Below are 57,671 nucleotides of genomic sequence, written 5' to 3'. Positions count from 1 at the left end.
TCGAGCCGGGCGACGAAGTGCCCGACGGGCCGGTCCCGATCGGCCGCCCGATGGCCAACACGCGGGTGTACGTCCTGGACGCGGGGCTGCGTCCGGTGCCGCCCGGGGTTCCCGGCGAGCTGTATGTGGCGGGTGCCGGCCTTGCGCGCGGGTATCTGCGGCGGCCCGGTCTGACCGGCCAGCGGTTTGTCGCCGATCCGCACGGGCCCGCCGGGTCCCGCATGTACCGCACCGGCGACCTGGCGCGGTGGAACGCCGACGGCACGCTCGTCTTCCTCGGCCGCGCCGACGACCAGGTCAAGCTGCGCGGCTTCCGCATCGAGCTCGGCGAGATCGAGGCCGCGCTCACCGGCTGCGCACAGGTGGCGCGGGCCGCGGTGGTGGTGCGCGAGGACCAGCCGGGGGACCGGCGTCTTGTCGGCTACGTCGTCGCGGAGACCGGGGGTGCCGTCGACCCTGCCGAGGTGCGGGAACTGCTCGCCGCACGGCTGCCGGAGTACATGGTGCCGTCCGCGGTCGTCGTCCTGGACGGCCTGCCGCTGACCGCGCACGGAAAGCTGGACCGCAAGGCGCTGCCGGCACCGGACTACGCGGCCGACACCGGCAGCGGTGCCGACGGCCGGGGCGAGAAGCCGCGGCGCGACCCCCGTGAGGAGATCCTGGCCGGGCTCTTCGCCGACGTGCTCGGCATCGAGCCCGAACGGGTCGGCGCGGACGACGACTTCTTCGACCTCGGCGGCCACTCCCTGCTTGCGGCCCGCGTCATCGGCCGCATCCGCAGCGCCCTGGGCGTGCAGCTCGGCATCAAGGCGTTCTTCGAGTCGCCCACGGTGGCCGGCCTCGCGCGGCTGTTCGGCGGCGGCACGACGGTACGGCCGCCGGTCGTGCCCGCGGTCCGCCCGGAGCGGATGCCGCTGTCCTTCGCGCAGCGCCGCCTGTGGTTCCTCTACCGCCTGGAGGGCCCCAGCGCGACGTACAACGGCGCCGCCGCGCTGCGCATCTCCGGTGCGCTGGACGCGGATGCCCTGCGGGCCGCGCTCGCCGATGTCGTGGAGCGGCACGAGGCGCTGCGCACGGTCTTCCCCGACGTGGACGGCCAGCCGTATCAGCAGGTCGTCGCGGTGTCCGAGGCCAGTCCTGCGCTGAGCGTCGAGCCGATCGGCGACGAGGCCGACCTGTCCGCCGCCGTGCACCGGGCGATACGCCATCCCTTCGACCTGGCGACCGAACTGCCGCTGCGGGCCTGCCTGTTCACCTTGGGCGAGGCCGAGCACGTACTCGTGCTGACTATCCATCACATCGCTGGTGACGGCTGGTCCATGGGCCCGCTGGCCCGTGACCTGAGCGCCGCCTACGCCGCCCGGCGCGGCGGACGTGCCCCGGCCTGGACGCCGTTGCCGGTCCAGTACGCCGACTACACGCTGTGGCAGCAGGAGCTGCTCGGCGACGAGAGTGATCCGGAGAGCCTCCTCGCCGCCCAGGTCGGCTACTGGCGAGAGGCACTCGCGGGGCTGCCGGAGCGGCTTGAGCTGCCGACCGACCGCCCGTACCCCGAGCAGGCCGGGTACGAGGGCGGCACGGTTCCGGTCCGGGTGGACGCCGAGCTGCACCGTGCGCTGATCGCCCTCGCGCGGTCGCGTCAGACGACCGTGTTCATGGTGCTGCAGGCCGCACTCGGCGTGCTCCTCCACCGCCTCGGGGCAGGTGTCGACATCCCGATCGGGACGCCGGTCGCCGGGCGTGGCGAGGAGGAACTCGACGATCTGGTGGGCTTCTTCGTCAATACGCTGGTTCTGCGCACCGATCTGTCCGGCGACCCGACCTTCGCCGAACTCTTGGACCGGGTCCGTGAGACCGACCTCAATGCCTACTCCCACCAGGACATCCCCTTCGAGAGCCTGGTCGAGACGCTCAACCCGGCGCGGTCGCTCGCCCACCACCCGCTGTTCCAGGTCATGCTGGCGTTCAACAGCAACCCGCGCGGCGAGCTGACCTTCGCCGGGGCGAAGGCCGTCCCCCAGGAAGTCCGCACCGGTGCCGCGCGGATGGACCTGACGCTGAACGTGGCCGAGCGGCACGCCGACGACGGGACCCCGGACGGCATCGCCGGCTCGGTCGCCTACCGCACCGACCTCTTCGATCCCGGCACGGTGACGGCCCTGGTGGAGCGGCTGCTGCGGGTGCTGCACGCCGTCGCGGACGACCCGGGCCTGCGCGTCACCTCGGTCGATGTCCTGTCCGACGGCGAGCGCCACCGGCTCCTGGAGGAGTGGAACGACACCGCCACGCCCGTGCCTTCCGGCACCGTCCCGGAGCTGTTCCGGGCCCGGGCCCTTGCCACGCCCGACGCGACCGCACTGATCGCCGACGGCGCCGCCACCTCGTACGCTGAACTCGACGCCAGCGCCGAGCAGTTGGCCCGGCTCCTGATCGAGCGGGGCGCGGGCCCCGAGCGGACCGTGGCGCTCGCGCTGCCCCGCTCGCCGGAGCTTGTCGTCGCGCTCCTCGCCGTGCTCAAGGCAGGCGCCGCGTATCTGCCGATCGACACCGGATATCCCGTCGACCGCATCCGCTTCATGGTGCGGGACGCGCGCCCCGCCCTGGTCCTCACGCACTCCGGAACCGGCGGGCTGTGGGACGAGGGAACCGTGACGGTCTGCCTCGACGACCCCGCCGTGCAGGGGCGCCTTGCCGGGCTCGACGCGACAGGGCCGCTCACCGCTCCCGACCCGGACCATCCGGCGTACGTCATCTACACCTCCGGCTCGACCGGGGTGCCCAAGGGTGTCGCCGTCCCGCACTCCGGGGTCGTCAACCGGCTGCGGTGGATGCAGTCCGAGTACGGGCTCGGGGCCGGCGACCGGGTCCTGCAGAAGACGCCGGCCGGCTTCGACGTCTCCGTATGGGAGTTCTTCTGGCCGCTGCTGCACGGCGCGACCCTCGTCCTCGCCAAGCCCGAAGGACACCGGGACGCCCGCTACCTGGCGGAGCTCGTGGCGGCCGAGGGCGTCACCACGGTCCACTTCGTGCCGTCGATGCTCGACGCGTTCCTGAACGAACCGGCGGCGCGCGGCTGCGTGTCCCTGCGGCAGGTGTTCTGCAGCGGTGAGGCGCTGCCCGCCCACCTGGTGACCCGCTTCCGCTCCCTGCTGCCCGCCCGGCTGCACAACCTGTACGGGCCGACGGAGGCGACCGTCGACGTCACCTTCCACCCGTGCGACGCGGACGGCGACGTACACGACGTCCCGCCGATCGGCCGGCCGATCGCGAACACCCGTGTGTACGTCCTTGACGCCGCGCTGGCTCCGGTGGCGCCGGGCGTGGCCGGTGAGCTGTACATCGCGGGGGCCGGGCTCGCGCGGGGATACGTGAACCGGCCGGGACTCACGGCGGAGCGGTTCGTCGCGGATCCGCACGGTGCGCCCGGCACCCGGATGTACCGCACGGGCGACCTGGCGTGCTGGAACGCCGACGGCACCCTCAGGTATCTGGGACGCACCGACGACCAGGTCAAGCTGCGCGGCTTCCGCATCGAACTCGGCGAGGTGCAGGCCGCGTTGGCGGACTGCGCGGACGTGGCGAGCGCGGCCGTGGTGATCCGGGAGGACCGGCCCGGCGACCAGCGGATCGTCGGGTACGCGGTCCCGCGGGACGGCGCGGTCATCGACCAGCGGGAGCTGCGCGGGGAGTTGGGGCTGCGGCTGCCCGAGCACATGGTGCCGGCGGCCGTCGTGACGCTGACGGAACTTCCGCTCACGCCGAACGGGAAGCTGGACCGCAAGGCGCTGCCCGCACCCGACCACACCGGCGCCGCGGCTCCCGCACGGGCTCCACGGGACGACCGCGAGAAGGCACTCGCCGGGCTCTTCGCCGAGGTTCTGGGCTTGGAGACGGTCGGCATCGACGACAACTTCTTCGATCTCGGCGGTCATTCACTGCTCGCGACGCGGCTGATCGGACGCATCCGCACCGTCATCGGCGCGGAGGTCGACCTGCGGACGGTCTTCACCAGGCCGACGGTGGCGGAGCTCGCCGAGAACCTGAAGAGCCCCGCGAGGGTCAGGCCGAAGCTGCGGCCACGGTCGCGCTAGCCGGCCCGTACAGACGAAACGCCGAAAGGCACCTGGAACAGAGAGGCAGAAGGTGAGTGGAGTGAGCGAGTCGAGCGAGTCGGGCGTCTGGGCGCCCCATGTGGTGACCCCGGACACCGCCGGTGTGCCGGCGACCCATGAAGGTCTGCTGGAAGCGATCGGCGACACGGCGAAGACGGGCGAACTGCTCCTGGCCGGCAAGGCCCTGGTCTTCCGCGGCTTCGGCACCTCCAAGGAGCAGGTCGACTCGGCGCTCGACCTGCTGCTGCCCAACCGCCTCGCCTACGTGCACGGCAACTCGCCCCGCACCAAGGTGGGCAGCAACGTCTACACATCGACCGAGTATCCGGCCGAGTTCACCATCTCGATGCACAACGAGCTGTCCTACGCCCGCCGTTGGCCATCGCGACTCGCCTTCTACTGCGAGCGGCAGCCCGCCACCGGCGGCGCGACCCCCGTGGTCGACGGCACGCTGTGGCTGAGCTCCCTGGACGAGGAGGTCAGGGCGGCCTTCGGTCAGGGCATCCGCTACACGCAGAACCTGCACAGCGGCTCCGGCTTCGGCAGGAGCTGGCAGGACACCTTCGAGACCTCCGACAAGGCCGAGGTCGAGGCGCACCTCGCGGACGCCGACGTCACCTGGGAGTGGAAGGCCGACGACGGCATCCGGCTGACCCAGCTGCGCCCCGCCACCGTCCGGCACCCGGTCACCGGCGAAGAGGTCTGGTTCAACCAGTTCGACCAGTGGCACCTCGCGGGACTCGACGACGAGACCGCGGAGATGCTCACCGAGCTCCTGCTGGAGGACGAACTGCCGCAGTCGGTGACCTTCGCCGACGGCACGCCCATTCCCGCCGAGTACGTCGCCCACGTACGCGACAACGGCCTCAAGGCCGCCGTGGACGTGGACTGGTACGACGGCGACCTGCTGCTGATCGACAACGTGGCCGTCGCGCACGGCCGGCGCCCCTACACGGGGCCGCGCCGTGTCCTGGTGGCCATGTCGGGGTGACCCGGCCTGCCGGATCCGGATCCACGTCGCGCGGGGAGAGACCGGCGCCAGAACCGCTGCTGTGAACATGAGGGGAACGCAAGAGATCATGGTGCCGTTGTCGTTTGCGCAGCGTCGGCTGTGGTTCCTGTACCGCTTCGAGGGACCGAGCCCGACGTACAACGTGCCGGTGGTGCTGCGTCTTTCCGGTGCGCTGGACACGGACGCGCTGCGGGCCGCGCTCGGCGACGTGGTGGCGCGGCACGAGGCGCTGCGGACCGTGTTCCCCGATGTGGACGGCCAGCCCTACCAGGACATCCGCCCGGTCGACGAGGCGCGTCCGGTGGTGGACACCGAGACGGTCACCGAGGCGCGGCTGCCCGCAGCGGTGGACCGGGCGGTGCGCCACTCCTTCGACCTGGCGGCCGAACTGCCCGTGCGCGCCGCCCTGTTGACGATCGACGACGCCGCGGACGAGCACGTCCTGGTCCTGGTGATCCATCACATCGCGGGTGACGGCTGGTCGATGGGGCCGCTGGCCCGCGACCTCAGCACGGCCTATGCGGCCCGGTGTGCGGGGCGCGCCCCGGCGTGGGAGCCGCTGCCGGTGCAGTACGCCGACTACACGCTGTGGCAGCAGGAGCTGCTCGGCGACGAGACCGACCCGGACAGTCTCATCTCCGCCCAGCTCGGCTACTGGAAGCAGGCCCTCGCCGGGCTGCCCGAGCGCCTCGAACTGCCCACCGACCGCCCGTATCCGGAACAGGCCGGGAACGACGGCGGCGCCGTTGCGGTGCACGTCGACGCCGAACTGCACCGCGCGCTGACCGCCCTCGCGCGGTCGCGTCAGACGACCGTGTTCATGGTGCTGCAGGCGGCACTCGGCGTGCTGTTGCACCGTCTGGGTGCGGGGACGGACATCCCGATCGGGACGCCGGTCGCTGGGCGTGGCGAGGAGGAACTCGACGATCTGGTCGGCTTCTTCGTCAATACGCTGGTCCTGCGCACCGATCTGTCCGGCGACCCGACGTTCGCCGAGCTCCTGGACCGGGTCCGTGAGACCGACCTCAACGCGTACGCCCACCAGGACATCCCCTTCGAGAGCCTGGTCGAGGCGGTCAACCCGACGCGGTCCCTCGCCCACCACCCGCTCTTCCAGGTGATGCTGGCCTTCAACAACACCCCGCGCACTGCACCGGACTTCGGCGACCTCAAGGCCACTCCTCAGTCCGTCCGTCTCCAGTCCGCCCGGATGGACCTGTCCGTCAGCCTCGCCGAGCGGCACGACGACGGCGCGACCGACGGCATCAGCGGTGTGATCTCGTACCGCACCGACCTGTTCGACCACGCCACCGTCACCGCCATGGCCGAACGGCTGATCCGCGTCCTCAAGAGCGCGGCCGCCGAGCCGGAGCGGCGCGTGGGCTCGATCGACCTGCTCTCGGACGACGAGCGGCACCTGGTCATCGACGCGTGGAACGACACCGCAACGCCCCACCTGCCCGGCACCGCCGCCGAGCTGTTCCAGGCGCGCGCGGCGGCCGCACCCGACGCGAGCGCCCTCATCGCCGACGGCACCCACGTCTCGTACGCGGACCTCAACGCCCGCGCCAACCGCCTGGCCAGGCTCCTGGTCGCGCAGGGCGTAGGACCCGAGCAGATCGTGGCCCTGGCGATCCCCCGGTCGCCGGACCTGATCGTCGCGCTGCTCGCCGTGCTCAAGGCGGGCGCCGCCTATCTGCCGCTGGACACGACCTACCCGGTCGACCGCATCCGCTTCATGCTGGGCGACGCCCGCCCCGGCCTCGTCCTGGCCCACTCCAGCGCGGGTGAACTCCTTCCGGAGCTGGACGGCACCACCGCCGTCGTCGTCCTCGACGACCCCGCCGTCCGGGAACGCCTCGCGGACCTGGACTCCGCCGACCTCACCGACGCCGACCGGGCCGGCGAACTCGACCTCGCCCACCCGGCGTACGTCATCTACACCTCGGGCTCGACCGGCACCCCCAAGGGCGTCACCGTCCCGCACCGGGGGCTCGCCAACTTCGCGCTCGCGCAGAGCGAGCAGTGGGGGATCGGTCCGGGCTCCCGGGTGCTGCAGTTCCTGTCGCCCAGCTTCGACGCCGCCGCGTCCGAGTTCTTCACGGCCCTCCTCACGGGCGCCGCGCTCGTACTCGCCGACGCGGACCGGCTCACGCCGGGACCCGAACTCATCGATCTCCTCGTCGACGAGGAGATCACGCACTGCACCCTGGTGCCCTCGGTCCTTCGCGTGCTGTCCGAGGAGCGGCTGCCGGGCACGCTGACGCTGATCGTCGGCGGTGAGGCCTGCGGCCCGGAGATCGTGGAACGCTGGTCCGCGGGCCGGAAGATGTTCAACGCGTACGGTCCGTCGGAGATCACCGTCTGCGCGACGCTGAGCGAGGCACTGTCGGGCGCCGAGGTGCCGCCGATCGGCCGGCCCATCGCGAACGTGCGGGTATACGTCCTGGACGAGGGCCTTGCACCGGTGCCGCCGGGTGTGCCCGGCGAGTTGTACGTGGCAGGCGCCGGTGTCGCGCGCGGCTATCTGAACCGGCCGGGGCTGACGGCCGAGCGGTTCGTCGCCGATCCGTACGGGCCCGCCGGGTCGCGGATGTACCGCACCGGGGACCTGGTGCGGTGGAACGCCGACGGCACGGTCCAGTTCCTCGGCCGGGTCGACGACCAGGTGAAGCTGCGCGGCTTCCGCATCGAACTCGGTGAGATCGAGGCGGCATTGGTGTCCTGCACGGGGGTCGCGGCCGCTGCCGCGATCATTCGTGAGGACCGGGCGGGTGACCGGCGGCTTGTCGGGTACGTCGTGCCTGAGAGCTCTGTCGTGCCGGATGGCTCTGTGGTGCCTGATGGCTCTGTGGTGCCGGACGGCACCGGCGTACCCGAAGGCCCCGTCGACGTGGGCCGGGTGCAGGTCGATGTGGCCCTGGTGAAGCAGGCCGTCGCCGCGCGGCTGCCGGAGTACATGGTGCCCGGGGCCGTGGTGGTCGTGGACACGCTGCCGCTGACCCCCCACGGCAAGCTGGACCGCAAGGCGCTGCCCGCACCCGACTACGCGCGCACCACCCCCGCCCGCGCACCCGGCACCCCGCAGGAGAAGACGCTCACCGCCCTCTTCGCCGACGTCCTCGGTCTGGACGCCGCCCAAGTCGGCGTCGACGACGGCTTCTTCGCCCTCGGCGGCGACAGCATCAGCTCCATCGTCCTGGTCAGCCGGGCCCGCGAACACGGCCTCGACCTCTCCCCGCGCGACGTCTTCAAGGACCAGACGCCCGAGGCACTGGCCCGCAGGGCACGCCCGCTCGGCGGTGACCGCGCCACGGGCGACGACGCCACCGACGCCGACCGCTCCGGCGTGGGCGAGCTGCCGCTGACGCCCGTCATGCACTGGCTCACCGAACCCGGCCACCCCTTCGACGCCTTCCACCAGTCGATGCTGGTGCAGGTGCCCGCGGGCATCGGCCGCGCACAGCTGTGCGACGCCTTGCAGGCGCTCGTCGACCACCACGACATGCTGCGGGCCCGCCTCGTGCGGGACGCGGCGGGCTCCGGCTCGGCGCTGCGGGTCCCGCCGCCCGGCGAGACGCCGGTCGATCCGCACCTCACCCGGGTGGCGACCGCCGGCCTCGACGAGGAGCGCCGCCGTGAACTTCTCGCCGACCACGCCGAGCAGGCACGGGACCGGCTCGCCCCGTGCGACGGGGTCATGCTGCAGGCCGTCTGGTTCGACAACGGCTCCGCGGAGCCGGGGCGACTGCTCCTGATGATCCATCACCTGGTGGTGGACGGTGTCTCCTGGCGCATCCTGCTGCCGGACCTCGCCATCGCCGGCGCGGCCGTACTCGCGGGCCGGGCCCCGGAGTTGGCGCCGGTCGGCACATCCTTCCGGCAGTGGTCCCGCAGGCTGACGGAACTGGCGGGGGAGGAGCGCGCCGTAGAGTCGCTGCCGCTGTGGACCGAGATGCTGTCCGGGGCGGAGCAGGGGTTGGGGCTTGGGCCGGAGTCGGAGTCGGCTCCGGAGCCGGAGCCGGAGTCGGAGCCGGGGCTTGGTGACACCGCCGAAGACGGTTCCGCGTACGACACCGCCGCCTCGCTCGCCTCGCTGCGTCTCACCGTTCCCGCCGAGCTCACCGAGGCCCTGCTCGCCCGCGTGCCCGCCGCGCTGCACTCCAGCACCAACGAGGTGCTCCTGACGGGGCTCGCCCTCGCCCTCGCGGCTTGGCGCAACGACCCCCGGCACACCGCCACCCTCATCGACCTGGAGGGACACGGCCGCCAGGACGCCTTCCCCGGTGCCGACACCGCCCGTACCGTCGGCTGGTTCACCAGCATGGCACCGGTCAGGCTCGACCCGGGAACCGTGCCCGCCGCCGACCTGCGCACCGGCGGGCCCGCGGTCGGCCGTGCGCTGCAACAGGTCAAGGAGCAGCTCCGCGCCGTCCCCGACAACGGCTTCGCCTACGGACTGCTGCGCCACCTCAACCCGGAGACCGCCCACACCCTCGCTCAACTCGCCGACCCCCAGGTCGCCTTCAACTACCTCGGCCGCTTCACCGTGCCCGCCCCCGGCGCCGACACCACGGCGGCGGACTGGCACCAGGTACCCGGTAACCCGTCGCTCGGCGGCCTCGACCCCCGTATGCGGGCGCCGCACCCCCTGGAGATCAACGCCGTCACCGTCGACTCCGCCGACGGCTCCGAACTGAGCGCCACCTTCAAGTGGCCTGAGGCCCGCTTCCCCCGCGACTCCGTCCAGGGTCTCGCCGACGCCTGGCTGGCCGCGCTCGACGCCCTCGCCGCCCACGCCGAAAGCCCCGCGCCCGCCGGCCGGACCCCGAGCGACCTCGATCTCGTGGACCTCACCCACGAGCAGATCGCCCGCCTCGAAGAGCACCACCCGGAGCTGTCCGACGTCTGGCCGCTGTCGCCGCTCCAGGAAGGCATGCTCTTCCACGCCATCGCCGACAGCGCGGGCCCCGACGTCTACACGGTCCAGATGGCGCTCCGCCTCGACGGCGCCGTGGACGGCAAGGCGCTGCGGGCGGCAGGACAGCGCATGCTGGAACGCCACGCCAATCTGCGGGCGGCGTTCCGCCACGAGGGCCTGGACCGCCCGGTGCAGATCATCGAGGACGGAACGCAGCTCCCCTGGCAGGACGTCGATCTTTCAGCACGCCCCGACGCCGCACTGGATGACTTCCTTGCCGAGGAGCGCTCCCGCCGCTTCGATCTCTCGCAGCCGCCGCTCATGCGGTTCGCCCTGGTGTGCCTGGGCGAGGAGCGCCACTGCCTGGTCATCACCCAGCACCACATCCTCACGGACGGCTGGTCCTCGACCCTCCACGTCAATGAACTCCTCGCCCTGTACCGGCTCTACGCGTCCGGCGGCGACGACTCCGCCCTGCCCAGGACGACGCCCTACCGCGACTACCTGACCTGGCTGGCGGAGCGCGACCGCACGGCCGCACTGGACGCCTGGACCCAGGCGATGGCAGGGGCCGAACCGACGTTCCTGGCGGCCGCCGCACCCACCGCGGAAGAAGGGCCGGCGCCCCTGCCCGACCGTCTGGTGTCCCACCTGGACGCGGACACCACCACGGCACTCGACGCCGAGGCCCGCCGCGCGGGCGTCACCCTCAACACCCTGGTGCAGTGTGCCTGGGGCGTACTCATCGGCCGGATGACCGGCCAGGACGACGTGGTCTTCGGCGCTGTCGTCTCGGGCCGCTCGCCCGAGATCCCGGGCATCGAGAGCATGATCGGCCTGTTCATCAACACGGTTCCGGTACGCGTGCGGATGGACGCCGACGAGACCTGGGCGGACCTCGCCGCCCGCGTCCAGGCGGAGCAGGGCGCCCTCCTTCCCCACCAGCACCTGGCCCTGACGGAGACCCAGCGGGCAGCCGGTCCCGGCAACCTGTTCGACACCGTCGTCGCCTTCGAGAACTACCTGGCCGACCGCACCGCCAAGCCCGTCGACGAGGCCACCGGACTGCGGGTCACCGGAGCCACCGGCCACGACGGCGCCCACTACCCCCTGAACCTCGTGGTCGTTCCCGGCCCCCGACTGCGGCTGCGCCTCGACTACCGCACCGACAGCTGCACCCGCCCGGACGCGGACGCCCTCCTCGACCGTCTGCTTCGCCTTCTGTCGGCGGTGGCGGAGGGTGCTGATCAGCGGGTGGGTGCGACGAGCCTGTTGGCCGCTGCTGAGCGTGAGCGTGTGGTGGAGGTGTGGGGTCGTGGTCCGGTGAGGGACGTGCCGACGGGTGCGGCGGCGTCGGAGGTCTTCGAGTCGTGGGCGGCGAAGGCGCCGGATGCGGCGGCAGTGGTGTCTGCGGATGGCGAGACGGTCTATTCGTATGGCGAGTTGAATGCGCGGGCGAACCGTCTGGCGCGGCTGCTGGTCGAACAGGGAGTGGGACCGGAGCAGTTGGTGGCTCTTGCGTTGCCGCGGTCTGCGGAGCTGGTGGTCGCGGTGCTTGCGGTGTGGAAGGCGGGTGCGGCGTATCTGCCGGTCGACACGGCCTATCCGGTGGAGCGGATCCGCTTCATGATCGAGGACGCCCGCCCGGCGCTCGTCCTCACCCACTCGACCACCACCGGTGAGTGGGCGGCCGGCACTCCCACGGTTCTGCTCGACGACACCGCCGTGCAGGACCGGCTGGCCCACCTGGAGCCCGCAGACCTGGCCACCGCCCCGGACCCCGCGCATCCGGCGTACGTCATCTACACGTCCGGATCGACCGGCGTGCCCAAGGGTGTGGTGGTGGCGCATGCCGGTCTGGTGAATCTGGTGGCGTCGTCGGGCCCGGAGCTGGGGTTGGGTCCGGGTAGTCGGGTGTTGCAGTTCGCGTCGCCGAGTTTTGATGCGGCGACGTGGGACTGGAGTCTGGCGTTGCTGTCTGGCGCGGCGCTTGTGGTGGCCGGGGCTGAGGAGTTGGCTCCGGGCGATGCGCTGGCGCGTGTTTTGCGTGATGCGGGCGTGACGTATTGCATGGTGCCGCCGTCGGCGCTGGGTGTTCTCGATGTGGCCGAGGTTCCCGCGTCGATGACGGTGGTTGTGGGCGGTGAGGCCTGCGGTCCGGACATCGCCGGGCGCTGGTCCCAGGGCCGTCTGATGGTCAATGCGTACGGTCCGACGGAGTCGACGGTCTGCGCCACGATGAGCGGACCCCTGTCGGGGGCTGTCGTGCCGCCGATCGGCCGGCCGTTGGGGAACGTACGCGCATACGTGCTGGATGCGGGGCTCGCCCCGGTGCCGTCGGGTGTTCCGGGTGAGTTGTATGTGGCCGGGGCGGGGCTCGCGCGCGGCTATCTGAACCGGCCGGGGCTGACCGCGGAGCGGTTCGTCCCCGATCCGTACGGCCCGCCCGGCGCCCGCATGTATCGCACCGGTGACCTCGCGCGCTGGAACACCGACGGCACCCTGCACTTCCTCGGTCGCGCCGACGACCAGGTGAAGCTGCGCGGCTTCCGCATCGAACTCGGGGAGATCGAGGCGGCGTTGGCGGACTGTCCCGGAGTGGCGAGTGCCGTGGCCGTCATCCGTGAGGACCGCCCCGGCGATCGCCGCCTCATCGGCTACGTCGTACCCGAAAGCGAAGCAGAAGTAGTAGAGCCGAGCCGGATCCGCCTCCGGTTGGCCGAGCGGCTGCCGGAGTACATGGTGCCCGCGGCCGTCGTGGCCGTGGACGCGTTGCCGTTGATGCCGAACGGGAAGCTGGACCGCAAGGCGCTGCCCGCTCCCGACTACACCGGCGGCAACGGACCCTTCCGCGCCCCGCGTGATGCACGCGAGGAGATTCTGGCCGGGCTGTTCGCCGAGGTCCTCGGCATCGAGCAAGTGGGCGTGGACGACGGGTTCTTCGACCTGGGCGGGCATTCGCTGCTCGCGATGCGCCTGATCTCCCGGATACGCGCCGTGCTGGGCGCGGACTTGGCCATCCGGGACCTCTTCTCGGCCCCCACTGTCGCGGCGGTGGCCAGTGCCCTGGACGCCGCGTCCGGACCGGCCGTCCGCCCCGCGCTGGTGGCGGCCGGCACCCGCCCGCAGCCGATGCCGCTGTCCTTCGCCCAGCGCCGCCTGTGGTTCCTCTACCGCCTGGAGGGCCCCAGCGCGACGTACAACGTCCCCGTCGTACTCCGCCTCACCGGCCCCCTGGACGCGGACGCCCTCCGCGCCGCCCTCACCGACGTCGTCGAACGCCACGAGGCCCTGCGCACCGTCTTCCCCGACGTCGACGGCCAGCCGCACCAGCAGATCATCCCGGCCGGCGAGGCCCGCCCCGACCTGACCGTCGAGGCGGTCGCAGGCGAGCAGGAGCTGGCCTCCGCCGTGCAGCGGGCGATACGGCATCCCTTCGACCTGGCGACCGAACTGCCCTTGCAGGCCCGCCTGTTCACCCTGAACGACGACGCTGCGGACGAGCACGTGCTCGTCCTGACCATCCATCACATCGCCGGCGACGGCTGGTCGATGGGTCCTCTTGCCCGTGACCTGAGCACCGCCTACGCCGCCCGCCGCGACGGCAAATCCCCGGACTGGACCCCCCTCCCGATCCAGTACGCCGACTACACCCTCTGGCAGCACCAACTCCTCGGCGACGACACCGACCCCGACAGCCTCCTCTCCGCACAACTCGGCTACTGGAAGCAGGCCCTGGCCGGGCTGCCCGAGCGCCTCGAACTGCCCACCGATCACCCCTACCCCGAGCAGGCCGGGTACGAGGGCGCGTCCGTCCCCGTACAAGTCGACGCCGAACTGCACCAGGCCCTGACCGCTCTCGCCCGCTCCAGCCGGACCACCGTGTTCATGGTGCTGCAGGCCGCCATCGGCGTCCTGCTGCACCGGCTCGGCGCGGGCTCCGACATCCCCGTCGGCACCCCCGTCGCCGGTCGCGGTGAGGACCAACTCGACGACCTGGTCGGCTTCTTCGTCAACACCCTCGTCCTGCGCACCGACCTGTCCGGCGACCCCACCTTCACCGAGCTCCTCGACCGCGTACGCGACACGAACCTCAACGCCTACGCCCACCAAGACGTCCCCTTCGAAAGCCTCGTCGAGGCCGTCAACCCGACACGCTCCCTGGCCCACCACCCCCTCTTCCAGGTCATGCTGGCCTTCAACAACACCCCGCGTGCGGAACTGGAGTTCGCGGGAGCTCGGGCCACGGTGCAGCCCGCCGCCGTCCATGCGGCGCGTACGGACCTGGCGTTGAGCCTGGCCGAGCGGCAAAGCGAGGGCGGTTCCCCGGGCGGGATCGTCGGCTCGCTCACCTACCGCACCGACCTGTTCGAGCCCGGCACGGCGACCGCGCTGGTCGAACGGCTGCTGCGCGTGCTGCGCACGGTCGTGGCCGAGCCCGCGCGACGTATCGCGTCCGTCGATGTCCTGTCCGACGGCGAGCGGCGCCGGGTCCTCGAAGAGTGGAACGACGCGGCCACGGCGGTCCCGTCCGGAACGGTTCCGGAGCTGTTCGAGGCTCAGGCCCGCGCCACCCCGGGGGCCACCGCCCTGATCGCCGACGGCACCCACATCACGTACGAAGAACTCAACGGCCGTGCCAACCGCCTGGCCCGGTTCCTGACCGGGCGCGGCGTGGGCGCCGAGCACATCGTCGCGCTCGCCCTGCCGCGCTCGCCGGAACTGGTCGTCGCGCTTCTCGCGGTGCTCAAGGCGGGCGCCGCGTATCTGCCGATCGACACCGGGTATCCGGTGGAGCGGATCCGGTTCATGGTCGAGGACGCACGCCCCACCCTCGTCCTCACCGATACCGATACCGACACCACCGCCACCGCCACCGCCACCGACGGCCTCTGGGCCGAGGGCACCCCAGTCGTCTTCCTCGACGAGCCGCTCCTCCAGGAGGAGTTGGCCGGGCTCGATGCGACCGGCGGCGACCCGGCCACCGCACCCGACCCCGAGCATCCGGCGTACGTCATCTACACCTCGGGCTCCACCGGCACCCCCAAGGGCGTCACCGTCCCGCACCGGGGGCTCGCGAACTTCATGGACGACATGAAGCGCCGGGTCGGTGTCCGCGAGGGCGACCGGTTCCTGTCCGTGACGACCATCGCGTTCGACATCGCGGGGCTCGAGATCTATCTGCCGCTGCTGTGCGGCGCGGCGGTCGTCCTGCCCGGAGCCTCGGTGGCGGGCGAGCCGCTCGCCCTGGCCGGCCTTATCGCCGACGCGTCGGTGACCGTCGTGCAGGCGACGCCCTCGCTGTGGCGGGAGCTCGCGGCGGCTTCCGGAGACGCGAAGGGCCTTGGCCTGCGCCGGATCCTGGTCGGCGGCGAGGCGGTCTCCGCGGCCCTGGCCGAGACCCTGCGCGGGCACGGCGGGTCCGTGACCAATGTCTACGGGCCCACCGAGACGACCATCTGGTCGACGGCCGCCGATCTGGACCGTCCCGGAGACGGGGCCGCCCCGTCGATCGGCCGGCCCGTCGCGAACACGCGGGTGTACGTGCTGGACGACCGGCTGCGTCCGGTGGCGCCGGGCGTCCCCGGCGAGCTGTACATCGCGGGGGCGGGCCTGGCCCGCGGCTATCTGAACCGGCCGGGGCTGACCGCGGAACGGTTCACCGCCGATCCGTACGGGCCCGCCGGGTCGCGCATGTACCGCACCGGCGACCGCGCGTGCTGGAACGGCGACGGCACCCTGCGCTTCCTGGGCCGCGCCGACGACCAGGTCAAGCTGCGCGGCTTCCGCATCGAACTCGGGGAAATCGAAGCGGCGTTGACGTCCTGCCCCGGTGTCGTAAGCGCCGCCGCCGTCATCCGCGAGGACCGGCCCGGCGACCACCGCCTGGTGGGATACGCGGTGGTCGAGGACGGCGCGGTCATCGACCAGCAGGACATCCGGGCCCAGTTGGGGCGCGGTCTGCCCGAGTACATGGTGCCGACGGCCGTCGTCGGGCTCGGCGAGCTGCCGTTGACGCCCAACGGGAAACTGGACCGCAAGGCGCTGCCCGCGCCCGACTACGCCGGTGCCGGGCCGACGAGGGCCCCCGGCACCCCGCACGAGCGGATCATCGCCGGTCTCTTCGCCGAAGTCCTCGGCCTGGACGTCGCCCGTATCGGCAGCGACGAGAGCTTCTTCGCGCTCGGTGGGCACTCGCTGCTCGCCATGCGTCTGATCGGGCGGATCCGTGCCGCCCTGGGCGCGCAGCTGCGGCCCATGGACTTCTTCGAGGCGCCCACCGTGGCCGGTCTCGCCGAGCGGCTGCGCGGCGCGGCCAAGGCACAGGGCGACGTCCTGCTGCCGCTGCACCTGGAAGGGGAGCGGGCACCGGTCTTCTGTGTCCACCCGGCGGGCGGACACAGCTGGGGCTACTACCACCTCAAGGACCATCTGCCGGCGGGCCACCCGCTCTACGGCCTCCAGGCCCGCACCCTGCTGCAGGACGCCGAGCCCCCGGCCACGCTCGCGGCGATGGCGGCGGACTACGTCGAGCAGATCCGCTCGGTGCGGCCCCATGGGCCCTACCACCTCGTCGGGTGGTCGTTCGGCGGCCTCGTCGCCTTCGAGATGGCCACCCAACTCCAGGAGCAGGGCGAGGAGATCGCGCTGCTCGCCCTCCTGGACGCCTTCCCGGAGAGCGCGGCGGACGACGGCGCCGATGCGGTGCCCGCGGACGAGGACAGCATGCTCAGGATGATCGCCGCGAACGCCGGATACGATCCGGCCGCCATCACCACCGTCGGTGCCGACGAGCCGCTGACCCCGGCCGCGTTGAGCGAGTTCTTCCGGCAAGTCGGCGCGGTCATGGCCAACTTGACCGCGGACGACCTGCGGACCTTCGCGCACACACTGCGGCACAACGCGGGCATCGGCGCCGCGTTCACCCCCGGTCTGTTCCGCGGCGACCTGCTCGTGCTGACCGCCGGGCTGCGCCGGGACGGCACGGAGACCGCACCCGCGAGGGGCCGTGACGCCTGGGCGGCGCACGCCACCGGGCGAATCGACGAGCACCGCGTCCCGTGCCGCCACGACGACATGCTGATGCCCCACATCCTGGAGCCGGTGGGAAAGATCGTCTCCCACGCCCTCCAGGACCCGGACACGGACCCGGACCATGACCCGGACCCGGACACGGACCCGAACCCGTAATCAAGCCCCACCTATCAAGGAGCAAGGAACATGACGAACCCCTTCGAGAACCCGGACGGCACGTACACGGTGCTCGTCAACGACGAGAACCAGCACTCGCTCTGGCCGGTCACCGTGGACGTGCCCGCAGGCTGGACCGTCGCGCACCCGAGCGACACCCGCGAGGCCTGCCTGCGCTTCATCGAGGAGAACTGGACCGACATGCGCCCGCGCAGCCTCGCGCAGCGCATGGCGGACAACTGACGACGGGGGACCGCCTCCCCTTCCACGAGCGCCCGCGCTCGCTGCCGCACCGAACGACTCCCCGGCACTGCGAACCAACCTTCCGCCGAGGAAGGGGAGATGAATGACACCCAAGGACAAGGGCTATGACCGTGCGCGGCACGGCATCCACAATCTGCGCCGCGCCGAGGTCATAGCCGACCCCCGGCGCTACTGGGCCGCGATATCCGAGCTTCCGCCCGTCTTCTACGACGAGGTGGGCGGCGTCTGGGTCTGTTCCGGTTACGCCGAGTCGGTCGAGATCCTCGCTCAGCACCGGGCGTTCTCGTCCGCCCGGCACCACGCCCCCGACGACCTCGCGGAGCGCGGCATGAGCGGCATCGTGCCGACCGCCGAGATGCTGTCCGCGCAGTTCCTCTTCAACGACCCTCCCGCGCACACCAGGATCAGGGACGCCCTGCGCGGCGAGTTCTCGCCGGCCAGCATGCGCCGGCACGACCCGGCCCTGCGGTCGATCGCCGCCGAGGTCCTTGACACGCTGCCCGGGGCCGGAACCATCGATCTGGTACGGGACTTCGCCGAGCGGCTGCCCGAGCACCTGATGACCCATCTGCTCGGCATGGCGGGCCGCGGCGCGGAACTCACCGAGTGGGCCGACTCCTACGAGCGCCTGCTCAGCAGCGTCTCCACCTTCCCGAGCCGGGCCGACCTGGAGACCATCCCGCTCCTTGAGAAGGCGCTCGCCGGACTGCGCCGGCTGGCCGCCGAGCGCCTCGCCGAGCCCGGCGACGACCTCGTCACCACGCTGGCGGTCGGACTGCGCGACGACTTCGACGCCGGTCCTTCGGGCGAACCGCCGGCCGAGCTCCTCGACCTCGTCGCCGCCAACGCGATGGTGCTTGTCGCCGGCGGCTACCAGACCCTGACCCACCTCGTCTCCACCGGGCTCCTGCTGCTCGCCGAACACCCGGAGCAGCTGCGGCGGTTGCGGGCCGACCCCTCGCTGGTCGACTCCGCCGTGTCCGAGGTGATGCGGATCGACGGGTCGAGCCAGTACGTGGGGCGGCACGCCGTACGCGACATCGAGATCGGCGGTGCGCGGCTGAAGGCCGGGGACGGCGTCCTCGTGCTGCTCGCCGCGGCCAACCTCGACCCCCGCAAGTTCACCGACCCCACCGCCTTCGACGTCGCGCGCGCCGAGGGCCGCCACCTCGGCTTCGGCTCGGGGCCGCACTACTGCCTGGGAGCGCCGTTCGCCGAGCGCCTTGCGCGCTGGGCGATCCTCGGATTCATCGAGCGCTACCAGGAGTTCGGCCTCTCCCCGGTGGAGCCCGAACCGGTGGAGTGGGGGCCGCACTGCAACACCCGCTCCCGGCACCAGGCCCTGGTGGTCGTCGGCTCCACGTCCGACGGCGCGGTACGGGACGGTGCGGTGGCCGTCAGTCCCGCGCGGTCCGAGGCCGCCGACGTGCTCCCGGAGGCGAAGCCGGTCAGCGACCTCGAACGGCACCAGATCGTCACCGAGTGGAACGACACCGGCGCCGACGAGCGGGCCGCCGACGTCTGCTGGCAGCTCCTCTTCGAGGACCGCGCCCGCCTCGCGCCGGACAGCACGGCGGTCGAGGACGAGGGCGTCACCTACTCGTACGCGGAGCTCGACGCGCTGGCCAACGGGGCCGCGCACCGGCTGCGTGACCTGGGCGTGGAGCCGGAGACGGTCGTCGCGATCAGCATGGAACGCTCCGTGCGGCTCATCGTGGCCGTCCTCGCCGTGGCCAAGGCGGGCGGCGCCTTCCTGCTGGCCGCCGCCGACTGCCCCGGCGAGCGCCTGAAGACCATGCTGGACCAGACGTCGGCGCGGCTCGTCATCGCCGACGACGCCACCGCCGAGCGGTTCGACGCGCTTGGCGTGCCGGCCGACGTGGTGAAGCTGCACCCCGGCGAGCGTGCCGCCACCCCGCCGATCACCGGTGTGGTGCCGGGGAACACCGCCTACGTGGTGTTCACCAGCGGCACCACCGGACGGCCGAAGGCGATCGCCAACAGCCATGAGGCGCTGACGAATCTGCACATCGCCCAGCGCAAGGTGTTCCGGCTGCGGCCGCAGGACCGGGTGCTGCAGTTCCTGTCGCTGAACTTCGACGGCTGTGTCTCCGAGGTCGTCCTCGCGCTCCTGAACGGGGCGACCCTCGTAATGGGCGGCAGCGCCGCCCTGACACCGGGACCGCCGCTGCTCCGGCTGCTGCGCGAACGGCGCGTGACCGCCGCCATCATGACGCCATCGGTCTGGTCGGTGCTCCCGCGCGACCCGCTGCCCGATCTGCGGATCGCGGCCTTCGCGGGCGAGCGGCTGCCCGGCGAACTCGTCCAGCGCTGGACGGCGAAGGGCCGGCGCCTGCTGAACCTCTACGGGCCCGCCGAGGCGGCGGTCTGGTCCACCTGGCACGAGTGCGTCGCGGGCGAGGAGGACCCGCCGATCGGCCGGCCGGTCCACGGCAAGCGTGTGTACGTACTCGACGACGAACGGCGGCTGCTGCCCGCGGGCTGCCCGGGCGAGCTGTACATCGCGGGCACGGGCATCGGCCGCTACCTCGGCCGCCCCGACCTCATGGACAGATCGTTCGTGCCCGACCCCTTCGCGGACCGGCCGGGCCGGCTGATGTACCGGACCGGGGACATCTGCGCATGGCGGGAGGACGGCTCTTTGGAGTACGCGGGCCGCCGCGACCGGCAGGTCAAGATCCGCGGACAGCGCGTCGAACTCGACGAGGTCGAGCGCGTCCTGGAGAAGGCACCCGGCGTCGCGTCCTGCCACGCCGTCGAACGCGACAACAGGCTGCACGCCCTCGTGGTGCCCGAACGCCCCGGCTCCTGGCGGGAGTCGGAGGTGCGCGGCTATCTGGCCGAGCACCTCCACGGCGGCATGATCCCGGCGACGTTCACCGTCCTGGACCGGCTGCCGCTCACCACGAACGGCAAGGTGGGGGAGGCCGACGTGGCTCCCGATCACACCAGGCCGGAGCCGGAATGGGAGCCGGAGCCGGAGCCGTCGCCTCAGCCGAGCAGTTGGAGCCCACCGCCGCCCAAGTGGGAGTCGACGCATGCCACTTGGGAACTCGCCCGGCTCTTCTCGTCGTGCCTGCGCGTTCCGCAGGCCCAGGTGAAGCTGGACACCGACTTCTTCTCGGCGGGCGGCGATTCGCTGGCCATGGCCGAGTTCATGGCGGCCGCCGAGGACCGCTTCGGCGTGGTGATCGACGTACAACGGCTGCTCGACGACCCGACCCTGGCCGGTCTGGTCCGTCTGCTGGGCGAGGAGCGGGAGACACAGTGAAGTCGACAGAGAGACAGGCCGCGGCGGCCGGCGCGGCGAAACGCGCGCGGCCGGCCGTCAGCAAGGTCCGCGGCGGGACGGACACGACCGCCCGGCCGGTCGTGATCGTGCACGGCTCCATGGACCGCAGCACCGGTTTCCGGCGGGTGAGCGACGAGCTGCCGGACCGGACGGTCATCGGATACGACCGGCGCGGCTGGGGCCGGTCGCGGCCGCTCGGCGGCGCGGGCGTCGACCACCAGGCGCACGTGGACGACCTGCGCGAGATCCTCGCCGAGCTGTCCGCGCCGGTCGTGCTCGGCCACAGCTACGGCGCCCTGGTGGCGATGGCCGCCGCGGCGGCGGAACCGTCGCTGGTCGCGGGCATCGTCGCCGTGGAACCGCCGGTGCGCTGGCTGCCCTGGTGGCCGGCCGTGGACCCCTGGGAGGAGACCGTGCGCGGCGCCGCCACCGAGGGCGGGCCGGAGCGGGCGGCCCGCGCGCTGCTCGCCGAACTCCTCGGCCCCGCAAGCCGGTTGCACCTGGCCCGCACCCAGCCGTCCGACCTCGCCGCGGACGGTGCGGCCCTGATCTCCGAGATGACGGACCCCACCGTCGACGTACCGCGCTTCGATCCCCTGACGTTCGCGACGCCCACCGTGGTGGCGGCCGGCACGCGGTCCGCGCCGCACCACCGTGAGGTGGCGCGCCGCCTGGCGGAACTGCTGCCGCACGGCAGGTTCGCCGAGATCGCCGGCGCGGGCCACGCCTCCCACGTCACCCACCCGACGGAGGTGGCCCGCCTGATCGAGGAGCTGGCCGCGCCACCCTCCATGACGACCCCGACACCCACCCCGACACCCACCCCTACGACCGCCCCGACAGAGGAGCAGCCCCGATGATGCCGCGCGCACTTGAGAACACCGTCTACGGACTCATCTCCACCCCGGTGCTGCACACAGCCCTCAAGCACGGCGTGTTCGCGTCCCTCATCGAGCAGGGCCCGGACACCGTGCCGGGCCTGGCCGAGCGCCTCTCCACCGACCCCGACACCCTGGAGCGCATGCTCCTGGTCCTGACGTCCCTCGGTGTCGTAGAACGCTCCAAGGACGGAGAGTTCGCCCTGACCGCCGATGCCGCGCCGTTCCTCGACCACCGCAACAGCCGGTACCTGGGCGGCTTCATCGAGCACCTGACGGTCGAGACGCAGGGCCGCCTCACCCGCCTGGACACCTACCTCGCCGATGGCAAGCAGAGCGGCGAGGCATCGCCGTTCGACGACGTGTACCGCGACAGCGAATCGCTGCGCGCGTTCATGCGCGCGATGTGGGACCTCAGCTTCGGCATGTCGCAGGAGCTCGCCGCCCTCGCGGGCCTTTCCGGGACGACGCACCTGGTGGACGTCGGCGGCGCCACCGGCCCGTTCGCGGTGGCGGCGCTGCTCGCCGAACCGGGCCTGCGCGCCACCGTCTTCGACATGCCCGCGGTCGCACCCCTGGTCGGCGAGGACGCCGAGGCACGACCGGTCGTCGACCGGCTCGGCTTCGCCGGGGGCGACTTCTTCGCCGACGAACTCCCGCGGGGCGACTGCCTCGCCTTCGGCTACATCCTCTCCGACTGGGACGACGACACCTGCGTACGGCTCCTGGAGAAGGCGTACCGTGCCTGCGACACGACGGATGGCCCGGGCAGGGTCCTCATCATGGACCGCCTCTTCGACGACGACCACACAGGACCGCTGGCCACCGCCGCGATGAACCTGGTGATGCACATCGAGATGGCGGGCCGCCACCGCACGGCCGCGGAGTTCATCGCCCTCCTGGAACGCGCGGGCTTCACCGACTGCGAGGTACGCCGCAGCAGCGCCGAGAAGCACCTGGTCATCGGCCACAAGAAGGCCTGACCGGCAGGCGCCCCACCTCACCCTGCCTTCGGGGCAAGTCCGCCGAGCGCCGCCCCCAGCCGGCGCGCCCCCTCCGTCAGCTCGGCGTGATCGGCGGTCGCCGCGAACCCGATGCGCAGGTGGGCCGCCGGCGGCTCGGCGGCGAAGTAGCGGACGCCGGCGCTCACGGCGACGCCGCGCTGCCGGGCGGCGGCGGTGAGGACGGTGTCGTCCACGCCCGGCGGCAGGCGAACCCACAGGTGCAGCCCGCCCGTCGGCAGACCGGCCAGGGTCGCGCCCGGCAGCTCCTGGGTGAGCGCGGCGGCCAGTACGGCGCCGCGCTCCCGCAGCGCCGTACCGAGCGAGCGGACATGCCGGTCCCAGGACGGGGAGCTGAGCACCTCAAGCGCCGCCTCCTGGAGCGGGCGCGTGACGAAGAAGTCGTCGACCAGGCGCACCGCCCGCATCCGCTCCATGACAGGACCGCGGGCCACCAGGGCTCCGATCCGCAGGCTCGGTGCGGCGGGCTTGGTGAGTGAGGTGACGTGCACGACCGTGCCGTCACGGTCGTCGGCGACCAGCGGTCGCGGCACCGCGCCGCCGTGTCCCAGGTGCCGCGCGAAGTCGTCCTCCAGCACGAACGCGCCCGACGCGCGCGCCACATCGAGGATCTGACGGCGCCGTTCGGGCGTGAGCACGGTGCCGGTCGGGTTCTGGAAGGTCGGCTGGCAGTACAGCAGCCGTGCCCCGGTCATCGCGAACGCGTCGGCCAGCATGTCGGGCCGCAGGCCGTCGGCGTCGAGCGGTACGGGGACGGGCCGCAGCCCCGCGGCGCGGGCGGCGGCAAGAGCCCGCGGATAGGTGGGGGACTCGACCAGGACCGGGCTGCCGGGCGCGGCGACGGCGCGGAACGCGATCGACAGGGCGCTCTGCCCGCCGGCGGTGATCAGCACGTCGTCCGCCGTCACGCTGCCGCCGACGATCCGGGCGAACACGGTGCGCAGCGCCGTCAGGCCGCTTGCCGGGGCGCGGTCCCAGGCGTCCGGACGGCGTGCCGCCCGCGCAAGTGCCGCGCTCAGGGCCCGAGTTGGTTGCAGCGAGCGGTGCACATAGCCGCCATCCAGCGTGATCGTCCCGGCCGGTGGCGGGCCGAGCGGGTCGGCGATCAGATGCGTGTCGACGGCGCGGTCGGTGAGGGCGACCGTCTGCCAGTCGGTGGCCGTCCCGCTCCCGTCGGCCTCGTCGCGCTGCCGGCCCCGCTGTGCCGCGTACGTCCCGCTGCCCGGACGGGTCACCACCACGCCCTCGGCGGCCAGCGCGGCGATGGCCCGTGCCACGGTCGCCGGGCCGACCCGGTACTCCTTGGTCAGCTCCCGGCTGCTCGGCAGCCGGTCGCCTGGCGAAAGCCGGGAGACCAGCGCACGGAGCCTGTCGGCCAACTCGACAGAAGTGCTACTGTCATTCATGAGAGACAACAGTAGCGCTTCTGGTCCTGCTCGGGAAGCACTTCAGAAGGCACCTCAGGGAACGCTTCAGGCAGCACCTCAGGCAGCACCCCAGGGCCAACTCCCGCTGGACGTAGCCGCTTTGCGGGCCGACACCCCCGGCTGCCGCAATGTCATCCACTTCAACAACGCCGGCTGTGGGCTCCTCGCGGCCCCGGTCCTCGACGCCATGGTCGGCCATCTGCACCTCGAAGCCCGGACGGGCGGCTACGAGGCGTCGGCCGCCCGTGCCGCCGAAGTCCGCGAGTTCTACACGGAGCTCGCCGCCCTCATCAACACCACGCCCGACAACATCGCCTTCGCGGGCAGCGCCACCCACGCCTACGCCAACGCCCTGTCCTCGATCCCGTTCGAGCCCGACGACGTCATCCTCACCACCCGCGACGACTTCGTCTCCAACCAGATCGCCTTCCTGTCCCTGCGCAAGCGCTTCGGCGTACGCATCGTCCACGCGCCCAACACCCGGGAAGGCGGCGTCGACGTGGCGGCGATGGCCGTCCTGATGCGGACCTACCGCCCCCGCCTGGTGTCCGCCACCCATGTCCCCACCAACTCGGGCCTCGTCTCACCGGTCGTCGAAATCGGCCGCCACTGCCGGGAGTTGGACCTGCTCTATCTGGTCGACGCCTGCCAGTCGGTGGGCCAGTACGTCATCGACGTGGAGGAGATCGGCTGCGACTTCCTCACCGCCACCTGCCGCAAGTTCCTCCGCGGCCCCCGCGGTTCCGGATTCCTTTACGTATCCGATCGCGTCCTGCGCGCGGGCCGCGAACCGCTGTTCATCGACATGCACGGCGCCCGCTGGACCGAGCCGGGCGGCTACAAGCCCGTGGCGACGGCGGCCCGCTTCGAGGAGTGGGAGTTCCCCTACGCCACGGTGCTCGGCAGCGCCGCCGCGACGCGCTATGCCCGGGAGGTCGGCATCGAGGCCATCGAGCGGCGCACCCCCGCCCTCGCCGCCCGGCTCCGCGACCGGCTCGCGCCGATCCCGGGGGTGCGCGTGCTCGACCGCGGCCCGCGCCTCGCCGCGCTCGTCACCTGCGGTGTGGCGGGCTGGCAGCCGGAGCCGTTCAAGGCCGCCATGGACGCCCGCGGCATCAACTCGGCGATCAGCTACCGGGAGTTCGCCCAGTTCGACTTCGGGGACAAGGACGTCGACTGGTGCCTGCGCCTGTCGCCGCACTACTACAACACCGAAGAGGAAGTGGACCACGTCGCGGACGCGGTCGCGGAACTCGCCGCCCAGGGACGGCGATGACCGCCACTGAGACACGCACAAGCATCGAGGAACCGCCCCCGCAGAGCCTGTGGCGCAACGGCGACTTCCTCAGATTCTGGCTCGGCGAGACCCTCTCGCTCCTCGGCACCCAGGTCACGAACCTCGCCCTGCCGCTGACCGCGATCATCGCGTTCGACGCCACCGACGAGCAGGTCGGCATCCTGCGGTTCCTGCAACTCGTCCCGTACCTCGGCCTCGCCCTGGTCTTCGGGGTGTGGGTGGACCGGGCCAGGCGGCGGCGGATCATGCTCGGCGCCAACGCCGTCCGGATGATCCTGCTGACCCTCGTCCCCGTCCTGTACTGGACCGACGCGCTCAGCCTGGCCTCGCTTCTCGTCATCGCCTGTGCCGTCGGCGTCGCATCGGTGCTCTTCGACGTGAGCTGGATGTCGTACGTACCCGCGCTCGTGCGCGACCCCAAGCACTATGTCGAGGCCGGCGCCAAGATGGGCATGAGCTCATCGGCGGCCGACGTGGCGGGGCCAGGGCTCGCGGGTGTCCTGGTCGGCGCCCTCACCGCGCCCGTGGCGCTGATCGTCGACGCCTTCTCGTATCTGGTGTCGCTGATCTCGCTGCTGCTGATCCGCACACCCGAGCCCCGCCCCCAACCGCCCGCCGCACGACGGCACTTGCCCACCGAACTCCGGGACGGCCTGCGCCTGGTCCTGAAGAACCCGGTCCTGCGATCGCTGGCCCTGATCGGGTTCTGCTGCAACTTCTCCATGATCACCGTATGGACGATGTTCCTGCTGTACGGAACACGCGACCTGCACCTGGACTCGACGACCCTCGGCGCCATCTTCGCCACCGCCTCCGTGGGCGGACTGATCGGAGCGGCGATCTCCCGCAAGGTGATCCGCCGCTTCCGGCTCGGCCTCGTCTACCTCGTCGCCCAGTCGGCCCTCCTCATCGGACCGACGCTGATCGTCCTGGCCACAGGACCCCGGCCGGTGATGGTGGCGATGTTCATCCTGTCCTTCTTCACCACCTACCTCGGACTCGGCGTCGCGGGCGTCATCATCGTCAGCCTGCGCCAGGCGAGCACCCCGCAGTCGATGATGGGCCGGATGACGGCGGTCTTCCGGACCCTGCTGTTCGGCGGCGGGGCGCTCGGCGGCCTGTTCGCGGGCCTGCTGTCCGGCCGGATCGGCGCGCGGGGCGCCCTGACCGTGGCGGCGATCGGCTCCGCCGCCGTACTGATCGCGCTCGTCCTGTCCCCGGTGAGCCGACTGCGCGCCCTGCCGTCGGCGCCGGAGGAACCCGCCGTGGCGGCAGCGGAGGGGCGGGCCGCCGACTGAAGAGCGGACGGCCTGGTGCGGTGTCACCCGGGTGTCATCTAACGACCGTTCGGGTCCGGGGATGCCCGATTCCGCCCGCCCTAGTAGGGTCGGTGGCCGCGTGATGGCTGACGGCCGCGCCCCGGCCTCCCGGCCCTTGTGAGGGCCCATGCGTACGTGGCCTTCCCGGCCCCACCCGGGAAGGGCTCGTGGCATGCGCGCGCACGGGAACGCCCCGTGCGCGCAGGGCACCGGGATGCGGCTCCTGACGTCTCACGGGCAGCACGGCGGACCTCCGGGTCCGCACCCCCCCCCACAGACAAAGAGCCGCGCGTGCGCGGCCGCAGATCAGGAGCACCAGTGCAGGGCACCCCCCACATAGCCAGCACACCCCACGACGGGCGATGGTCGTCCGTACCCCCTGCCCGCGGGGAGCAGCGGGAGGCGGTGACGCCTCTTGTGCCCCCGGTGGAGCGGCGTGCCCAGGACGTCGCCGCACCCCGACTCCCCGTCTTCATCGACCAGTCGGGCTGGCGCAAGCGGACGCTGCAAGGCCTGGCGCTCGCCGTGGTCTGCGCCTGCCTCGGGTATCTGCTGCTCGTCGGCACGCTGATCAGCGGCCTCTGGCAGCCCGTCGGCACACAGCCGCCGAGCACGAACGGACCGGCGGCTTCCGGCCCGGACACCGGTAAGGCGCCGCACGGCAGATCCGCCCCGCCGGCCGGAGGCCTCGGGCAGTGATCCGGCGTTCCGCTGTCCGCCGCCCGCCGCGCGGACACTGGCTCGTCCTCCTGCTCGTCCTCCTGGTGGTCGCCGTCACCCTCCTCTTCGAGGGCTGGACGACCCACCAGGTCGACGCGGCGCGCACCAAGCCGCTGTGCACCCGGCCGATCCCGCGCGAGGCCGACGACGGCAAGCCGCTCCTGCGGTTCGGCCCGAACGGGGTCACCACCGCGGCCATGCCGCCGCGGACCGTCGCGCTCACCTTCGACGGCGGCCCCGACCCGGTGTGGACGCCGCGCCTCCTCGACCTGCTGCGCAGACACCACGCTCGGGCGACCTTCTTCGTGTACGGGAAGGACGCCGCCCGGCACCCGGAGCTGATGCGGCGGATTCTGTACGAGGGCCACGAGATCGGCTCGTACACCTACAGCGGCGGCGACCTCGGCGTCGCGTCGCCGCTGCGCGCGCGGCTCGAACTGTCGCTCACCCAGAACGCGCTCGCGGGCGCGGCCGGCATCAACACCACCCTGCTGAGGCTGCCGCACACCACGGCGGCCGACACGCTCTGCGGCCCGCAGTGGCCGGCCGCCAAGCGCGCGGCGGAACAGGGGTATCTCGTGGTCGCGTCGGACTACAAGGACCGCAAGCCGTGGCGGGGGCTCGTGTCGCAGCACAGCCAGACCGACCTCGGCTACCGCGAGGCCGAGGAACTCCTGCAGAACCGCGGCGTGAAGTGGTTCACCACGGTCAGCGGCGGCCTCGGCCGTCCCTCCTTCGTCAAGGAGGTCCCGGTCGCCGACGAGATCAAGGGCGACGGCCTGATCTGGTCGCAGCGGCTCGGGCACGCCTTCCTCACCGTGATGGTGTGGACGCTGACCCTCACGGGCGTGCTCGGCGTGCTGCGGATGCTCCTGTTCGCGGTGTTCGCCCGGATCCACGTACGCAGACTGCACCGGTACCGGCCCGGCGCGCCACGCCTGCGCGAGGTGCGGGACCCGGTGACGGTCCTGGTGCCCGCGTACAACGAAGAGGCGGGCATCGCCTCCACCGTGTACTCGCTGCTCGCCTCCACCCACCCGCAGTTCCAGATCATCGTGATCGACGACGGCTCGACCGACGCCACGGCCGACATCGCCGAGGAGATCGACGACCCGCGGGTGACGGTGATCCGGCAGCCCAACGGCGGCAAGCCGAGCGCCCTCAACACCGGCCTTGCGCACGCCCGGTACGACATCGTCGTCATGGTCGACGCGGACACCATCTTCGAACCCGAGGCCCTGGCCCGCCTCGTCCAGCCGCTCGCCCACCCGGCGGTCGGCGCGGTCAGCGGCAACACCAAGGTCGGCAACAGGAGCCGCCTGATGGGCAAATGGCAGCACCTGGAGTACGTACTCGGATTCAACCTGGACCGGCGGATGTTCGAGGTCCTGGAGTGCATGCCGACGGTGCCGGGGGCGATCGGCGCCTTCCGCAGGGACGCGCTGATGGGCGTCGGCGGTGTCAGCGACGAGACCCTGGCCGAGGACACCGACCTCACGATGGCGCTCTGGCGGGCAGGATGGCGCGTCGTGTACGAGGAGTCGGCGGTCGCCTGGACCGAAGTGCCCGGCACCGTTCGGCAGTTGTGGCGCCAGCGCTACCGCTGGTGCTACGGCACCCTCCAGTCGATGTGGAAGCACCGTCACGCCGTCAAGGAGGTCGGCCCCGCCGGACGCTTCGGGCGGCGCGTGTTCCTGTACGTCACGCTGTTCCAGATCGTCCTTCCGCTGTGCGCGCCGGTCGTGGACATGTTCGCCCTGTTCGGGGCGTTGTTCCGCGACCCGGTGGAGGCCGCGCTCGTCTGGTTCGGCTTCCTGTCCATCCAGTTGGTCACCGCCGCGTACGCGCTGCGGCTCGACCGCGAACGGCTGCGCGTGCTGTGGGTGCTTCCCCTCCAGCAGTTCGTCTACCGGCAGTTGATGTACCTGGTGGTCATCCACTCCGTGACCACGGCGCTGCTCGGCACCCGCCTGAAGTGGCACAGCATGAAGCGCGCAGGAACCGCCGATCCGTATCTGCTTCAAACGCCGCCCGAAGAGGAGCGGCGGAGCCTGCAAGGGAGTTGACCATGACAGACCCGCTTGCCACGCGTGAACGGTTCGCCGATCGCCCCAGCTCCCGCTACGGACCCCGGCGCGCCCACGCCCGGCAGCCGAAGGTGAAGCGCAGAAGGCTGCGCAGGGCGGTTCTCGTCCTGCTGGCCGTCGTGGTCGTCGCGGCGGGCGGCACATACGGCTGGGCCGAGACCCGGCTCAACCGTGACGTCGACCTCGGCGCGTACGGCGACCGTCCGGCGCCCGGCAAGGGCACCAATTACCTCATCGTGGGCTCGGACAGCCGCGACGGGCTCTCCGAGGACGACGTGCAGGACCTGCACGCCGGCGGGGGAGGAGGGAGGCGCACCGACTCGATGATGCTGCTGCACACCGGGGCCAACGGCACCAGCATGGTCAGCCTGCCGCGCGACTCCTGGGTCACCGTGCCCGGCCGCCTCGACACGTCGACGGGCAAGACGAAGCGCCCCGAGGGAGACAAGCTGAACGCCGCCTTCGCCTACGGCGGCCCTGAACTCCTTGTGCACACCGTCGAGCAGAACACCGGTCTGCGCATCGACCACTACGCGGAGATCGGCTTCGCCGGTTTCGTGAACATCGTCGACGCCATCGGCGGCGTACGGATGTGCCTTGACCGGAACATCAAGGACGAGAAATCGGGCGCCGATCTGCGCAAGGGCTGCCACACCCTGAACGGCAAGCAGGCGCTCGCGTTCGTCCGCCAGCGGCACCAGGAGAAGGAGGGCGATCTGGGCCGGTCGAAGAACCAGCAGAAGTTCCTGTCGACCCTCGCCCACCAGGCCGCACGCCCCGACACCCTCTTCGACCCGCTGGAGATGGGCCCGGCCATGCAGGCCGGACTCGACACGCTCATCGTCGACAAGGACATGAGCCTGCGCGATCTCACCAGGATGTTCCGCGCGGTGCAGAGCGTCACGGGCGGCCACGGCAAGCAGATCAACGTGCCGGTGTCCGGCATCGGCGTCCCCACCCCCAAGGGCAACGTACTGAAGTGGGACGCCAAGAGGTCGGCCCGCCTCTTCGCCGATCTGCGCCACGACCGCCCGGTGACGGAGACGGGCCGCCCGTGAACCCGGCCCGGCTCACACCAGTTCGGCCGCCGGTTGCGGTTCCGCCTGGCGCGGCAGCCGCACCGGCGCGGGCGTCGCGTCCCACAGCCTGGTGGTCCATACGTAGCCGTAGATCACGGAGGCCAGTGCCAGCAGGAGAAGCGGTCCGAACACCACCGGATACTTGGCCATCTCCACCGGCAGATAGCGATAGGCGACCAAGAGCGCGGCGAAGACCGTTGTGCCGTAGGCGACCAGCTGGATGCCCTGCCGGTCCCAGCCGCGGTCGAACGAGCGCAGCGCGGCCTCGACCGTGAGGACGAACACCACGCCGGCGATGAGATCCACGCCGTAGTGGTAGCCGAAGCCCAGCGTCGCGCCGAGCGTGGAGACGAGCCAGAACGTGCCCGCGTACCGCAGCAGGCGTGGACCCTTGCGGGAGTGAATGAAGATCGCGGTGGCCCACGCGGTGTGCAGGCTGGGCATGCAGTTGCGAGGGGTGATTCCGTCGTACGGCACCGGGTGCGGGATGCCGATCGGCGGCGGCGTGTGCGGCCACAGGTCGGCCACCGCCCACTGCAGGCCGCCGGTGCCTGAGGTCCCCGGGCCGTAGGTGAAGATCGGCCCGACCACCGGAAAGATCATGTAGACGGCAGGTCCGAGCAGGCCGATGACCAGAAAGGTGCGCACCAGATGATGGCGCGGGAAGCGCCCCTCGGCCGCCACGTTGCGCAGCTGGTACAGGGCGACGGCGACCGCGGCCACCGCGAGCTGGGCGTAGACCAGGTCGAGAATGTGGGTGCTGACGGGGCCGCTGGCCCTCAGGAGCCGCCCTGCCAGCCATGACGGGTCACCCAACGCGTGATCGGCGGTCGCCACATAAGGGTCGAGCACGGTCGGGCGGGTCTTCGCCGTGATGAGCAGCCAGGTGTCACCGGTCTTGCGGCCGGCCACCAGGAGCAGCCCGAGGCCGACGCCCTTCAGGAGCAGAATCCGCTCCCGGCCGGTGCGGCGCGTGACCGCGAAGACCGCACAGCCCAGCATCACCCACAGCGCGCCATTGCCGAAGGCCTGCCCCTCGGGCACCTCGGCGTCGACCGCCCACCGCACCACCACGAAGACGACGTCGATGCCGACGGCGGCACCCGCCGCGATGAACCGCTGCCGCCAGCCGAGCACGACCATCATCAACGCGAGACCGCCGTACAGCGGCCCCGGTTTGGGCGGGAACAGCACCTCCCGCACCTGATTGGTGATCGGCCCCGGCACGCCGCCGTAGCGACGCGCGGCGATCTCCAGCGCGACAAGGAATCCGAGGGCCACCACACCGGCCGTGGCCCACAGGATCACCCGTGGCCGACACCACGCGGCGAACTTGTTTCTGCGGTCTATTCGTGGAAACACCAGCGAAACTATATGTATCGGCCTGGCGTTCGTGCTCCCGAAGGTCTCCTCGAACAGCCCCGCAGTGGCAAGCACCGCGAGCGCCGCGGTCACCCCCCACAGCGGGCCGCGCCCCCTTCGTCCCGGCTTGACGGTGCCTCGTACCGGGGTGCACACTCACCGTAACGTAATCGAGCGTTCGTTTTTCTAGGAGCTGTCATGGCCTCTCCGGATTCAGCGTCCTTACGACGCCTGATGGTGGGCGTGGTACTTGTCCCCGTCATCGTGACCCTGGCCCTGTCCGCGTTCGCGTGGTCCTCTGCCCGACTGGCACCCCGCGACCTCCCGGTAGGCGTGGTGGCGCCCATGCCGGCGGCGGAAAAGCTGAAGAGCGGCCTCCAGCGCGGCGACGCCTTCGACGTGCACAGCTACGCCGGCGAGGGCGAGGCGCGCGAGGCGATCCGCGACCGGGACGTGTACGGAGCGTTCGTGGTGTCCCCGAAGGGCGTCACCACGTTGACCGCCACGGCGGCCAGCTCGCCCGTTGCCCAGGTCGTCACCAAGGCCGGTGACGCACTCGCCGGCCAGATCGCGGGCAAGGACGCCACGGCGCGGACCGTCGACGTGGTGGCGTCCGACCCGGACGACCCGAATGGCACGGGCTTCTCCTCATCGGTGCTGCCGCTGGTCCTCACCGGCGTGCTCAGCGCGATCCTGATCGTCATGCTCAGCAAGCCGGGCCTGACGCAGCTGGGCGGCCTGTTCACCGCTGCGGCGCTCGCGGGCGTGTGCGGTGGCCTCATCGTTCAGTCCTGGCTCGGCATCGTGGACGGCAACTGGGCGGTCAACGCATCGGTGATGGGCCTGACCGTGTTCGCCATCTCGGTGATGTCGGCAGGATCCGCCGCGCTGATCGGCCGGGCCGGCATGGTGTGCGTCTCGCTGCTCATGGTGTTCCTGGGCAACCCCTTCGCCGGCGTCTCGTCGGCCCCGGAGATGCTGCCCGAACCGGCGGGCTGGATCGGGCAGATGCTGCCTCCGGGCGCGGGCGGCAACCTGCTGCGGGGCACTGCCTTCTTCGACGGCGCGGCCAGTGCCGCACCGCTGACCGTGCTGCTCGTGTGGGCCGGGCTCGGCGTGACGGGTGTCCTGTTCGGCATCCGGCGGTCCGGCGCGGAGCCGGTGGGTGACGACGAGCCCACACCCTCGCGGGACGTCGAGTTCTCACGCGGGTCGGCCGGCTGACGCCCGGGGGCGTCCGGCGACCGCGCTCATTGCCCTGCACGGCACGACGGGGCACCGGGACGGGCTGGGTACTACTCGGGGTGGCCCTGATCTGGTCGGCGGGGTCTATTCCCCCAACCCGTGAGTTTCAGGAGTGCGGCATCGAAGCGGCACTGGGGTCAGCTCTGACGGTGTTTCCGATGAACATGTGCAGGCTGCTCCGGAAGGCCTCGGGGTCGGGGTCATCGAGAAGCGCCATCTGGATCACATAGCCGTGCAGAGCGCCGATCAGTACGCGCGCGATGCCGTCGGCAGAGACATCGCTCGGCAGCAGCCCGCGCTCCTGACGCTGGACGACGGCACGGCTCACGAGTTGACGCACACCGTGGAAGGTCGTGTTGAAGAACGCGGCGAGTTCGGGGGAGCGCACCCCTTCCCCCCACACCGTCAGGATGAGCCGGGCGATGTCCTGCGTGTCCGAAAGACGGCGGATGACGCCGAGCATCTCGTCGAGCGCCTCATCCAGTGGACGTGCGGTCTCACCCCCCAGCGCCGCGTCGAAGGAGCTGGTCAGCTCACCGAGCGCGTCGGTGGCAATCGCCATGATGATGTCGTCCTTGCCCTGGAAGTAGCGGTAGACGGCACCGGCGGACAGGTCGGCTTCGCGCAGGATGTCCTGCATCGAGGTGGCGTGAAAGCCGTTGCTGATGAAGCAGTGGCGGGCCGCGTCGAGGATCTGGCGACGGCGGGCGTCGAGGTGTGACTGGGATACGCGAGGCATGCACCGATGGTAGAACGGATACTCGTTTCACAGCTGCCTCGCGCAAAATAAAACGAACATTCAGCTTGTCGTCTGGCGGCTCGCGCGGGCAGTGGCCCTAAGGTCGTGCACTTCCACCCATAACGACATCTGCTCACAGCCAGTGACCACCGCATCGAACTGGCCGAATGATTCCGCGTCCGGAAGGCCGTCACCGGGACGCCCATGCACGCCTGAACCTGCCCATCCCGCAATCAACTCACCCATTTCGCCGACAAGTTGACGTGACCCTTCCATCGGGTAGCGGTGGCCCTGGTGCGGCGGGCGGTATCTGCGCCGTACGGCTGGTCTGGCGCGTGTTCAGCCGGTCCGGTGACGGATGGCGACGCTCGCCTGCCGCATGGCCGAAACCTGCATCTGAGCAACCAGACAATCTTGGGATTCTCTGGTCATGCGCCTCTCCAGGCACTTAAGTACCTGTCAGGCACTCGACCCACACCCCTGTCCCACACCCCTGTCCTTTGCGCGACCGTGCCACCCCGTCCCAACTGCCCAGAGGGTCCTTCTGCCTATGCCCGCCAGTGCACACCGTTCGGTGTCGTGCTCACACCAACCGGCGAGGGTCACCAGGTCTCGCCGGCGCCGTCCGAACCGGACGGTCACCGCGTGAAGGCGCACAGACCGTCAGGACGCCGCGCGCAGGAGTGCCGGCCGGTCGGCCGAGGGGTGCGCTGATGGAGAGTTCGAACCCGGCAGGCCGGGCGAACCCGGTCGGCCGAGACACCGACCTCTATGCGGCAGTGCAGGACATTCAGGCGGGTTACTGGATGCAGATGCGGCAGGTCCTTGCCCGAACGGGCAACTGGCCGCAGTGGACATCCCGTACACAAGTGCTTGGGGTTGTCGCAGCTCAGGCCAACGTCGTGGAGTTATGGCTGAAGGAGGAACCGGAGAGCGTCGCTGCCCGGGTGATGTACGCCAGAGTCGCCACCGAACGGGTGCTGCAGGCCCACCGAAGGGACTGGGCGCGTGACTACCGGCGGGCAGGGGACCTGGAGAAACTGGTGGCCCGGGCCCGGGAGGCGTGCCGCAAGGCGGGCGACGGGAATCCCGACGACTCGGTGCCCTGGATCTGTCGCCTGGCCCTGGCCGAAACGGACGTGACAGGACGCTACCCCGAGCATCACGTGGCTCCGCCTCCCCATGAGTATCTGCTGCCCGGCGGGCCATGGGGCCTGCTGGGGGAGGTGCACCGACGGGATCCGTTCAACCGCGAGGCATGGCATCGCATGTCCCAGGCGCTCCAGGCCCGCCCGGGTCCTGCGGGCCGCCAGGCAGTCGCGACGGATTTCGCCCGCTGGTCGGTCTCCTTCGCGCCGCCCGACTCGCCACTGCTTCTGCTGCCCCTTTACGCCCGTGTGCAGGAGCACCGGGAGCGACGGGACAGGGGCGCCGAGGTCATGCTGAACCTCCTGTGGACCAGGGAGGACACCACCCGGGCCGTCACGCAGGCATTCGAGGGCTGGTTCCAGAAGGGCGATCCGGCCACCAGTTCCCAGCTGGATCTCAACTACCTCGCATACGCCCTGGCGAGGGGCGGCTTCGCCCAGTGGGCCACCGAAGTCTTCGACGCCATCGGCGACTTCGCCACTCCCGCCCCGTGGCAGTATGACGCCCGGTACCCCGAGGGCCAGTGGCGGAAGGCATTCGAGGAGGACCGCGACGCCTGCCTGAGATCCCACCCGCGGCGTACAGGAGAACACCCATGATGGAGAACCCATGACTTCGGTAAGAACACCGCGCCGGCAGCCGAACCCGGTCGACGACGACGGGGAGGACGCGCGCATCCTCCAGTCGCTGGGCTACACCCAGCAACTGCACCGCCGGATGGGAGCGTTCGGCAATTTCTCGGCCTCCCTGTCGGTCATCTCGATCATGTCGGGGACCCTGCTCCTGTTCGGCTTCGGCCTGAACTCGGGAGGCCCCTCGGTGATCGTGTGGGGATGGCTCGCCGTCGGGCCGCTGGTGTTGTGCCTGGCCGCGGCCCTGGCGGAGATCACCTCCCGCTACCCCACCAGCGGCGGCCTGTACTACATGGCCCGCCAGCTCGGAGGCGAGCGGTGGAGCTGGTACACCGGCTGGCTCAACCTCCTGGGCCTGCTGGGCGGAATCGCCGCCCAGGACTACGGCATCGCGACGTTCACGGCCGCGTGGATGAACCTGCAGTTCGGTTACACGCCGACCCCGGAATCCCTGCTGCTTCTGTACGGGATCATCCTCGCGCTGCACGCGGTCCTGAACCTCTTCGGCACCCGGCTGATGAACATCCTGACGTCCGTGAGCGCTTGGTGGCACCTGGCGGGGGCCGTCGTCATCGTCGGCGCCCTGGCGTTCGTGCCCTCCGACCACCAGTCGGCCGGCTTCGTCTTCACCGAGTTCACCAACAACACGGGCTGGAGTGCCCCGGCCTACGTGATCCTCCTTGGCATGCTCCTTCCGGTCTTCGCCCTGGCCGGCTACGACACCTCGGCCCACCTGAGCGAGGAGACCAACCATGCCTCCGTCGCGGCGGCCCGCGGAGTCTTCCGCTCGGTGGCGGTGTCCTGGATCGCCGGCGGCATCCTGCTGCTCACACTGCTGTTCGCCATCCAGGACTACACCGCGACCCTGTCAGGACCGACCGGCGTACCCGTGGCGCAGATCCTTCTGGACGCGCTGGGCGAGGCGGCGGCAAAGGCCCTGCTGCTTGTGATCATCGTGGCCCAGTTCCTGTGCGGCTACACCGTGACCGCCAGCGCCAGCCGGATGATCTACGCCTTCGCCCGGGACGGTGCCCTGCCCGGATCGGGGCGCTGGAAGAAGGTCAGCCGCCGCACCGCCATCCCCGCCAACGCGGTCTGGCTCGCGGTCGCCGTGGCCTTCGTGCTCGCGCTGCCGTCCTTGTATTCCACAGCGGCGTTCTCGGCGGTGACCGCCATCTCGGTCGTGGGATTCACCTCGGCCTACGCCATCCCGGTACTGCTGCGACTGATCCACCGCGACCGATTCACTCCGGGGCCCTGGCACTTGGGCCGCTGGAGCCGGCCGATCGGCTGGGTGGCGGTGGTGTGGGCGGCCGGGGTCACGGTGCTGTTCCTGCTCCCGCAGAGCAGCCCGATCACCGCCAAGTCCTTCAACTACACCCCCGTCGCCGTAGTGGTGGCCTTCCTCATAGCCGCCCTGTGGCGGCGCTTCGGACGCGACTCCTACCACGTGCCCCGCTCCGGTTCCTCCACCGAGGACAAGCAGTTCGAAGGCATCATCTGATGACGGCGACACCGCGTGCCGCATGTGCAGTTCCTCAACAACCCATGGGAGTACGGTGACCGGCCTCACGGAGTCCATCGAATCGGCACAGCAGCTCGCCGTGGCCTGGCGTGCCCTGGTGCTCGACCGCGACGCGGACGCGGATGTGCGCGACCTCCCCGGCATCGCCGTCCGCTGGGCCGACTGCCGGTTCTCGTTCTACAACTGCATCGTTCTGACCGACGTAGGAGCAGGAGCCGATCTCGTAGCACAACGCCTGAGCCAGGCGGCGGACATCATGCGCGCGAAGAAGCACCCGGGCTTCCTGTGGCTCTTCGAGGACCTCCTCGACGACGAGGCGCGCACCGCGCTGGCCACGGCGCCCGAGCAGGCCGGCCTGCAGTACGCCTTCCCCGGCACGGGAATGGCCGGAGACCTGCTGCCCGTCCCCGACCCGGTCCACCCCGACCTGACGTTCGTGCGGGTGCGCACCGACGAGCACCTGCGGGCCTACGCGGACCTCCAAGCACGCGCCTACGGCTTCCCCTTGGAGGAAGGCCGCGACGGCCTGCTCGGATCCACGCACTGGAAGAGCAAGATGTACGCCTACCTGGCCATGCGAGGCGACGTTCCGGTGGCGTGCGCCGCGACGGTCGAAGCGGAAGGCCGCCTCTTCGTCGCCTATGTCGCCACCGACCCGCAGTGGCAGCGCAAGGGCTATGGCGAGGCGGTCACGCGCAAGGCGCTGCACGAGGGCGCCCGAGCCACCGGCCTGACCCGCGCCACTTTGCACGCGACCGTCGCCGGGGCCCCCGTATACCCGCGTATCGGTTTCAAGCCGAACTCACCCATCCACTTCTACAACCTGAAGGAGTGAGCGGTCGCAGCCATAGCCAGTCCCGCCGTTTGAAGATGAATCTGACTTGGCGATTGCGCGCCCTGCCCTTCCGCCTACGGACGGTCCTATGATCGTTACTCCGCGTACGAGGGGGCTGGGTATGGCGGCAGGAGGGTCGGCGTCGCGGCGGGCGCAGGAGGCGCGGCGGCAGGAGCGGCAGCTGCGGGAACAGTGGCAGGCCGCTCGTCGGCAGGCGCGTCAATGGGAAGCGGCGAGCGAGGGCGAACGCCGGGTCGCAGCCCAGCTGTTGGTGCTCACGGAGCGCGGTTGGCGGCTGCTCGTGGATCGGCGGTGGCCGGGGACGCGTACCGCCAATGTGGACATGCTCCTGGTGGGCCCCGGTGGCGTGTTCGTCGTCGACGTCAAGAACTGGCGGTCCGCACCGGAGACTTCGGGCGGCAAGCTCAGCGCCGGAGGCGAGCCGCGCGACGAGCACGCGGCGAAGCTGTTGGCGGTGACGAAGGCCGCCGAGGGAGCGGTCGCGTCTCTCGGCCTGTCTCCGGTGGCAGTTCAGCCGCTCATGGTCTTCGCGGGCCGGCGGGTCGACGCCGAACTCGGCAGGATCCGGCTTCTGGGCGAGCACGAAGTCGGCCCCGCGCTTCTGGCGGAGCGCGGCAGGCTGCGTACGGAATCGGTCCGCGCGATCGCCGACCATCTGGAGCGTGTCTTCCCCGACTACGAGGGATCGCGGGTCGGGCAGCAGGCGCAGTCCGTCCCGGCACGTCCTCAACAGACCGAATCCGACGGCCTCTTCGACCTGTCCGGCCTGCGGGACGCGGCCCTGGAGGAGGCGTTACGGGCCCCCATCGAGCAGTGGATGACGTTCCTCCACCCCGACCAGGTCGCGCTGGTTCGCCGCAACTGGTCGGGCCCGGCACGCATCAGCGGTCCGGCGGGAACGGGGAAGACGGTGGTCGGCCTGCACCGCGCGGCGCACCTCGCCCGACGTACGAGCGGCCGGATCCTGTACGTGACGTTCGCCAACAATCTCCCACGGGTGCAGAGCACCTTCCTCAAGACCATGTCCCCGGCCGTCGCGGACCGGGTGGACTTCCGCAGCCTGCACTCCTGGGCGCACGAGTTCCTGCAGGAACGCGGAGTTCAGGTACGGCTGCACGGCGACAAGGCCGAGACCGCCTTCAGCCTCGCCTGGAAGCGCATCGGCCGTGACAGTCGGCTCGCCGAGATAGACCCGGCCCCGCCCTACTGGCGCGACGAGATCGCCTACGTCATCAAGGGCCGCGGCATCACCACCTACGAGGACTATGCGGCCGTGCCCCGGCGCCGCCGTAGGACGATGCTGCGTCAGCCGCATCGCCAGGCGGTGTGGGCGCTGTACGAGGAGTACGAGTCCCTGCGCGTCGAGCGCGGCGTGCACGACTTCAATGACGTCCTGTCCCTCGCTCTGGCGGAGGCGAAGCGGCGCACGGACGGGCCGCGTTATGCGGCGGTGATCGTGGACGAGGTCCAGGACCTCACCCTCGTCGGGGTACGCCTCCTGCACGCCTTGGTCGGCGACGCCCCCAACGGGCTGTTGCTGGTCGGCGATGGCCAACAGGCCGTCTACCCGGGCGGGTTCCGCCTCACCGACGCAGGCATCGACATCCGCGGCGACCGCGGACAAGTGCTGCGCACCAACTACCGCAACAGCAAGCAGATCCTCGACTCAGCCCTCGCGGTCGTCGCCGACGATTCCTTCGACGACATCGACGGCCTGCGCACACCCGGCCGCCGGGACGTCGACCTGACGTACCACGACGGGCAGGTGGTCCGCGTCACGAAGCCGACGGTGGCCGAACACGACCAGACGCTTCTGGACGCCTTGCGAGCCCTGCCCAACGGAGCGCGCGCCGACGCCGCCGTACTGTGCCCGTCCATGCGAGCCATCGGCCACTACCAGCGGCTGCTCACCCAGGCGGAGATCCCGGTGTGCTTGCTGGAGCACTACGACGGACGCCCCGTCGACGCGGTCAAGCTGGGGACGTATCGCAGGGCCAAGGGCCTGGAGTTCAAGTGCGTGTACCTGCCGCAGCACGATGCCGCCCTGCCGAACGGGACACCGCCCGGCGGTCCAGGCGCCCCAGAGGCATCCGAAACAGCACGCGAACGCGCAGAGCTGTTGCGCAGCCAGCTGTTCGTGGCAATGACCAGGGCCAGGGACGTGCTGTGGCTGGGAAGCGTGGACCGGTAGCCGCCGCGATGTCCGCCAGAGCAGAGCGATCACGGCCAGACTTCCAACTGTCTTGGCTGGGCCAGCCAGGAATGCGAGCGCGACCGATCGCCGCACGTTGCGTACGTCCTCTGTGGAGATCCGGAACCCCAGCGCCTTTGTAGAAGGCGAAGCATGTAGCCACCTGGGCACCGGCGGGAGCGGGGGCGCCGTGCTCGGGCGGCAGCGGAACGGCCGACGGCGGTTCACCGCCGTGCTGCTCCGGTTCGAGAGAGGCGTGCGCCAGTCAGGCGCGCTCCAGGTTCCATTCCCCGGGTCAGTGCCGTCCGTTCGACAGCCCACGATCGGCAGGTACCCACCCCCCAGGCAGGGGGGTGAACCCCCCTGATCCGCGGACGAGGCGAGAGAGCCGACATGATCCCGTTGCCGCCTCTTTGCGGTCTCTTTCTTGAGGCGCCGTACTGCCGCAACCAAGATCAAGTTCTGGTCCCGGCAGCCGCCTGGACCGGAACTTCGAGGAGGAGACAACGTGCAGATCAAGGCGTCCCGACGTACCCGGATCGCCGGTGTCGGCGCGATCACCGCGGCCGCTGTGCTGACCACGCTCGCCCCCACGGCTCTCGCGGCGGAGCCCGCTCACCGCGACGGCGGCGAGAGCAGGGCGGCCGAAGGCGGCGCGTACAACGACCAGGAAATCGTCGGGCTCTTCGCGCTCGGCAGCGGCCGCGCCGCGCAGGAACACCCGGACGTGCTCGACAAGTTCGGCATACCGCACCAGAAGGTGGACGCGGCGAAGACGGCCGCCTTCACGGGCGCGCTGGGCAAGGCCGACCCGCAGTTCCACAAGGCCGTCACCGAGAACGTGCAGAGCGGCGACCCGTACAAGGTCGACGCCGCGCTCACCCGCCTCGCGGCCGACGTGAACAAGGTGACCGACAAGAAGTCGCTCCCCGACGGCGTCGCGCGCGGCTCCTTCTGGGTCAAGACGGACAACGTCGTTCTCCAGACCGGCACGGTGGCCACCACGGTGGCGGCCGTCGCCGAGGTCGGCGTGGTCGTGGTGGTTGCCTACCGGCCCGCCGACGACACCTCGCAGTTCACCCGTGAGGCGCTGAACGTCGCGGTGGCCAAGGCTCTGTAAACGTCGCGGTGGGCAAGGCGCGTTGAGCGCCGATGCTCCGTGAACACCGTGTGTGGGGTGCCGCCTTCCCCGGCGGGCGGCACCCCATACGTCCGAGGAAAAATACATGAGAGACACGTCCCAGGCCGTACAGCGAGAGCGCCGGGCCTTCGTCACGGCCGCCGCCGCGCTGTTCGCCGTCCTGGCCGCCTCCATCTACTTCGCCATGCCGCGCAATGTGACCACGCAGCCATGGATGCCCCCTGTGAAGACCGCCTTCTCCGCGTTCGTTCCGCAGGGTTGGGCCTTCTTCACCAAGGACCCGCAGAGCGAGCAGTTCGGCGCCTACCGGCCGCACGGCGGCGGAGCGCGGCCACAGAACCTCTCGCTGACCCCACAGGGCAAGGCCGAGAACCTCTTCGGCCTCTCGCGGCGGCAGCGCGCCCAAGGTCCCGAGGAGGCGCTGCTCGCCTCCAAAGTGCATCACTGGGAGACCTGCGAGGGCTCCAACGACGACTGTCTGCGCACGGCCGCGGCCCGGCCCGCCGCAGCGGTGACCAATCCCTCGCCCGTTCCCTCGCTCTGCGGAGACGTCATCGTGACCAACCAGCGGCCCGTGCCCTGGGCCTACCGCGACTTGCTGTCCGACACCTCGCGCGTGACCCGCGCGGCGCACCTGCGGATCCGGTGCGATGACTGAGACGGCGAAGATCGACAGGAACAAGTCGATGACCGACAGGAACAAGAAGGTGGCCGCGCGAGCGACGGCAACCTCGCCCGGGAGCCTTCCCTACGCCGTGGACCACGCGCTGCGACGCTTCGACCCACGGTCGGTGTGGTTCGGCTGGGGCCGCACGATCATCGCCCTGGCGCATCTGATCACGCTGGCGCTCACGCCGTCCGCCGCGCTGCTCCACCCCCTTCTCGGTGAGCAGCCCTACCCGCACTGCGCGGGCGTGCAGGCCATCTCCACGTACTGCGTGGGCGGTGACGCGGTCTCCCAGGAGTGGCGTCGCTGGATCATGGTCGCACTGCTCGCCCTGGTCGCCAGCGGATACCGGCCCCGCTGGACAGTGTGGATCCACGCCTGGATCGCGTACTCGATTGGCGTCAGCACCGCGTTGCCCGACGGTGGTGAGGCCATCGCGCGGATCGTCTGCCTGCTCCTGATCCTCATGGGCCTGGCCGACGACCGGCGTTGGCACTGGCAGCGGCCGACCACCGTGCTCGGGCCGCGCCGCCGAGGGGTGGCGTTCGCCGCCTTCTGGGCCCTGCGCGTACAACTGGTGATCCTCTATCTGCAGTCCGGCATCAGCAAGTTCGGCGTCCCGGACTGGCTGAACGGTTCGGCCGAGTACTACGTGCTGCGCGACCCGGTCTTCGGTGTCGCCAAGCCCTTCGCGGCACCCCTGTTGAACATGTCCGGAAATGGGCTGCTGGTCAGCGCGATGACCTGGGGTGCGATCATCATTGAGGTGGTGATCGCCGCGTTGCTGATCGGTCCGGAGCGTTGGCGGAAGCTGGCCTTCCAGATGGATGTTCTGCTGCACGGCGCCATCATCGCGACCATCGGCCTGTGGAGTTTCAGCCTGATCATGATCGGTGCTGCCGCGGTCGCCGCGACGCCGGATCGCGTGGAACTCGCGGACCCCGTACCGCAGGACGGGCGAAAGACCTCGGTCGCGGAAGAGCCCGAAGACCTCGATGAGGCAGATGAGGCAGACGAGGCCGGCGGAACTGGTGAAGCCGGGAAAGCCAGTGAAGCCGGCAGAGAACCGACGTATACCCCCCACCTCGGCTGAAGGAGAAACACATGGCTGCGGACACCATCATCGCGTGCGGCAAGGACCACGTCTTCTGGGGAAGCTGGGTCCACGGAGCCTCAGTGACCACCATCCGGCTCGGCCCGCGCCGGCTGGGCATGTGCAAGGCGGGTCGGCATCTGTCGCTGCTCCGTCGTGTCGACGAGAGCGAGTTGACGGCCGAGCAGCGCGGCACCCTCTTCGACGCGCCGTGACGGGGGTACGCCTCGACGGGGTCGTCGCCGGTTACCGCGGACGCCCGGTCATCGGCCCCATCGACACGGAACTCGCCCCTGGGGTGCATGTCCTGCTCGGGCGCAACGGCGCCGGGAAGACCACGCTCATGCGGGTCCTGGCCGGTGTCCTGCCGCCGCTCGCGGGGCGGGTTCTCCTCGGTGGCACCGACCTGGCCACCCACCGTGAGGCGAAGCGCGCGATCGGCGTGCTGACCCACCGCGCCGCGCTCAGCCCGCAGTTGAGCGTGCGGGACAACCTGGAGTTCTGGGCCCGGGTGCAGGGCCTGGACAGGGCGCTGCACACCGAGCGGATACGGGACGCGGCCGCGCGGTTCGACATCGAAGGGCTGCTCGGCCGGCGTACAGCCCGGCTCAGCAGGGGCCAGCTCCAACGGGCCGACCTGGCCAGGCTCACCCTGACCGACCCGGACGTCCTGCTGCTCGACGAGCCCATGACGGGGCTCGACCCGGTCAGTGCCGAGCACACCCGCGCACTCGTACGTTCCTGGGGCGCGCACAAGACCGTCCTCTACTCCACGCACAGTGTGCCCGAGGCGATGACGCTCGCCTCACACCTGCTGGTCCTCAAGGGCGGGGCGCTCCACGGACTGCCCGCGGCGGGAGAAACGGAACAGGCCGCGTCGCCGTCTGCGTACGACCTGCGCACCTCGCGCGGCGGCGGAGCCTGGGAGCGGGCCGAGCTCGGGCAGGACACGACGATCGGTGAGCACATCGCCGGGCTCGTCGCCGGAGGTGTCGAGGTCACCGACGTACGCCCCGTCTCCGAAGGCCGCGTTTGCGTGGACACCGTCTCCGCAGGTGCCGCCGACATCACGGAACCCGGCACTGAGACCGCCACGCGAACTGCCATTGAAACCGCCATCCACCAACTCCTGGACGATTCCTCATGACCACTGGCGGACTCCTCGGCGCCCTGCTCGTCCGCACCTGGCGCCACCAGGGCCGCCAGGCCCTGCTCGTCCCCGCGGCCGCCGGTACGGGCCTCGTCGCCCTGCTGCTCGTGCTGCCGCACATATTCCCCGACGCGGTCCACGGAGAACTCGTCGCCGCCGACAACGGCCTGGTCGCCGTGGCCGGTCTGCACTCCGCCACCGCCCGCGCGCTGAGCACCGCACTGCTCGCCGCGCCCACCCTGCTCGGGGTGGCCGCCGCGCTGATCACGGGGGCGGTCAGCCGCGCCGTCGTCTCAGGGGACCTGGCGGGCGGCTCCATGGAGGCGCTGCTCGCCACACCGGTCCGTCTGCGCTCCGTGTACCTCGCCTACACCGCGTGCGCGCTGATCACCGGGGTGCTGTCCTGGCTCGTCCTCGTACTCAGTTTCACCGGACTCGCCTGGGCCGCCCTCACGCTCGGCGGCAGCAGTGTTCATCTCAGCGCCGGATACCTGCTGTTGGGGCTGCTCGTCCCGGCCGCCTCCGTGCTGTGGGCCGCGTCCGCCACCGTGTTCGTCGGTTTTCGCTGGCCCGCGGGGCTGCGGCCGACCGCGGGGATCGGCGGAGGGCTCGCGCGGGCGATCGCCCTTTTCCCAGCCTTGGGGGCGACGACGGCCGCCAGCCTGGCGCCGGACGCGTATACGACGATGACGGGCTGGTACGTGAGCGGCACCGTGGTGCTGACGGCCGTGCTGCTCGTGCTGATGCCGCTGGTCTTCCGGGCGGAGCGGGTCCTGGAATAACGGGCCCTGGAACAGCGGGTTTTGGAATGGTTGGGCCTGGAATGGGCTGATCATCCCGGTTCGCACTCGTCCGGCTTGCACAAGGCAGGACGAGAATCCCATGATGGACACTTGATCAACAGGGGGACAACGGGGACAACGGGGGCGACGAGGACAGTGGCGAACAGACGGGCGGATCGGCCTGACGACGTCATCGACGTCGTGATCGTCGATGACGAGGAACTTTTTCGTACGGGATTGCGCATGGTCCTGGAGACGGCCGGGGACGTACGCGTGGTCGAGGCGTGCGAGGCGGACGGCGTGCTCAAGGCCGTGGCCGCGCACTCCCCCGACGTGGTGCTGCTCGACATCCGGATGCCCCAACGTGACGGCCTCGCGGTGCTCGAGGACCTCAAGGGACGCATTCCGACGCCGGCCGTGGTCATGTTGACCTCCTTCAGTGCCGACGCGTACGTGGTGCGCGCGCTGCGCGCCGGGGCGGACGGCTTCCTGCTCAAGGACAGCGATCCGGACGACCTGATCCGCGCCGTGCGCGCGGCAGCGGTGGGAGGTGTAGTGCTCTCCCCCTCCATCGCCGCGGCGGTCGTGGAGGGGTACGCCTCCACGCTCGACGCCCGGACACCTCCCGGCCCCGATGCCTTGGAACGCGACCTGCCGGGACACGACACGTCCCGTGCCGCGCAGCGAACCGCATCAGGTGAACTGCGGGAGCGTCTGGCCCGGCTCACCGCCCGGGAGCACGAGGTGCTCGCGCTGCTCGGCAACGGCCTGTCCAACCCGGAGATCGCCGAACGGCTGGCCATCACTCCCGGTACGGCCAAGGAGCACGTCAGCGCCACGCTCGCCAAGCTCGGCACGGACAACCGCGTACGAGCCGCAGTCATCGCCTATCAGGCCGGTCTCGTCGGCGGGTCTCGGCCGGCTCCGGGACGCGACGGCGGACTGCCGACGCCGGAACCGGCCCGATGATTCCGGCCAAGCCTCGGCTCCCACCGTTCGCGCGCCGCTGCGCGACTGAGGCCGCCGTACTGCTCCTCGCGGGCACCGACCTGCTGGTGGAACTCCTCGAAGGCGAGAAGGAGCAGCCGGGCCCGTACGGCCTGGTGCTGACCGTGCTCGCCCTGGCCGCCCTGCCGTGGCGGCGGCGTCGGCCAGTGCTCGTGCTCGTCCTGACGCTGCCCGCGCTCCCGGCGGGCATGCAACTCGCCTCCCTGGTGGCCCTGGTCGCAGCGGCACGAGTACTACCCCTCGTGGCGGCGTCGCTGTGCGCGGTGGTGGTGTCCGTCGCCGAACTCCTTGACTCTCTGCTGTGGCGCGTCGGATCGCCGCACGCGTCCGGTGACGTGCTCCAGGCGTTGGTGTACTGCACGGTGTTCGGGGCGGCACCGGCGGCGCTCGGGCAGTTGCTGCGCTCCCGGGCCCGCGTGGCCGAACAGGTCCTTGCCCTGCGGCAGAGCCACGAGCGTGCCCTGAGGAGTGAGCGCGCCGCCGTCGAGGAGGGCGCACGGGCCGCGCTCGCACGCGAGATGCACGACGTGGTGGGGCACGAGATGAGCCTGATCTCGGTCAGGGCGGCGGCGCTGGCCCGGCGGGCCCCGGACGCGGACACCCGTCAGGAGGCCGAACTGATCCGCACGGTGAGCCTGCGTGCCCTGGACGAGATGCGGCACCTGGTCAGGGCGCTGCGGGAACAGCACCCTGAGGAGGCGAGCGTGCCCCTCGGCTCCCGCCTGGCCGACATCCCCGCCCTCGTCGAGCGCAGCGGACTCACGGTGCAGCCCCTGACCATCGCCCCGGGGGACGGGGTGTACTGGCCCGCCACAGTGGAGCTCGCCGCCTACCGCACCGTGCAGGAGGCACTGACCAACGTACTGAGGCACGGCGACGTCGGCGCCCCGGTCGCGCTGCGCGTGGAGTCCGTGGACGGCGACACCTGCCTGGTCGTCGAGGCCCGCAGCGCGCTGGCCCCGGGAGCCACCGGTGAAGCCGCGCCCGAGACCACCGGAGGAGCCGCCTCCGAGACGAGCGGCGGCCACGGCCTCACCGGTCTGCGCGAACGCGCCCGCATCCTGGACGGTGCACTCGCCGCGGGCCCGACGCCGGACGGCTCCTTCCTGCTCCGGGCCGCGTTCCCGGCTCCGGGGCACGGGCTCATGGGGCCGGAGAGACGGCGGCTGACGGCACCGCGGACAGCAGCCACCCATCGGCCTTGAGGGCTCAGAGCGTGGCGGCTGGTGCTGACGGGCGGCGCGCTATCAGGATCGGGGCTGGCTATCCAGCCGAACTTCGGGGCGGAGATCTCGCTGTCGGAAGGTGAAGCAGCCGGGAAAATGGGCGTTCCCAGCGGGCGACAAAATGAAGGCGCTGGGCGGCTGTCCAGGTCGGATGATCCGTGGTGGTACACGTCCATGCGTGACGCGAGGGACACAGCCATCGGGCGGGCAGGCGCACAGGCGCCGGTCCTCGAACTCGGAGCGTTCTGACCTGCGGAGGGCAGGGGCGGATGTGGCTTCGGAACCATGCCGCACGCCAGTGAACGCAACCCGAACTGCAACCACGGAGCGCCCTGTTCTGGCTGTTCAGGGGGCTTTGCGGACCCATTTCGGCTGCGTGGCTGGGACGGTGTCGCGGCTCTTGGCTCGGGGCGGCGAAGGCAGCACCTTGTGCACGTAGGTTGGCAAGGGTTGGTGATCAGTATGTGCCGGAGGGTGTTTATGCGTGCGATGCGGTTCGAGCGGTTCGGTGGTCCGGAAGTCCTGGTGGAGGCTGATGTGCCGGACCCGGTGGCGGGGGTGGGCGAGACCCTCGTGGAGGTGGAGGCCGCGGGGGTCAACTTCGGTGACATCAAGCAGATCGCCGGCGAGCACACCGACGGTCCGTACGCGCCGAAGGGGCCGCTGCCGCATGTCCCCGGCATGGAGGTCGTCGGGCGGGCCGCGGATGGACGGCGGGTTCTCGGCTACGTGGCGCAGGGTGGTTACGCCGCGAAGACGGTGGTCACCGACCGCGACCTGGTCGCCTTACCGGAAGGTGTGGGCGCGGGCGAGGCGCTGGCTTTGCTCATACAGGGGCTGACGGCGTGGCATCTGCTGCGTTCGGTCGCGCGGACAAGGGCCGGGGAGAGCGTCGTGGTGCATGCCGGCGCGGGCGGGACGGGCAGTCTCGTCGTGCAGCTGGCCCGAGAGTTCGGGGCGGGACGGATCATCGCCACGGCATCGTCCGACGAGAAGCGCGCCGCGGCCCTCGAACTCGGCGCGGACGCGGCGATCGACGGTGATGCGGAGGGCTACCGGGAGCGGGTCCTCGACGCCAATCACGGGCGCCCGGTCGACATCATTCTGGACGCCGTCGGCGGCCCCGTCCTCGACTCCGCCCTGGACGCACTCGGGTATCTCGGCCGGCTGGTGACCTACGGCGCCTCGTCCCGGCAGACAGCCTCCGCGATTGCGCCGAGCCGACTCGCGGTGGACAGCATCACCGTCGCCGGTTTCTGGCTCATCCCGCTCATCGCCCGGGACGGGGCCGGTGGTGCGGCGCTGGAGGAGTTGCTCGACCTCACGGCGCGGCGTCGCCTGCGGCCGCTGGTCGGCGCAGAGTACGACCTCGCGCGGGCCCGCGATGCGCATGAGGACATGCTCGGCCGCCGCACGAAGGGAAAGCTGGTCCTTCGCCCTTGACGCTTCCGTCCTCGACGCTGGATCCGTGGATCCGTGCCATAGCTGAACGGGTTCTGGCTGGTGGGCGGACCGATGACTGCCTGCCGGTCCGAGCATGGCACCTCAGCGGTTCTACGGCAGGTCGACGTCAGGTCGGTCCTGTGGCCCAGGGGCGGGCGGCCAGGGGTTGGCGAGCTGTGTGTCGGGAGGAGTCCGTGGTTCGGGGCCGGCGCCGTCAGCCCCGGCGGCGCGGCAGGCGTCGAGGAGAGGGGCCAGACGGCGTGCGGGAGTGGCGGGGTGGACGGCCAGGAAGGTTTCGGCGGTCAGGCCGGGCGGGGCGAAAGGGCGGAATGCGGCGCGGCCGGTCTGCAGGAACCGTGCCTGGGCGGCGTAGAAGACGGTCCAGCTCGGCTTGCCGGTCGCGATGGCGGCGAGGGTGTCCTGGTCGGTGGTGAAGGCGGGGCCGAGGACGGGTTCGAACCCGGCGTTCCGGCATGCCTCGATGACCAGGTCGACGAGTTGCGGGTTGGTCTCGCGGGGGACGATGCGCAGCGGGAGGCGGGCGAGGTCGGCGAGGGGCACCGTGGTGCGGGCGGCCAGAGGGTGGGCGGCGGGGAGCGCTGCCACGAGGGGGTCCTGCCAGACCGGGATGAGGTCCAGGCCGGGGCTGTGCGTCAGTCCGCGTACGAAGGCCGCGTCCAGTTCGCCGTCGCGTACGGCCTGCAGCCGGGCGGTGGATGCGGCACTCACCAGTTCCACGGTCAGTTTCGGGGAGCGGTCCGCGAGGGTCGTGAGGACGTGTTCGAGGCGCGCTCCGAGACCGACGCTGGTGCCGACGCGCAGCACTGTGGCCGCCATGGTCCGCAGGCCGTCCAAAGCGTGGAGTGCCGCTTGCTCGGAGGCCAGGATGGTGCGGGCGTGCGGCAGGAAGGCGGCGCCGGCGGCGGTGAGGGTGACCTGGCGTGTGGTGCGGTCGAACAGGTCAAGGCCGAGTTCGCGTTCAAGACGCCGGATCTGCTGGCTGACGGTCGGCTGAACGATGTGCATCCGCGCGGCGGCCCGGCCGAAGTGCAGTTCTTCGGCGACCGCCACGAAGTAGCGGACCTGACGCAGTTCCATTCCACCCCTGCCCCGGATTCATCACGGTTCTTGATCAGTGTACGAGCGGACTGCGTCTTGGTCGGGACGCGTCACCGCGGTGAACTGGCCCTGCTCAACACCGCGGCCAAACGGAGCGGTGCGGACGAGAGAGGGGCATGACGATGCCGTACGCCAAGACGAACGGGATCCGGCTGTACTACACGGACGGCGGGACCGGAGTGCCGGTGCTGTTCCTGCACGGTTGGGGCACCAGCGGCCGGGTCTGGGACGCGCAGGTCGCCGATCTGGCCGCCGACCACCGGGTGGTGACTGTGGACTGGCGGGGTTGCGGCCGAACCGACCATCCGGCCGCCGGGAACACCATCGCCGCCAACGCCGCCGACGTTCTGGGGCTGATGGACGTACTGGCTCTGGACCGGCCCCTGCTGGTGGGCAACTCGATGGGGGCGGCCATCGCTCTGGAGGCGGCACTCCAGTCGCCGGAGCGGGTGGCCGGCGTGGTGTCGATCGACGGGCCCGGCTACTGGCCGAGCCAGGGCATGTCCGACACCCTGCCCTCGCTGGTGACGGCGCTCTCCGTCGATCGCGCCGCGACTCTGGCCGATTGGGTACCGCAGTGGTTCGGCCCGGCGGCGGATCCGGACCTGGCGCGGCAGACGGTGCGACGGATCCTTCAATCCGGCCCGTTCATCGACGAGTTGCTCGCCGACCTCGCGGTCTACGACCCGCGCGAGACACTCGGCCGGCTGATGGTGCCCGCGGTCTTCGCACACGGCCGACTCGATTCCCAGGTCCCCCTGGAGGTCTCCCGGACGCTGGCCGAGCTGGCCCCGTACGGCGAGTTCCACGTGATCGAAGAGGCGGGACACATGCCGCATCAGGAACAGCCCGCCGTGGTCAACTCCCTGATCCGCGCCGTGCTCGCCCGCCTGGCCACCGAAGCGGCCCCGTCCGCCTGACTGCTGCACGGGGCGCAGACCGGCTCCCACGCAGCCGGACGGAAATTGAGGAAGCCATGGATTTCCCCGCATGTGCGGCACGTGATGCCGTCGCACTCGCACTCGCACTCGCACTTGCCGAGGACGGGGCCCAGGATGACGGGGCCCAGGATGACGTCACCACCCGCTGGAGTGTGCCCGCGGGACTGCCCGCGAAGGCCGAGATCACGGCCAAGCAGCCCGGAGTGATCAGCGGGCTGTCCATCGTTTCCGAGGTCCTGATCACCGGGGAACGCGCCGTACTCAACTTCCTGCAACGCATATGCGGCATAGCCACGTTGACGAAGCAGTACGTCGACCTGGTAGCCGACCTGGGTGTGAAAGTCCTCGACACCCGCAAGACGGCCCCCGGGCTGCGTGCTCTCGACAAGCACGCCGTCGCTTCCGGGGGCGGCAGCAGCCACCGGCTCGATCTGTCGGCCATGGTGCTGGACCTGAGCATGCTGCTGACCGGGACGACCCGCGCGTGAAGGATCCGTCCCCGACAGAGCCTGGCCCCGTAGCGGAAGCGGACATCACTGTCGACGGCACCGGACTGCTCTGCGTAACGCTCCTCATACGACTACGGGCCGCAATCGCCCAAGCCAAGCCGAATGCCGTCGTACATGTCATCGCGACCGACCCGGCTGCTCCGCTCGACTTGCCGGCCTGGTGCCATATGACAGGCCATCACTATCTCGGACCCGTCCTCGACGACAAGGACAGCAGTGTTTACGCGCTCAGGCTCTCCGCCGACGCACGCCCGACCCGCCCCGACGCCCCGTGGCACCCCAGCACGCCGGAGCGTTGACACCGGGCCGCAAAGAGCCAGGGCCTGCCCCAAGCCGTGATCAAGGTGCGCGGCGTCCCTCCGTGATCGGTTTGCGCCTGGTGGAAATCGGGCGTCGCGTGTGCGGAACCAACTGATGTGGAACCAACTGATGTGGAAAAGGAGTTGATCGGGCCATGGCGCGGGACACGCGGGACATCTCCGGCAAGGGATACCTCCTGGACAATCGGCAGGCCGAGGCGGGGGAGCGGTTCACCGCGCTGTCGGCGCTCTTCGATCCGTCGACATTCCGGCACTTCGAGACGGTCGGGGTCGACGAGGGGTGGCGGTGCTGGGAGGTCGGGGCCGGTGGGCCCACCGTGCCGGCCTGGCTGGCCGAGCGCGTCGGCCCGGCGGGGCACGTGGTGGCCACCGACATCGACACCTCCTGGATGCGGGAGACAGCAGACTTCGAGGTGCTGCGCCACGACGCGGCGGCCGAGGCGCCCCCGGCCGGGGGGCCGTTCGACCTGATCCACGCCCGCCTCGTACTGGTCCACGTCGCCGACCGCGACAAGGCCCTGCGGTCGATGGTCGAGGCGCTTCGCCCCGGCGGATGGCTGGTGCTTGAGGATGGCGACCCGGCGTTGCAGCCGCTGATCTACCCCGACGAGTACGGGCCCGACCAGGAACTGGCCAACAGGCTGCGCCGCGGCTGCCGTGAGCTGCTGCGGCAGCGCGGCGCGGATCTGGCGTACGGGCGCAAGCTGCCGCGGCTGCTGCGCGAGGCAGGGCTGGCCGACGTCGAAGCCGATGCCTACTTCCCGATCACCTCGCCTCAGTGCACCGTGCTGGAGGAGGCCACCGTCCGCCAGGTCCGCGCCAAGCTCGTTGCTGCGGGGTTGGCCACGGACGAGGAGATCGACCGCCACCTGGCCAACATCGCCGCGGGCGGCCTCGACCTGGGCACCGCGCCGATGATCTCCGCCTGGGGCCGCCGCCCGCGGGACTAGCACTCCTCCGACCACGACACCGCTACCGTCGACGCCCCGGACTTCCGCTATCGCCGGCCGAACAGATCGAGCGCGGCCATGAGGAGAGGGCGTCCGGTGGCCGAGCCACGCACCGGCCGTCCTGGTGTCGGTGTGACCATCACGCTCCTCCTACGCTCCTGCAGACCCGCGCCCCTGGCGATGCGGATTCCCAACCATTAACTTCGCCGGGTGATTTGGAAACCGTATCGTCGAAGAGATCCAGGTCGAAGGTGCCTTCGGCGGCCGCCGTCCGCAGCCGCGCGAGCGCGAGCGCGCGCCGCCGGTTTCCAGAACCTCGCGCAGGGCGGTGTTGACGGTCTACTTCTTGATGCTGGTGCCGCAGAGAATAGCGCTTACGGTGAGCCATCGTCCGGTCGACAATCGGGCAGCATGCGGATCTCGTCGCCCAGCTCGGGGGCCGAGATCTCATGACCCCGGGCGAAGCTCTTAAACACTGCAGGCCCGGTGCGGCGATCGAGCGAGGAGGGGTAGCAGATCTCCATTTGCTCGCATTGATCGCACAGGAGGCTGGCCACGAGGGGCGCCAGGGCGAGTGGACCCTCTGAACTCAGCACGTAGAACGTGTCGTTGGCGACAGGCTCAGCCCATGTGAAGGACTGACACTCGAAATCGGGGTGGTCCCCCGTTGCGCGCTGCATGACTACTTCAAAGGCTCGTGGTCTCGGCCGATAGCTGCACGAAATGGTGAGAAGCCACGGGGCGCCGCTGAGGAATTCGGCCCTTACCAGGGCCCGTTCGAGCTGCGGTCTGAACTCGACCATGCGTAGAGCGGATTCCTGCGGGCTCCGGGGCTTGTCGCCGTGCGATGTGCGGTTGCGTTCGTTCTGCAGGGCCCGGAGATCTGTGAGGATCCCCGGGGTCTCGCCGTCGTCCTGGAGAGCGTTCCGGAGGCCGGGAATCAGGTCGGGCTGGGTGTCGGCGATCGGTCCGAGGTGCTGGTCGAGCCAATTCGTCCACGTCCCGAACGTGGTGCGCTGGAGGCCGTTTCGCAGCGCAGCCAGCCCCCGCCGCGCTCGATCTCGCTGATCACTGTCGCCGGTGACGTGGCCATCGATCTGTCCTCGAAGCAGCGCTGCCCCGGTGACCGTGAGGGTGATGGCGAGAATCTCGGCGGCCTCGAGCATTGCCTCGTACTGGTCCTTCGGGGCGTGTGCCCGTTGGAGCGCTCGTACGGCGCGGGCGAGGGGGTGGGGCAACGATTCCCGGGAGGTCACGAGTGCTTGCGAGGAGCGCGGAGGTTGACGGCCGTCTTCCCGGTGCACGCTGCTGGTCGGCACAGTCGGCACAGTCGGCGCTGTCTGGGGAGTCGGCACGGGGGTAACCGGGGGTTGTGGGGCGAGCTTGGAGGACGGCGCCGGCCCACCAGGCCGAGGCGGCCGTACGGTTGCTGGTCCAGCGCTTTGGGCCAGCACCCGTGGCACCGCTCTGGGTGGCTCCTCCTGTCGCTGCCTCCGCCATCGGCGGAAGAGCAGCCGCAGCCAAGCTGGGAATATGCCGAACAGCGCGATGAACACGACGATGGCGAGGAGGGTGTCCAGCCATGTCGGTAGAGAGCTCGGTTCATTACTGTTCGGAATCGAGGCGGCCGCGAGAAGCCCCCAGCCGATGGTCATCCAGAACGCCCAGTCCCGGTACACGGGGCTGTCAAACAGTCCGAGCACCGCGTTGCGCCGCTTCGGCGGAACCGAAGGCGGAGGCGACGAGGGGCCTCGGGCGCCATTGTCCATACAGCTATGGTGCCTCCGGGTGTCGTCCGAAAAACAGCGGCGTAACACTCAGTTGATGCTTCGGAAGCCTTGCGTGACAGGACGGGTCCGAAGGGCCAAAGCGGTCGAGGGGCCACAGGATTGAGACTCCGGGAGCCTCGGTTCCGTACCGAAACCCGTGCCTCGCGGGGCGGCCGCGCTGCGGGATTCCTCTTGCCGGGTGCGGAGGCGTCCAGCGGTTCCTCGTTCGAGGTGCCATGGCAAGTCGCAGAGCAATGGCTGTGCCGCGGCAGCGCGGGCGCACGTCGACGCGTCACTGTTGTGCAGGCGCCCCGGCGCCAGGTCGGAGAACGTCGAGGGCCCCACCGCGAACGTGGGGGCCCTTCGGTTGCCCTGGCGGGCGAGTGCGGAGGATGCGAGATTCGAACTCGTGAGGGGTTGCCCCCAACACGCTTTCCAAGTGTTCGTCTGGGGTGCGGAGTGTGCGACGGCGTTCTGACCTGCGGTGGAGCCTCGAGTCGGTGTCCGCCCCGGCGATCTTGTCTTGGTCGTTGTCCGAGGCACCGCAGGCGCTGAGCAGCAGGGCGGTGGAGGCCGTGAGCGCGGCAGCAACCAGCCGGGTCGAGCGGCTCACTGTTGTCTCCGGTGGGGTGAGGGTTAACCAGAGCGAAGCAACGCTATCTGTGACCATCAGGTGACAAGGAGATCGGGTCTGAACTAGGGCCGAGACGCACCGCGTCCACCCGGGCCTGGACGAATACGCCCTCGCGTGGAGGAACGCTGTCGGCAACCGGGGCGGGCGAGGCGTGCAGAGTGGCTGGTGACGCGGACGATGCCCGCTCCCCAGCGGCGCGGATTCTCCGCAGATTCTCCCCAGGGCTTTGAAGTGCACCCGTACGGGCATTCGCTAGTGCGAATTTAGCGGCCGGAGTGGACTGCCCCCTACAGCCAATCCCGCCGCTTGAAGATGAAGTACAGACTCACGCACACCACAGCCATCAGCAGGATCGCGAACGGATACCCGGCTGCCCACTTCAGCTCGGGCATCGTCTCGAAGTTCATGCCGTAGATGGTTCCCACCAGTGTGGGTGCAAACAGGATCGCCGCCCAAGAAGAGATCTTCTTGATCTCCTCGTTCTGCTCGAACCCCGCCTCCGCCAGCGCCCGCATCTCCGCGTTCTGCTGCTGCGTCACCAGCGTCGCGTTGACCGTGAGGATGTCGGTCAGGGCCTGGCGGAAGCCGTCGACTCGTTCGCTGGTGTGGGTGACGTGGTCGGCCACGTCGCGCAGGTAGCGCTGGAGTTCCTCGTCGGTGCCGTACTTGGCGAAGCCTGCCATCAGGGCGTGCAGCATGGAGACCAGGGGGCGGGTGGCGCGCTGGAACTCGACCATTTCGCGGGAGAGTTCGTAGATGCGGCGGGACGCCTTGGGGTCGCCGCCGAAGACGTCGGTCTCGATTTCGTCGATGTCGTTCTGGACGCCGGCCACGACCGGGGCGTAGCCGTCCACGACCGCGTCCAGGATCGCGTAGAGGACTGCTTCGGGGCCGAGCTTGAGGAGGTCGGGGGTCTCCTCCATGCGGCGGCGGACCGCCGAGAGGTCGGGGGCCGCGCCGTGCCGGACCGTGATGACGAAGTCGGGGCCCACGAAGACGTGGAGTTCGCCGAAGTCGACCTCCTCGGGGGCGTCCAGGTAGCGGGCCGCGCGCAGGACCACGAAGAGCGTCTCGCCGTACCGCTCCAGCTTCGGGCGCTGGTGGGCCTCCATCGCGTCCTCGACGGCGAGTTCATGGAGGTCGAACTCGGCCGCCAGGGTGAGGAGTTCGGCCTCGGTGGGGCGGGCGAGGCCGATCCAGGCCATGCCGTCCTGCTGCTCGCGCAGTTCGCGGAAGGTGTCGGAGAGGGAAGCGGGCGTCGCGACGCGGACACCGTCCCGGTAGAGCGCCGCCTCCACCACGCTCGCGGCGTCCGGTGCTGTCGCATCCGTCGGGGCGGCGGGCGTGACATCGCCGGGGTTTCCGTTCCCGGTCGCCGGCGCCGCATCGCCCTGGGTGGCGCGCCGCCAGCCGTGCTTTCTGGTGGTCGGTGCGGGCCGGGCGCGGCGCTCCGCCATGCTGGGTGCCTCCCATGTCGAACGTATGTCTAGATGGCCACGGAGCAGGATATACGGCTCAAAAGGCCCGGGTGTGGCGACGACGCGGCCGACTTGCGGACCGCCGGTGTCCGCAAGGGCCGCTAGCGTGCGGAACATGACGAAGATGAAGACGAGGGCGAGGGCGAGGGTGAGTTCGGGTTCGAGTTCGGGTTCGGGATCGGGTTCGATGACGGCGGCGTCCTCCGGGGGCGTTGCCCCGGTCCTTGGGACGCGTGCGCTCAACCGGGCCACGCTCGAGCGGCAGCTCCTCCTGCGCCGCTCGGCCGATCTGTCCGCCAAGGACGCCGTGGCCCATCTCCTCGGCCTGCAGGCGCAGAACGTCAAGCCGCCCTACTACGCCCTCGCGGCACGCCTGGAGGACTTCGATCCGCTGGAGCTGTCCGCGCTCATGGAGGCGCGGGAGGCGGTCCGCATCGTCACCATGCGTTCCACCATCCATCTGCACACCGCGGAGGACGCCCTCGCGCTGCGGCCGATGATGCAGCCCGCGCTCGAACGCGAGATGGCGACGGTGTTCCGGAAGGGGCTCGTCGGCGTCGACCTGGAGGAGCTGGCCGTGCTCGCCCGCGAGGCCGTCGAGGCGGAGCCCCGCACGATGAAGCAGCTGCGCGAGGTGCTGCTCGTCCGGTGGCCCGACGCCGATCCGCAGTCCCTGGCGGTCGCCGCCCGGTGTGTGCTGCCGCTCGTCCAGGTCACTCCCCGCGGGCTGTGGCGGCGCAGCGGCCAGGTCGCGCTCACCACGCTCGACCACTGGCTCGGCGGCGGTGCGGGGGAGCGGCGGCCGGTGCGGGGCGGCGCGTCGGGGTCCGCATTGGACGCCACCATGGACGCCACCGTCCTGCGCTATCTCGCCGCCTTCGGGCCCGCCTCCGTCAAGGACATGCAGACCTGGGCCCGGCTCACCCGCCTCCGGGAGGTCTTCGAGCGGCTCCGGCCTGAGCTGCGTACGTTCCGTGACGAGAACGGGGTCGAGCTGTTCGACCTGCCCGACGCGCCGCGCCCCGACGCGGACACACCGGCTCCGCCGCGGTTCCTTCCCGAGTTCGACAACCTCCTGCTCTCGCACGCGGACCGGGCCC

At 70.8% G+C, this 57,671-nt stretch carries 37 protein-coding genes and 2 pseudogenes (2 of these 39 cut by a window edge); 32 read left to right on the top strand and 7 right to left on the bottom strand.

The window, feature by feature from the left end; all coding sequences use genetic code 11:
- The 7 genes from AB0G47_RS07305 to AB0G47_RS07275 all read left to right on the top strand — a co-directional run.
- Positions 1–4,091, top strand: the final stretch of a protein-coding gene (locus AB0G47_RS07305) for an amino acid adenylation domain-containing protein (protein ID WP_360764987.1). It extends 5,527 nt beyond the left edge of the window; only the last 4,091 of its 9,618 coding nucleotides appear in the window; its start codon lies off the left edge, out of view; the stop codon is at positions 4,089–4,091.
- A 61-nt stretch (positions 4,092–4,152) separates the two neighbouring features.
- Positions 4,153–5,103 carry a TauD/TfdA family dioxygenase gene (locus tag AB0G47_RS07300; protein ID WP_360764985.1) on the top strand — a complete coding sequence of 317 codons (951 nt, stop codon included), beginning with the start codon at positions 4,153–4,155 and terminating at the stop codon, positions 5,101–5,103.
- Between the two features lie 67 nt (positions 5,104–5,170).
- Positions 5,171–17,236 carry an amino acid adenylation domain-containing protein gene (locus tag AB0G47_RS07295; RefSeq protein WP_360764982.1) on the top strand — a complete coding sequence of 4,022 codons (12,066 nt, stop codon included), beginning with the start codon at positions 5,171–5,173 and terminating at the stop codon, positions 17,234–17,236.
- 30 nt (positions 17,237–17,266) lie between these two features.
- Positions 17,267–17,479 carry an MbtH family protein gene (locus AB0G47_RS07290; protein WP_360764980.1) on the top strand — a complete coding sequence of 71 codons (213 nt, stop codon included), beginning with the start codon at positions 17,267–17,269 and terminating at the stop codon, positions 17,477–17,479.
- Between the two features lie 103 nt (positions 17,480–17,582).
- Positions 17,583–20,792 carry an amino acid adenylation domain-containing protein gene (locus AB0G47_RS07285; protein WP_360764976.1) on the top strand — a complete coding sequence of 1,070 codons (3,210 nt, stop codon included), beginning with the start codon at positions 17,583–17,585 and terminating at the stop codon, positions 20,790–20,792.
- Complete coding sequence (locus AB0G47_RS07280) at positions 20,789–21,673, top strand: alpha/beta hydrolase (protein WP_360764974.1); 885 nt, start codon at positions 20,789–20,791, stop codon at positions 21,671–21,673. Before AB0G47_RS07285 ends, AB0G47_RS07280 begins: the two co-directional genes overlap by 4 nt.
- Complete coding sequence (locus AB0G47_RS07275) at positions 21,670–22,674, top strand: methyltransferase (protein WP_360764971.1); 1,005 nt, start codon at positions 21,670–21,672, stop codon at positions 22,672–22,674. Before AB0G47_RS07280 ends, AB0G47_RS07275 begins: the two co-directional genes overlap by 4 nt.
- A gap of 17 nt (positions 22,675–22,691) precedes the next feature.
- On the opposite strand, the gene AB0G47_RS07270 is transcribed toward AB0G47_RS07275, so the two are convergent.
- Positions 22,692–24,119 carry a PLP-dependent aminotransferase family protein gene (locus tag AB0G47_RS07270; protein ID WP_360764968.1) on the bottom strand — a complete coding sequence of 476 codons (1,428 nt, stop codon included), beginning with the start codon at positions 24,117–24,119 and terminating at the stop codon, positions 22,692–22,694.
- Positions 24,120–24,240: 121 nt separating this feature from the next.
- Between AB0G47_RS07270 and AB0G47_RS07265 the strand changes: the two genes are divergently transcribed.
- From AB0G47_RS07265 to AB0G47_RS07245, 5 genes are all read left to right on the top strand, one after another.
- Positions 24,241–25,416 (top strand): aminotransferase class V-fold PLP-dependent enzyme, encoded by a 1,176-nt coding sequence (locus AB0G47_RS07265; RefSeq protein ID WP_360764966.1) that lies wholly within the window; start codon positions 24,241–24,243, stop codon positions 25,414–25,416.
- Positions 25,413–26,735, top strand: coding sequence for an MFS transporter (locus AB0G47_RS07260; protein WP_360764963.1), 1,323 nt, complete (start codon positions 25,413–25,415; stop codon positions 26,733–26,735). Before AB0G47_RS07265 ends, AB0G47_RS07260 begins: the two co-directional genes overlap by 4 nt.
- 339 nt (positions 26,736–27,074) lie before the next feature.
- Complete coding sequence (locus AB0G47_RS07255; RefSeq protein WP_360764961.1) at positions 27,075–27,455, top strand: hypothetical protein; 381 nt, start codon at positions 27,075–27,077, stop codon at positions 27,453–27,455.
- Positions 27,452–29,542, top strand: coding sequence for a bifunctional polysaccharide deacetylase/glycosyltransferase family 2 protein (locus AB0G47_RS07250; RefSeq protein ID WP_360764958.1), 2,091 nt, complete (start codon positions 27,452–27,454; stop codon positions 29,540–29,542). Before AB0G47_RS07255 ends, AB0G47_RS07250 begins: the two co-directional genes overlap by 4 nt.
- A gap of 2 nt (positions 29,543–29,544) precedes the next feature.
- Complete coding sequence (locus tag AB0G47_RS07245; RefSeq protein WP_360764955.1) at positions 29,545–30,621, top strand: LCP family protein; 1,077 nt, start codon at positions 29,545–29,547, stop codon at positions 30,619–30,621.
- 12 nt (positions 30,622–30,633) lie between these two features.
- Here AB0G47_RS07245 and AB0G47_RS07240 read toward each other — a convergent pair whose 3' ends face one another.
- Positions 30,634–31,947, bottom strand: coding sequence for a phosphatase PAP2 family protein (locus AB0G47_RS07240; RefSeq protein ID WP_360765160.1), 1,314 nt, complete (start codon positions 31,945–31,947; stop codon positions 30,634–30,636).
- 255 nt (positions 31,948–32,202) lie between these two features.
- Here AB0G47_RS07240 and AB0G47_RS07235 point away from each other — a divergent pair, with 255 nt between their 5' ends.
- Positions 32,203–33,228: an ABC transporter permease gene (locus AB0G47_RS07235; RefSeq protein WP_360764953.1), complete on the top strand. Its 1,026-nt coding sequence runs from the start codon at positions 32,203–32,205 to the stop codon at positions 33,226–33,228.
- A 127-nt stretch (positions 33,229–33,355) separates the two neighbouring features.
- Here the strand turns inward: AB0G47_RS07235 and AB0G47_RS07230 are convergent, their stop codons facing one another.
- Positions 33,356–33,988: a TetR/AcrR family transcriptional regulator gene (locus AB0G47_RS07230; RefSeq protein ID WP_360764950.1), complete on the bottom strand. Its 633-nt coding sequence runs from the start codon at positions 33,986–33,988 to the stop codon at positions 33,356–33,358.
- A 713-nt stretch (positions 33,989–34,701) separates the two neighbouring features.
- Here AB0G47_RS07230 and AB0G47_RS07225 point away from each other — a divergent pair.
- From AB0G47_RS07225 to AB0G47_RS07165, 13 genes are all read left to right on the top strand, one after another.
- On the top strand, positions 34,702–35,736 hold the full coding sequence (locus tag AB0G47_RS07225) for a hypothetical protein (protein ID WP_360764947.1): 1,035 nt from the start codon (positions 34,702–34,704) through the stop codon (positions 35,734–35,736).
- A gap of 10 nt (positions 35,737–35,746) precedes the next feature.
- A complete protein-coding gene (locus AB0G47_RS07220; RefSeq protein ID WP_360764944.1) occupies positions 35,747–37,273 on the top strand; it encodes an amino acid permease in 1,527 nt (508 codons plus the stop codon).
- A gap of 55 nt (positions 37,274–37,328) precedes the next feature.
- Positions 37,329–38,129, top strand: coding sequence for a GNAT family N-acetyltransferase (locus AB0G47_RS07215; protein ID WP_360764942.1), 801 nt, complete (start codon positions 37,329–37,331; stop codon positions 38,127–38,129).
- Positions 38,130–38,250: 121 nt separating this feature from the next.
- Positions 38,251–40,341, top strand: coding sequence for a UvrD-helicase domain-containing protein (locus tag AB0G47_RS07210; protein ID WP_360764939.1), 2,091 nt, complete (start codon positions 38,251–38,253; stop codon positions 40,339–40,341).
- Positions 40,342–40,849: 508 nt separating this feature from the next.
- Positions 40,850–41,461, top strand: a complete 612-nt coding sequence (locus AB0G47_RS07205; RefSeq protein WP_360764936.1) for a hypothetical protein — start codon at positions 40,850–40,852, stop codon at positions 41,459–41,461.
- Positions 41,462–41,567: 106 nt separating this feature from the next.
- A complete protein-coding gene (locus AB0G47_RS07200) occupies positions 41,568–42,140 on the top strand; it encodes an SdpA family antimicrobial peptide system protein (protein WP_360764933.1) in 573 nt (190 codons plus the stop codon).
- Complete coding sequence (locus tag AB0G47_RS07195) at positions 42,133–43,242, top strand: sporulation-delaying protein SdpB family protein (RefSeq protein ID WP_360764930.1); 1,110 nt, start codon at positions 42,133–42,135, stop codon at positions 43,240–43,242. The genes AB0G47_RS07200 and AB0G47_RS07195 overlap by 8 nt, the downstream gene beginning before the upstream one ends.
- Positions 43,243–43,253: 11 nt before the next feature.
- Positions 43,254–43,457, top strand: coding sequence for a hypothetical protein (locus tag AB0G47_RS07190; protein ID WP_266871763.1), 204 nt, complete (start codon positions 43,254–43,256; stop codon positions 43,455–43,457).
- Positions 43,454–44,389: an ABC transporter ATP-binding protein gene (locus tag AB0G47_RS07185; RefSeq protein ID WP_360764927.1), complete on the top strand. Its 936-nt coding sequence runs from the start codon at positions 43,454–43,456 to the stop codon at positions 44,387–44,389. The genes AB0G47_RS07190 and AB0G47_RS07185 overlap by 4 nt, the downstream gene beginning before the upstream one ends.
- Positions 44,386–45,174 (top strand): hypothetical protein, encoded by a 789-nt coding sequence (locus AB0G47_RS07180; RefSeq protein ID WP_360764924.1) that lies wholly within the window; start codon positions 44,386–44,388, stop codon positions 45,172–45,174. Before AB0G47_RS07185 ends, AB0G47_RS07180 begins: the two co-directional genes overlap by 4 nt.
- Positions 45,175–45,330: 156 nt before the next feature.
- Positions 45,331–46,143 carry a response regulator transcription factor gene (locus tag AB0G47_RS07175; protein ID WP_360764921.1) on the top strand — a complete coding sequence of 271 codons (813 nt, stop codon included), beginning with the start codon at positions 45,331–45,333 and terminating at the stop codon, positions 46,141–46,143.
- Positions 46,140–47,387 (top strand): histidine kinase, encoded by a 1,248-nt coding sequence (locus AB0G47_RS07170; RefSeq protein WP_360764918.1) that lies wholly within the window; start codon positions 46,140–46,142, stop codon positions 47,385–47,387. The genes AB0G47_RS07175 and AB0G47_RS07170 overlap by 4 nt, the downstream gene beginning before the upstream one ends.
- Positions 47,388–47,888: 501 nt before the next feature.
- Positions 47,889–48,851: a zinc-binding dehydrogenase gene (locus AB0G47_RS07165; RefSeq protein ID WP_360764915.1), complete on the top strand. Its 963-nt coding sequence runs from the start codon at positions 47,889–47,891 to the stop codon at positions 48,849–48,851.
- 111 nt (positions 48,852–48,962) lie between these two features.
- Here the strand turns inward: AB0G47_RS07165 and AB0G47_RS07160 are convergent, their stop codons facing one another.
- Positions 48,963–49,949: a LysR substrate-binding domain-containing protein gene (locus AB0G47_RS07160; protein ID WP_360764913.1), complete on the bottom strand. Its 987-nt coding sequence runs from the start codon at positions 49,947–49,949 to the stop codon at positions 48,963–48,965.
- A 137-nt stretch (positions 49,950–50,086) separates the two neighbouring features.
- Here AB0G47_RS07160 and AB0G47_RS07155 point away from each other — a divergent pair, with 137 nt between their 5' ends.
- The 5 genes and pseudogenes from AB0G47_RS07155 to AB0G47_RS07135 all read left to right on the top strand — a co-directional run bounded on the left by AB0G47_RS07155 (position 50,087) and on the right by AB0G47_RS07135 (position 52,690).
- Positions 50,087–50,890 (top strand): alpha/beta hydrolase, encoded by an 804-nt coding sequence (locus AB0G47_RS07155; protein ID WP_360764910.1) that lies wholly within the window; start codon positions 50,087–50,089, stop codon positions 50,888–50,890.
- A 56-nt stretch (positions 50,891–50,946) separates the two neighbouring features.
- Positions 50,947–51,399 (top strand): hypothetical protein, encoded by a 453-nt coding sequence (locus tag AB0G47_RS07150; RefSeq protein ID WP_360764908.1) that lies wholly within the window; start codon positions 50,947–50,949, stop codon positions 51,397–51,399.
- Positions 51,396–51,557 (top strand): annotated as a pseudogene (locus AB0G47_RS07145) (sulfurtransferase TusA family protein); the annotation flags it as partial. The gene AB0G47_RS07150 and the pseudogene AB0G47_RS07145, both read left to right, overlap by 4 nt.
- Before the next feature lie 30 nt (positions 51,558–51,587).
- Positions 51,588–51,719: a hypothetical protein gene (locus AB0G47_RS07140; RefSeq protein ID WP_360765168.1), complete on the top strand. Its 132-nt coding sequence runs from the start codon at positions 51,588–51,590 to the stop codon at positions 51,717–51,719.
- A 155-nt stretch (positions 51,720–51,874) separates the two neighbouring features.
- Entirely contained in the window at positions 51,875–52,690 is an 816-nt protein-coding gene (locus AB0G47_RS07135; RefSeq protein WP_360764905.1) for a methyltransferase domain-containing protein, read from the top strand.
- A gap of 50 nt (positions 52,691–52,740) precedes the next feature.
- Here AB0G47_RS07135 and AB0G47_RS07130 read toward each other — a convergent pair.
- The 3 genes and pseudogenes from AB0G47_RS07130 to AB0G47_RS07120 all read right to left on the bottom strand — a co-directional run.
- Positions 52,741–52,830 (bottom strand): annotated as a pseudogene (locus AB0G47_RS07130) (transcriptional regulator); the annotation flags it as partial.
- A 234-nt stretch (positions 52,831–53,064) separates the two neighbouring features.
- Positions 53,065–53,856, bottom strand: coding sequence for a hypothetical protein (locus tag AB0G47_RS07125; protein WP_360764902.1), 792 nt, complete (start codon positions 53,854–53,856; stop codon positions 53,065–53,067).
- Positions 53,857–55,380: 1,524 nt separating this feature from the next.
- Positions 55,381–56,550: a magnesium and cobalt transport protein CorA gene (locus tag AB0G47_RS07120; protein ID WP_360765158.1), complete on the bottom strand. Its 1,170-nt coding sequence runs from the start codon at positions 56,548–56,550 to the stop codon at positions 55,381–55,383.
- A gap of 208 nt (positions 56,551–56,758) precedes the next feature.
- Between AB0G47_RS07120 and AB0G47_RS07115 the strand changes: the two genes are divergently transcribed.
- A protein-coding gene (locus AB0G47_RS07115; RefSeq protein WP_360764899.1) for a winged helix DNA-binding domain-containing protein crosses the window boundary here: on the top strand, positions 56,759–57,671 show its 5' portion. It continues 269 nt past the right edge of the window; 913 of the gene's 1,182 nt are visible here — the first part of the coding sequence; its start codon is at positions 56,759–56,761; its stop codon lies beyond the right edge, outside the window.

The organism is Streptomyces sp. NPDC021622 (assembly GCF_040640795.1).
In the GTDB taxonomy this organism is placed as follows: domain Bacteria; phylum Actinomycetota; class Actinomycetes; order Streptomycetales; family Streptomycetaceae; genus Streptomyces.
This window is presented reverse-complemented; position numbering and strand designations above follow the sequence as displayed.

Bases quoted from the DNA above. Each gene is read 5' to 3' on its own strand.
- AB0G47_RS07150 (WP_360764908.1), top strand. From the start codon at position 50,947: ATGGATTTCCCCGCATGTGCGGCACGTGATGCCGTCGCACTCGCACTC.
- AB0G47_RS07220 (WP_360764944.1), top strand. From the start codon at position 35,747: ATGACTTCGGTAAGAACACCGCGCCGGCAGCCGAACCCGGTCGACGAC.
- AB0G47_RS07285 (WP_360764976.1), top strand. From the start codon at position 17,583: ATGACACCCAAGGACAAGGGCTATGACCGTGCGCGGCACGGCATCCAC.
- AB0G47_RS07275 (WP_360764971.1), top strand. From the start codon at position 21,670: ATGATGCCGCGCGCACTTGAGAACACCGTCTACGGACTCATCTCCACC.
- AB0G47_RS07135 (WP_360764905.1), top strand. From the start codon at position 51,875: ATGGCGCGGGACACGCGGGACATCTCCGGCAAGGGATACCTCCTGGAC.
- AB0G47_RS07245 (WP_360764955.1), top strand. From the start codon at position 29,545: ATGACAGACCCGCTTGCCACGCGTGAACGGTTCGCCGATCGCCCCAGC.
- AB0G47_RS07230 (WP_360764950.1), bottom strand. From the start codon at position 33,988: ATGCCTCGCGTATCCCAGTCACACCTCGACGCCCGCCGTCGCCAGATC.
- AB0G47_RS07270 (WP_360764968.1), bottom strand. From the start codon at position 24,119: ATGAATGACAGTAGCACTTCTGTCGAGTTGGCCGACAGGCTCCGTGCG.
- AB0G47_RS07295 (WP_360764982.1), top strand. From the start codon at position 5,171: ATGAGGGGAACGCAAGAGATCATGGTGCCGTTGTCGTTTGCGCAGCGT.
- AB0G47_RS07160 (WP_360764913.1), bottom strand. From the start codon at position 49,949: ATGGAACTGCGTCAGGTCCGCTACTTCGTGGCGGTCGCCGAAGAACTG.
- AB0G47_RS07210 (WP_360764939.1), top strand. From the start codon at position 38,251: ATGGCGGCAGGAGGGTCGGCGTCGCGGCGGGCGCAGGAGGCGCGGCGG.
- AB0G47_RS07225 (WP_360764947.1), top strand. From the start codon at position 34,702: ATGGAGAGTTCGAACCCGGCAGGCCGGGCGAACCCGGTCGGCCGAGAC.
- AB0G47_RS07200 (WP_360764933.1), top strand. From the start codon at position 41,568: ATGAGAGACACGTCCCAGGCCGTACAGCGAGAGCGCCGGGCCTTCGTC.
- AB0G47_RS07155 (WP_360764910.1), top strand. From the start codon at position 50,087: ATGACGATGCCGTACGCCAAGACGAACGGGATCCGGCTGTACTACACG.
- AB0G47_RS07260 (WP_360764963.1), top strand. From the start codon at position 25,413: ATGACCGCCACTGAGACACGCACAAGCATCGAGGAACCGCCCCCGCAG.
- AB0G47_RS07170 (WP_360764918.1), top strand. From the start codon at position 46,140: ATGATTCCGGCCAAGCCTCGGCTCCCACCGTTCGCGCGCCGCTGCGCG.
- AB0G47_RS07290 (WP_360764980.1), top strand. From the start codon at position 17,267: ATGACGAACCCCTTCGAGAACCCGGACGGCACGTACACGGTGCTCGTC.
- AB0G47_RS07125 (WP_360764902.1), bottom strand. From the start codon at position 53,856: ATGCTCGAGGCCGCCGAGATTCTCGCCATCACCCTCACGGTCACCGGG.
- AB0G47_RS07140 (WP_360765168.1), top strand. From the start codon at position 51,588: ATGACAGGCCATCACTATCTCGGACCCGTCCTCGACGACAAGGACAGC.
- AB0G47_RS07235 (WP_360764953.1), top strand. From the start codon at position 32,203: ATGGCCTCTCCGGATTCAGCGTCCTTACGACGCCTGATGGTGGGCGTG.
- AB0G47_RS07165 (WP_360764915.1), top strand. From the start codon at position 47,889: ATGCGTGCGATGCGGTTCGAGCGGTTCGGTGGTCCGGAAGTCCTGGTG.
- AB0G47_RS07180 (WP_360764924.1), top strand. From the start codon at position 44,386: ATGACCACTGGCGGACTCCTCGGCGCCCTGCTCGTCCGCACCTGGCGC.
- AB0G47_RS07190 (WP_266871763.1), top strand. From the start codon at position 43,254: ATGGCTGCGGACACCATCATCGCGTGCGGCAAGGACCACGTCTTCTGG.
- AB0G47_RS07120 (WP_360765158.1), bottom strand. From the start codon at position 56,550: ATGGCGGAGCGCCGCGCCCGGCCCGCACCGACCACCAGAAAGCACGGC.
- AB0G47_RS07195 (WP_360764930.1), top strand. From the start codon at position 42,133: ATGACTGAGACGGCGAAGATCGACAGGAACAAGTCGATGACCGACAGG.